This is a genomic window from Streptomyces sp. NBC_00289 (assembly GCF_041435115.1).
Taxonomy (GTDB): domain Bacteria; phylum Actinomycetota; class Actinomycetes; order Streptomycetales; family Streptomycetaceae; genus Streptomyces.
In genome coordinates this window covers 6,887,087-6,944,462 of the sequence record NZ_CP108046.1, presented here as the reverse complement: position 1 = coordinate 6,944,462, position 57,376 = coordinate 6,887,087, and the positions used below count along the sequence as shown (strand labels likewise).

Here is a 57,376-nt window from a genome sequence, read left to right as displayed (position 1 = left end):
AAGTGGGCCATCACGACCGAGGGCATCGGTGAGGCCACCGCCGCGGCGGCGCGCTGGGTGAGCACCGTGACGTCGGTGACCCCCATGGCACCCAGGCCGGTGACCGCCCCGCGCGCGGTGGCACCGAAGCTGATGACCACCGCGCGCAGGCGGCGGCCGTAGTGGCCGGTCAGCCCGCCGAGCTGGAGGGCGTGCAGCACCGAGCAGTATCCGGCGAGCTCGTTGTTCTTGTGGAACACGTGGACGCTGAAGGCGCCCGTTGAGGTCCAGTGGTTCATGGCTTCCCAGGCGATCAGGGTCAGCCGTCGATCGATGCCGATCTGGGTCATCTTCTCGTCCTGCACACAGTGCGGCCACCCCCACAGCACCTGGCCCTCGCGGAGCTCGGCGATGTCGTCGTGCATCGGTTTGGGCAGCAGCACGATGTCGCACTCGGCGAGGATCCGCTCGCGCGGGCGCAGGCCGGCCACGAGTGGTCGCAGCGCGTCGTCGGCGACGCCGAAGCGTTCGCCGTACCCCTGTTCGAGGAAGATCTTCTCGCGTATGTCCGGGGCGATCCGGCCGAGGTGAGCGGGGTGCAACGGCAGGCGGAACTCGTTCTCCTTGCGGGAGGAGGCAAGTACTCCGAGACTCATCAGGCTCATGGCTTCCCCAATATTTCGTGCGCTTCGTGTGCTTCGTTCCCGGCGTGCTCGTCGCGGCTGCCCGACATCAGGGTCAGGAGCCCTCGGCCCGGTGCCTGCGGACGCGCTCGGCCAGCGGGTGCGGCGTCTCGTCGAGGCCGTCGGCCGACCCGCTCGCCATGCGTGCGCACGTCCCCCGGCAGGCGAGGAGCTGCTTGTCGTCGCGGTGGGAGACCACCACCGCCTGCGCGTCGGGTGCGTTCCGGTAGTCGGTGCCGCAGATGAGGCAGGCCAGTCCGGAGAGCACCTCCGCGCTCGGTTCGGGACGGCCACGCCGGCGGCCGGAGATCGAGTCCTGTGAATACATGCGTCTCGCATCCTCTTGAGCGGTTCGGAACCGTGCTGACCGGTTCGGACGGGCTGATCGGTCCGGGGCCGTCGGCGAGATGCCGGGATGCCTCGGGGCACCAGGAAGCCGGTGAATCCGCTACCGCTCTGGGCGGGTCCGGACACGGAAGACGGCGGGAGAGTACGAGCCTGAAGGCATGAGGCGGCTCATTTCCGGCCGGATCCGATGTGGGCCGGCCTGTGCCGTTCCCCGAGGGCGACGCCGAAACCGATGACGGCGTGCGAGGTGCGCTCGGTGCCGCAACCGTACTCCCCTCCGGACCCCGCAGGTGCCGCATGCCGACGGGCGCGCGGGCCGACCGGGTCCCGGCAGCGCGGTCGCCCACATGCCGCCACCTCGTCGACTCCGACCGGACGGCCCCCCGCTCCCCCTCTTGCCTGCTCTATGCCATACCCCATAAGTTACCGACAGGTAGCCCGTACGGCGGGCCGCAATCCCGTCGGAAGGTGGTGGGCAGGTGACCCCGCGCAGGAGCGACAGCCGGAACCGGATGATCCTCAGCGCCGTCGCCCTGCTGCGTGAGAACGGGGCGAGCGCGACCAGCATCGACCGGGTGCTCGCCCACAGCGGAGCCCCGCGGGGCTCGGTCTACCACCACTTCCCCGGCGGGCGGACGCAGCTCATCCACGAGGCCGTGGCGCTTGCGGGGGACTTCATCGCGGATCTGATCGACGCCGCCATGCAGGCGGATGATCCGGTGGCGGCCGTCGACGCGTTCTTCCTGCTGTGGCGCGACCGGCTCGTGGAGAGCGACTTCCGGGCCGGCTGCCCGATCGTGGCGGTGGCCGTCGAGACCAACGACGACGCACCCCAGCTCGCCCCCTCGGCCGCCGCCGTCTTCGCCCGCTGGCAGGAGGCCCTCGCGGCCCTGTTCGTCCGGCACGGCCTGACCGAGGAGCGCAGCCGTCGGCTGGGTTCCTTCGTCGTCGCCGCGGTCGAGGGCGCGGTGATCATGTGCCGGGCCGAGCGGAGCACCGCCCCGATCGAGGCGGCCGCCGCCGAGATCCACGACCTGCTCCGCCACACCCTGCGCGACCGCCCCGGTGCCGGACCCGGGCCCCGGCCGTAGCCACTTCACCCGGTCAACTCAGCTCGAAGGAATCGCCATGCCCTCACTCGACCGCCACGACAACGTCTTCGTCCTCGACCTCGGAGACGGAGAGAACCGATTCCACCCCGACTGGCTCACCGCCGTCGGTGCCGCGCTCGACGAGGTGGAGAAGGCGGAAGGCCCCCGCGCCCTGGTCACCGCCGCCACCGGCAAGTTCTACTCCAACGGCCTCGATCTGGACTGGCTGTCCGCACACGCCGACCGCTACCACGACTACGTCGTCTCCGTCCACGAACTGTTCGCGCGGATGCTGTCGCTGCCGGTCATCACGGTGGCCGCGCTGCAGGGGCACACCTTCGCGGCCGGCGCGATGTTCTCCCTCGCCCACGACTTCCGCGTGATGCGCGCCGACCGCGGCTACTGGTGCCTGCCCGAAGCGGACATCAACATCCCCTTCACCCCCGGCATGGCCGCCCTCATCCAGTCCCGGCTGGCGCCGCAGACCGCCCACGAGGCCATGGTCACCGCCCGCCGCTACGGCGGCGACGATGCCGCAGCCGTCGGCATCGTCGACCAGTCGGTCACCGAGGACGCCGTGCGCTCCACCGCCGTCGAGATCGCCCAGGCACAGGTGGCCAAGGCCGGCGACACGCTCGGCACCATCAAGTCCCGCATGTACCGCCCCGCCCTGGCCACCCTGCGCGACACCACCAACCCGCTCGGCTGACGAGCACGCCACCGACCGCACACCCCGCGCCCCGCGCAGGAACAACCGACCGCCAAAGGGAACACCGCAGCGCGGGCCCCGTCGATCTCCTGGTGGCCGCCGCCGCGGAAGAAGCAGGCCTCACCCTGCTCCACTTCGACCGCGACTTCGATCAGGCTCGTACGTCTCGCTGCTGAAGTTCCTTGAGTGCTCCGGCGACCGTCGCGAAGTCGTTGTCCACATGGAGGACGGTGTGCCCGTGGTGGACCGCGGTCGCACACACCAACAGGTCGATCGCTCCTGCCGCACGATGCTGACCCTGTTGTGTCAGCTTGTACTGGGCGGTATCGACCCAACGCCACGCGTTCTTCGGAACGGGAGAGAGCAGGCAAAGTGCGTCCAACTCCTCCGTGAGCTCGTCCCGGTGGGTCGGACTGGTTGCCGAGTAGAGAAATTCGGCGCGTGTCGGCTCGCAGAGGTGGAACACCCCGGCGGCGATGTGCCCCTCCCAGGGCGCCAGAGCTCCGGGGGTGCGGAACAGGTGCCACAGGGCGGAGGTGTCGAGCAGGTAGGTGATCACTCGAAGGCCTCGCGCCGGGCCCGCTTGCCCGCGTCATGCGCCGCCGCGGCCTGCTCGAACTCGCCACGTGCACCTCGTGCGGCCAGTTTCTCCGCAGCATCGAGCCGCTTGATCCGGGCCACGTAGTCCCGCAGGGCCGCGTTGACCGTCTCCTTCTTCGTCGTGACGCCCATCAGCCGCATGGCCTCGGCGAGCGCCTCGTCATCGAGGTCAATCTGCGTGACGGACATCGAGCACCTCCAGCATCCACGATGTATGTCACTAAGATACATCACCAACATTGGGCTGCCACCGCCCAAGAGCGGCCGCCGGAGGCGGTGCGCTTCCTCTCGTGCCGTGGAGACTGCGCCGGCAGGGGAAGCGCGAGGCGGCGAACTCCCCTCCCCCATGCGATGGCGCTCCATCCCGAGTACCGCGATGGAGCACCACCCCTGACTGCCGGGAACTCCGCAACCAGGTCGGGCCGCGCGGGGCGGACCGACGCGACCATGTCCGCTCTTGCTCAGCCCGAGCGACAGCAAATACTTGGCTAGCCACATGTTTGCTGTTACGTTGGTTATGTGTCTAGCCACCTAAATGGGCGGTGACACGAGAGGAGTCGTCATGAAAGCCATCCTGTTCGACCGTTTCGGAGGCACGGACGTGCTGCACGAGGCGGACATCGAGGTCCCGCAGCCCGGCCCCGGGCAGGTCCGCGTCCACGTGAAGGCGGCCGGACTGAACGCGTTGGACGGCAAGATCCGCTCCGGGGCCCTGGAGGCCATGTTCCCCACGCCGCTCCCCGCCGTCCCCGGTGCCGAGCTCGCCGGCGTGGTGGACGCCCTGGGTGAGGGCGTGCAGAACGTGAAGGTGGGTGACGAGGTGCTGGGCTGGTCGGACACCGGCTCGTACGCCCAGTACGCGCTGGCCACCACCGTGGCTCCCAAGCCCGCCGGCCTCGACTGGCAGCACGCGGTCGCGCTGCCGGTGGCGGGCGAGACGGCCGAGCGGGTCCTGAACCTGCTGGGCGTCGCCGCCGGGGAGACCGTACTGATGCACGGCGCGGCCGGAGCGGTCGGCACCCTGGCGGTCCAACTCGCCACGGCCCGCGGAGCGCGTGTCATCGGCACCGCCGGACCCGGCAACCAGGAATACCTCGCCTCGCTCGGCGCCACCGCGACCGTTTACGGCGAGGGCCTGGTCGAGCGGGTCCAGGCGCTCGCCCCCGAGGGCGTGGACGCGGTGTTCGACCTGGCCGGGAAGGGAGCCCTGGAGGACTCCATCACCCTGCGCGGCGGCACCGAGCGCATCGTCACCATCGCCGACTTCCGCGCGCAGCAGCTCGGCATCACCTTCGCCAGCGGTGGCCAGGAACGCTCGGCCGCCCGCCTGGCCGCCCTGGCCCAGGACGCCGCGACCGGCCAGGTCGTCACCACCGTCACCGCCTACCCGCTCGCCCAGGCCGCCACGGCCCAGCAGGTCAGCGACGCCGGGCATGTCCGGGGCAAGCTCGTCCTCACCCTCGACTGATCACGCCCGCCTCTCCCTCTTGTTCCGATCACCACCTGACCCTCACCGCATCGAAGGACCACTCATGCTGAACGCCCTCTGGACACCGACCACCGTCGGCGACATCTCCCTCCCGCACCGCCTGGTCATGGCCCCCATGACCCGTGACCGCTCCACGCCTGAAGGCGTTCCGACCGAGCTGAACGCCGAGTACTACGCCCAGCGGGCCTCGCACGCGCTCATCATCACCGAGGGAACCCAGCCCTCCACCGACGGCCAGGGCTACCTCCTCACCCCCGGCATCCACAATGACGAACAGATCGCCGGGTGGCGCAAGGTCACCGACGCCGTGCACGCGGCCGACGGCCGGATAGTCATCCAGCTGATGCACACCGGACGTATCGCCCACCCCGACAACACCCCCCACGGGCGGCGGCCGGTCGCTCCTTCGGCGATCCGGCCGCAGGGCGTGATGTTCACGGCGTCCGGGCCCCAGGAGATGCCGACACCCCGCGCTCTGTCGACGCAGGAGGTCGCGGCGACCGTCGAGGACTTCCGCCGTGCCGCGGCGGCCGCCGTCGCGGCAGGCGCCGACGGCGTGGAGATCCACGGTGCCAACGGCTACCTGGTGCACCAGTTCCTGTCGGACAGCACCAACCAGCGCAGCGACCGCTACGGCGGGTCCGTCGACAACCGCATCCGCTTCGCCGTCGAGGTGGCCGCTGCCGTGGCCGACGAGATCGGCGCCGACCGCACCGGCCTGCGCATCTCCCCCGGCAACCCCTACAACGACATCGCCGAGTCCGACACCGCCGAGCTGTATCCGGCGCTCCTGCGCGCCCTCAGTCCGCTCGGCCTCGCCTACCTCCACGTGTTGCACGCGGGCGACGAGGAGCTGCTGGGCACACTGCGCGCGCTGTGGCCGACCACGCTGATCCTCAACCGGGCCGGCACCGACCTGCCCACCCGCGCCAAGGACGTCGACCACGGCACGGCCGACCTCGTCTCCGTCGGCGCCCTCGCGCTCGCCAACCCGGACCTGGTCGAGCGGCTACGCTCTGACGCGCCGCTGAACACCCCCGACCCGGCGACCTTCTACGGCGGCGGAGTGGCCGGCTACACGGACTACCCCACCCACACCGTCTGAGGAACCGCATCATGCCCGCCCCCATACCCCGCACCCCCAGCACGGCCAGCGAGGGGCCGATGAGCTACGCGATCTTCCAGCTCGCCCGCGCTCACCGCGCCCGCGCCGCCGCCATGCTCCGCGAGATGGACCTGCATCCCGGACAGGAACTGCTGCTGATGCAACTCCTCGACCGGGACGGCCAAACCCAGTCCGAACTGCTCGAAAGCGTCGGCCTGGACCACTCCACCGTCTCCAAGTCCCTGCGCCGCATGCAGGACGCCGGCCTGCTCAACCGCGAGCCGGCCGAACACGACCGGCGCGTCATGGTCGTCCACCTCACCGACAAGGGCCGTGCCATGCGCGAGCCCCTGGCAGCCATGTGGCGGGCCCTGGAGGAGACCTCCGCGCGGGACCTGTCGGCGCAGCAGGCAGAGTCCTTCGTCCGTATCGCCTACGCCATCACCGACGCGATCAACAGCCGTGACGTCGCGGCGGAAGAGTCCGAGTAACTCCCCTCGGCCCGCACCCGGTTCCGGCCTGGAGCGCGAATCGTTTCCGGCGTTCCCGCGAAGTGGACAGTGCCGCACCGCACTCGGCCCATGAAGGCCCGTGCTGTACGGAGCCAGGCTCCCCGACTGCCGGAAGAAGCCCCGGCGAGCCGAGCCGGCGGATGCGGCGGAACCCGCCCGTTCACTCCCGTACGCCGGGGAGAACCGGGGTGAACGGGCCTCGGTGTGAGGGGCAAGCGCGAGCTGTCCCGGTGGAGGCAGGACGGAACTCATTCGGGGCCAGGGCGACACCCGAAGGGCCTGCGAGCTCTTCCCCGTCGCCGGCCGGCCCGCATGGAGGTCGGCCGCATCACCCGCGTCCGGGCCGCCCTCGACCCCCGCGAGCTCGTGCGGGCCGCCGGTGACCCGCGCCGCGGATCCGCCCACCACAGGCCAGCCCCCTGAGCGCCCCGGGCCGACCACCATTACCCCGCCCGCCCCCCAATTCCCCCCACCACCACTGACCTGATGGAAAGTGAGACCCCCATGACCACCGCCACCCTCCCCGTCCTCGTCGTCGGCGCGACCGGCTCCCTCGGCGGCAAGGTCGTCGACGAACTGCTCAAGCGCGGCAAGAACGTCCGCGCCCTGGTCCGGCCGACCACCGACGCGAGCAGGCTCGAAAACCGGGGTGTCGAGATCGCCCGCGGCGACATGCTCGACCTCGACTCGCTCGTCGCCGCCATGAACGGCGCCGATGCCGTCATCACCACCGCTGCCGGCTACACCCGCGGCGGCAAGAACGCGCACGACATCGACACCGTCGGCAACGCCAACCTCGCCGAGGCCGCCCATCGCACCGGCATCCGGCGGTTCGTCCTGACCAGCATCCTCACCAGCGATCAGACGCCCCAGGTCCCGCACTTCTGGCACAAGAAACTCGCCGAGGACAAGCTCGAACAGCTCGGCGTCCCGTTCGTCGCACTGCGGCCGGGGGCCTTCCTCCACCAGATCGCGACCATGGCGGGCAACCCGATCGACAAGGGCCGCCTGACGTGGATCGGCAAGACCACCGTCCCGCTGACCTTCGTCCACACCTCCGACCTCGCGGCGTACCTGGCGGCCGCCGTCGACGCCGAGGCAGACAACGGTGAGCGCATCGACATCGGCTGGGACCGTCCGGTCAGCATGCGCGAGATGGCCGACCTGATGGGCAACCGGGCCGGAAAGAAGATCAAGGTACGGGCCGTCCCCTCCGTCGTCGCCCGCGCCGCAGGAGCCGTCGCCGGCCGCTTCATGCCCCTGGTCAAGGACATGGCCGCGATGTTCAGCTGGTTCGACAGCGGCCGTTACTTCGCCGACCCCCGCCGCCAGGAACAGCTGTTCGGCCCCGCCCCCACCGCCGAGGACGCCCTCGGCCGGTACACCGACGAGCTGGGCACGGCGCAGCACCGGTGACCGGCCCGCATGCCGGTCCGGCCGCCCGGGCGGGGCCCGACCGATGAGTGGGAGGAACCGCTCTGACAGATCGCCGTACATTCCTGCCGCAGATCGCCGTACATTCCTGCCGCATCCGGAATGGGACCCGCCGGGCCGACTCCAGCCGGGCTTCACCTGAACTGGCAAGACCACGGCGCCTGCTGCGGTGGCAGCGGTTCCTGACGGCCAGGAGTTTGCGTCCCCCATGCGTCCCCAACTCCGTCGCACAGGAGAAGGCGCGGCTCAGCCGCGTGGTCCTGCGCCGTGCAGGAGTGTGTCGATGACGAGTGCGGCCAGCGTGTCCGGGTCCTGCGCGGCCGGATCCTGGTCGGCGCCCGGCCTGTCGAGGGCTTCGCTCAGGAGGGCGTAGTACACCTGCCGCGTCCAGTCCAGATCCGCGTCCGGGGCGAGGAGTCCCTCGTTCTGCGCTCGTGTCAGGAGTTCGACGGTGTAAGTGTCGATCTCTTCCCAGATGGCGGCTGCGGCGCTGGTATGGGGCGTGGCGTGACTGAGGGTGAAGCGCCAGGTGTTCTTGACCCGCAGGACATTCGCAGTCACCCGGTACAGGGCCACGAGCGCGGGAGCGGACTCGGGCCGGGCTTCCCCGATGGCGTCGAGGAGCTGCTGCTTCGCGGAGACGGCGAGCGCCTCGAGCAGCGCCTGCCGGTTCGCGAACCGGCGGTGCACCGTGATCCTGGTCAGCCCCGCGGCCTCGGCGATCTGCTCCATGGAGGCGCCGGCGTCGTCGGCGAGGACCCGCTCGGCCGCCTCCAAAATCGCACGCACACTGCGCTCGGCATCTGCCCGCAGCGGTCGGCCCATAGCGGTCTCCCTGTCTCGTTCGTTTTTCGTCCCCCATAGAGGATACGTGAACGCTACGGGTATCCCGATAAATGATTCCCCTCTGCCGCGAATGCACCTCGATCTGATACATCGATGATACGTATTGGAGGTTGCGCCGCGCCGCCCGACTCGCCCTGGCGGATGACACGGTCGGGCGCCCGGGATGACTCCCGACGACATTGTCGATCCCTAGCTTCAGCACATGTCGATCATGCGGGAGTTTCTTCGCCACCCCGGCTCACCGGCGTCGCCGCTCCCAGCTCCCCCACCCTCGCGCAGTCCGTGACCTCCGGTCGCATCCAAGCGGGAGGTCGCCGGACCCATTGGGGCCTTCACCTGCGTACGGGGGCGGGCCCGGTTCGACGAAGTCGCCTGGTCAGGAACAGCCCCACTCCCGTGCGCCCGCAGAGCATCCGCGGAGCGCACGGCAGGTTCAACGCGCCGGGGGACACCTCCGGCCCGACTCAAGGAATTGGCATGCCCTCAATCAATCGAGGCACCCGTATCTCCCGGCGGACCGCCATGGCGCTGGCCGGCATGTCGGTCGTCGCGGCTGTCGCCGCCACGACACCGAGCATGGCCAATGCCGTGAGCGGCGGCTCCGGGGGCACTCGACACTCGGCCACCCAGACGCAGAACGCGGAGAGCGCCAGCACCGCCCCCAACCTGCGCGTCAAGGCCGCCAACGGCGTCACCTACCAGTACCGCCGCTTCGGCCATCCCAGCGCCGGCAGCGTGCCGCTGGTCTTCTTCCAGCACTTCCGCGGCACTCTCGACAGCTGGGACCCCAAGCTCATCGACACCATCGCCGCCAAGCGCGAGGTCGTCCTCGTGGACAACGTCGGCGTCGGCGGTTCCACCGGCACCACCGCCAGTACCGTCCAGCAGATGGCCCTGGACGCCATCGAGTTCATCGACGCCCTCAAGCTGCCCCGCTACGACGTGCTCGGCTTCTCCCTCGGCGGCGAGGTCGCCCAGGAGGTCGCCCTGCGCCGCCCGTGGCAGGTCCGCCGCGTCGTCCTGGCCGCCACCGGCCCGCAGGGCGGAGTGGACCAGCGCGCATCCGACCCCGACATCTTGCAAAGGACCCTGAAGGACCACCCCGGCCCCGAGGACTACCTCTTCCTCTTCTTCAAGAACACCGCCTCCAGCCAGGCCGCGGGAGGCGCGTTCCTCCAGCGCCTCGGGCGCCGCACCACCGACCCCGACGCCCCCTCCAGCCTCGCCACCCGCGACCGCCAGCTCACCGCGTGGTCCGAGTGGGGCATCCCCGACAAGTCCAAGCTGGTGCGCCTGAACGCCCTCTTCCAGCCCACCCTGGTCGCCGACGGCGAGAGCGACATCCTCATGCCCGCCAAGAACTCCCACTTGTTGGCCAGGTACCTCCCCAACGCACAACTGCACATCTACCCGGACGCCGGCCACGGCTTCCTCTACCAGTACGCCGTCACGTTCGGCACCGAGGTGAACACCTTCCTCGACCGCTGACAGCACCTCACCCCGAGACGGTCGCCCGCGCCGACAGGAGCGGTGACTGGGGACCGGTCTCATGCCCGATGCCCCGCCGGAACCGAGCCTGGCGGGGTATCGCCGCGCAACGGGCCACTGACCTGGCGTGACTCTCCGTAAGAGATACGTGGGCGATACGGATACTTTTTTAACTGATGCTCTGGCGTTACTTTTGACTTAGAAGTTGATACATTAGTGAAACCGATTGGGGATGGCGGCGGCGGACCTCGGTATGACCGGCGTCCACGTCCGGCACCGCGACCCCCACACCCCCGTAAGACGAAGCAGTCCATGAGTCAGGAGCCCACAATGGCGACAACACGTCCGGTAGCCCTCGTGACGGGTGCGTCCTCCGGCATCGGGAAGGCGGCGGCCCTCGCGCTGGTGGCGGCGGGCTACGAGATGGCCGGCACCAGCCGCGACACCGCGCACGTCACCCCGTTGAAGGGCGTGACCTTCCTCGACCTCGACGTGACCAGCGACGCTTCGGTGACCGCCGCGGTCGGCGAGGTGATCGACCGGTTCGGGCGGATCGACGTCCTGGTCAACAACGCCGGCATCGGCTCGGCCGGCGCCGCCGAGGAGTCCTCCGCCGCCCAGGCCCAGCACCTGTTCGACATCAACGTCTTCGGCGTCATCCGCATGACGAACGCCGTCCTGCCGCACATGCGTGCCCGGCGCAGCGGACGGATCGTCAACATCTCGTCCATCGTCGGGTTCATGCCGCAGCCCTACATGGCGGTCTACGCCGCCTCCAAGCACGCCGTCGAGGGCTACTCGGAGTCGGTCGACCACGAGCTCCGCGAGTACGGCGTGCGGTCCCTGCTCGTCGAACCCGCCTGGACCAACACCGCGTTCGACGCGGCCAGCGTGCGGTCCGACCGGCCTCTGGACGTGTACGCCAAGCAGCGGCAGGTCTTCGAGGAGTACATGGCCGGTGCGGTCAAGGACGGCGACGACCCCGCCGTCGTCGCCAAGGAGATCGTGGCCGCGGCGACCGACGCCAAGCCGAAGCTGCGCTACACCGCCGGTGCCATGACCGGGCGAGTCCGCACCATGCGCCGCATCGTCCCCACCCGCATGTTCGACCAGCAGCTGCGCAAGCTCAACCGCCTGCCGGCCTGACCGCCCCCACCAGCCCTCCGAGACGGCGACAAGAGAGCGGAGAAGCCCGCCATGAGCACCTATCTGGCAGACGCGGCAGAGGACCTCACTGTGGAAGGCCCCTCCGCGACGTTCACCTACCGGCGTGTCGGCGCGCGGGGCGGCGTCCCCCTGGTCCTGCTGAACCGGGTCCGGGGAACCCTCGACTGGTGGGACCCGGAGTTCCTGGACCACCTCGCCGTCGCCCACGACGTGATCGTGTTCGACAACGTCGGCACCGGATACACCACCGGCGCCCCGCGCGACTCCGTCGAGGGACTCGCCGACGGCACCGTCGAGTTCGTCGAGGCCCTCGGCCTCACGCAGGTCGACCTGCTCGGCTGGACGCTGGGCGGCACCGTCGCCCAGCACATCGCCCGCACCCGGCCCGGCCTGGTCCGCAAGCTGGTCGTGGCGGCCGCCAACCCCGGCGGGACGGTGCCCGGCGCTCCCGACCCGGACCCCAAGGTGCGGGCCACCATGACCAAGCCCGAGGTCACCGGGGACGACCTGGTGTTCCTGTTCTTCCCCGAGACGGACACCGGACGCGCCGCCGGGTACGCACACCTCGCCAGGGTGGCCACCCGGCTGGCCACCGGGCGCCCCGACGTGTCCGAGGCGGCGGCCACGGGCCAGATCGCCGCGATCGCGAAGGACGCGCGGATTCCCTTCGAGCAGGTGCGGGCGGATCTGGCGGCCATCAAGCAGCCCGTCCTGTACGCCACCGGCATGCAGGACGCGATGATCCCCGCGCTGGCCTCCTACACCGCCGTCCGGCACCTCACCGACGCCACCCTCGTCGCCTACAGCGACGCCGGGCACGCCTTCCTCTTCCAGCACGCCAAGGACTTCGCCGCCCAGGTGACGGCCTTCCTCTCCGACTGACCTTGCCGACCGACCGCTCACCCGAACGCCGCAGCCACGGCAGTCCGCGCGCCTGCCCGACCGAGGAGATACATCGTGCAGTCGACCGGCGTCCCGGCGGGCCGGGAGGTGACGCCGCTGGAGCTGTTCTTCGACCTGGTCTACGTCTTCGCGATCGGCCGGCTCTCGCATCAGCTGCTGGTGCATCCGACGTGGACGGGCGCGGCCCAGACGCTCGTGCTCTACCTCGCGGTCTACGCGGCGTGGGCGTACACCACATGGGCGGTCACCCTCGTCCCGGCCGAGGATCCGCGGACCCGGCGGATGCTGCTGACGGTGATGCTCCTGGGTCTGCTCATGAACGCCGCGATTCCCCGCGCCTTCGGCGACGCCGGGTGGGTCTTCGTCGTCACCTTCCTGCTGATTCACCTCGGCCGGACGGTGTGGCTGCTCGGGGTGGGCCTCGACCGGCGTGAACAGGAGCACTGGCGCCGCGTCCTGGTCTGGTTCGCCGGTGCCGCCCCCTTCTGGCTGACCGGGGCGGCGGCCGACGGCGGCGCGCGGCTGGCGTGGTGGGCCGCGGCGACCCTGATCGAGTTGGCGGGCACCTGGACGGCGCATCCCCTGCCCGGCCGCAGGCTGGACTCCCGCCAGATCGGCTTCGCGGGCGGACACCTGCTGGAGCGCGGCCGCCTGTTCATGATCATCGCGTTCGGCGAGGCCGTCATGACCACCGGCACGGCGCTCACCACAGCGCCGTACGAGCCCATGACGCTGCTGACCAGCGGCGTGGCGCTCATCGGCACCATCGCGTTGTTCTGGCTGTTCTTCAGCCGCTCCGAGCACATCGTGCGCCACTACAAGCAGACCGAGGACCCCATACGGGCGGGGCGCAGCGGCGTCTACAGCCTCATGGCCTCCGTCGCCGGAATGATCGCCACCGCCGCGGGCGACGAACGCGTCATCGCCCACCCGGCCCACCACGCCGGCATCACCACGAACCTGCTGCTGTTCGGCGGGCCGGTCCTCTACATCGGCGCGCAGACGTGGCACGGCAGGACCCTGTTCGACGACCTGCCCACGGCGCGGCTGATCGCGCTGTCCGCTCTGATCGTCGGATGCGCGGTCACGCCGGCGGCCCCGGCGTACCTGGCGGCGGTCGTCGCGGCGGCGTTCGTCGTCGCACTGGCCGCGTTCGAAGACCGCCGCCCCTCCGCAGATGCCCCCGCGGAGCCGATCTCCTCAGACCACCCACGTCCCTGACCTGCCTACGGCACTACCGCGGCCCGGCCCGCGATCTCTGCCCGGAACAACGGCAGGCCGTACAACGGCAGACCCTGCGACGACACCCCGTACAACGGTGGGCCGTTCGGGTGAGACCCGCATACGCCTTCCCGATCCGCCGCATACGCCATGTCCGTCCATCACCCAGGAGCTCTCCATGGCCTTCTCCACCAGCGACATCCACGCCACCGGTGCCGACCGACGCCCGGGGCCAGGACCTCACTGCCCGGTACCTCGGCTGCGGCGCGGCGTCCGCGCCGGTGCCGGCACCCCGACCGGCTCTGCGAAGGAGGGACGCCGTGGCGGAGGCCGGTGTGTTGATCTGTGAGGACCAGGAGTTGATGCGGGTCGGCCTGCGCATGGTGGTGGACAGCCAGGCGGACCTCACGGTCGTCGGCGAAGCCGGGGACGGCGAGGCGGCCGTGGCGCAGGCACTCGCGCTGTGTCCGGACCTCGTCCTCCTGGCCGTGCGACTGCCGGGCCTCGACGGCATCGCGGCCACCGCACAAGTGCGCGCCGCACTGCCCCGGACACGGGTGCTGGTCCTCACCGCCTGCGACCGCGACGAGTACGCCTACGCGGCCCTGCGCGCCGGGGCGAGTGGCTTCCTGGTCAAGGACACGCCGGCCGCCGAGATGCTCGTAGCCATCCGCGGCGTCCTACGCGGCGACACGATGATCGCCCCCTCGGTGACCCGGCGGCTGATCGACCGCTATGTCACGGGCGCCGTCGCTCCCCTCACCGACAAACGCCTCGACGTACTGACCGACCGCGAGCGTGAGGTACTGGCCCTGGTCGCCCGCGGGCTGAACAACACGGAGATCGCCGAGAAGTTGTTCCTCGGCGAGACCACGGTCAAGACCCATGTGGCCCGCGTCCTCACCAAACTCCACGTCCGCGACCGGATAGAGGCCGTCGTCATGGCCTACGAAAGCGGACTGGTCCGCCCTGGCGGATGACACGGTCGGTCGCCCGGGACGACTCCCGACGACGTCATCGATCTCTAGCTTCTGGACATGTCGATCATGCGCGAATTCCTCCGCAGCCCCCGACTCACCGGTGCCATTGCGCTCGGTCCCCCACCTTCGGCCAAGCCATGACCGCCCATCCGGTCCGGGGCCGACATCCTCACCGGTTGACGAACGCCGACCGGAACCAGCCCCGCACACATCCCTCTCAGCACTGGAGCACAGCATGGCCCAGCACAGTCAGTTCAGGATCGAGACCGTGGCGCCGAAAATCCGCAAGGTCACCTTCTCGAATCCGCCCGTGAACGTCGTCGGCGCGGACTCCGTCACCCAACTGCTCGGGATCGTCGAAGAGTTGAGCCGGGACGAGCAGGTTCAGGTCGTCGTCTTCGACAGCGGCACCCCCGGATACTTCTACAACCACGCCGATCTCGCCCAGGCGCCCGAACTCCTTGCGCTGAGCGCCCCGGACGGGACCCCGACGTGGGTCGAGCTCGTCACCCGCCTGACCAGCGCACCCTTCATCAGCATCGCCTCCGTCCGCGGGCGCACGCGGGGCGGAGGGGACGAGATCGCCCTGGCCTTCGACCTGCGATACGCCAGCCGTGAGGAGGCGGTCTTCTGCCAGCCCGAGGTCGCGATCGGCATCGTCCCCGGCGGTGGCGGCAGCGACCGTCTGGCCCGGCTGCTGGGGCGGGACCGCGCACTCGAAGCGATCCTCACCAGCCAGGACTACGACGCCGAGCGCGCCGAACAGTACGGATGGGTGACCCGGGCCGTCCCCGACGCCGAACTCGACGCCTTCGTCGACGGTGTCGCGGCGCGCATCGCGTCCTTCGACAAGGCGTCCGTCCTGGGCGCCAAGGCACAGATCAACCGGTCGACCCTGCCGCCGGTGGCCGACCTGCGCGCGTCCTGGGCGGAGTTCGCGGAGTCCGTCACCTGGCCGGGATTCCAGGCGCGCGTGCCGCGGCTCGGCAAGCTCATCGCCGAGATCGGCGTCGAGGAGATCGAGCGGAACCTGGGCGCCTACCTCGGCATCGCCAACCAGCAGGCATAGCCACAGCCCGCTCACGAAGACGCCGCGCATTGTGCAGCGGCGGGCCGGTGCCACGCAGATGACAACGCGTCACCCGTCCTCGCCCGCGGCGCACCTCCGACGAGTGCGTCCCGGACCCGCATTCCCCCCACATCCTCGCGAAACGAGGAAGGACCTCGGATCAGCGATCCCTTCCCCCACTCAAAGCAACAGGGACTTCTCATGGACCTCTCCACCAGCACCGTTCTCGTCACCGGAGCCAACCGCGGTCTCGGCCGCGCCCTCGCCGCAGAGCTGCTCGGCCGCGGCGCCACCGTCTACGCCGGTGCCCGCAACCCCGACCAGGTGGACCTGCCGGGCGTCAGGCCGATCGCGCTCGACATCACCGACCCCGCCTCCGTGGCGGCCGCCGCCAATGCCACCGGTGACGTCACCGTCCTGATCAACAACGCCGGCACAGCCACCGGCACCGACCTGCTCACCGGCGACCTGGACGACATCCGCCGGGACATGGACACCAACTTCTTCGGCACCCTCTCGGTGGTCCGGGCCTTCACACCGCAGATCGCGGCGGGCGGCGGTGGTGCCGTCCTGAACATCCTGTCCGCCCTGTCCTGGTTCAGCTTCCCGGAGGCCGGCGCCTACTGCGCCGCCAAGTCCGCGCAGTGGTCGCTCACCAACGCCCTGCGCCTCCAGCTCGCCGACCGGGGAATCCGGGTGGCCGGCCTGCACGTCGCCTACATGGACACCGACATGACGAGCACGGTCACCGCGCCCAAGACCGCCCCCGCCGACGTCGCCCGCCTCGCCGCCGACGGCATCGCCGAGGGCGCCTACGAGATCGTCGTGGACGACATCAGCCGCCAGGTGCAGGCCGGGCTGGCCGGAGGCGTCACCGCCCTGTACCCGCAGCTGCCCTGACCACAGGCGAGGGGCATGCCGAGCAGCTCATCGAACAGACCGGGCCGTTTCTGTTCGGGCAGTCTCCGCCCAACCCGCACCAGGCCCTCACGCCCCGGTGCCGACCCGATCGAGTTCCTCGAAGATGCGGCCGACCTCGGTCAGCAGTCCCGCACGGACGCCGCGGGCGGCGGTGCCGGCGCCGGCGCTCAGGGGTGTGCGGCGGGCGCCGGCCGGGTGGACGCCGATGGTCAGGCTGGTTGTGGCGGGGCTTTGGTGGTGTGCTTGGCGAGCAGGCCGGCAAGCAGCATGACGAGCAGAGCGATCCCCACGCCGCACACCGTCCACAGCACCCGGTAGCCCTCGGCGGCATAGTCGGACGGCTGCGGAAGGTCCACCAGGATGAGCGTTCCCATGGCGATGGCCGCGGAGTACAGGGCGTAGTTCCAGAATTGAATCGCCACCCCGTGCATGAACAGGACGAACGCGACCACTTCGAGTCCGCGCTCGACCGCGAAAAGCCTGAGTCCGTGTTCACTGGTGGGCACCAGCAGCAGCAGCGCAGCCGCGGCGGCGCCGATCAGTGCGCCGACAAGGCGTTGCACGGATACGAGCGTGGCCTGCTCCAGACTCGGCTTCATGGCGATCATGGCCGCGATCGTCAGCCAGGTGCCGTGCGACAGGTTGAGTCCGAACGCGAGCGCGACGGTGCCGGCCATGACCAGAGCGCGGATCACCGCGAACATGATCAGCGGCTGGGTCAGCTTCCGCCGCGAGGTGTCACCGGGGAACTCCGCGACCGGCTGAGGTCGGTCCTGGCGCCCGTGGATCAGCCACCCGACGCACGTCATCACGATCCACAGCGCCGCCCCTCCGGTCCAGGCGAGCACCTGAGCCCAGGTGTAACTGGGGATGCGGGCGTGATGATGAAGGCTGAACGCGAGCCCAAGGGCGACGATGAACCAAAGGTTCAGAAGCACCGCGGCAATGAACCTGTGCACCCCGAACGCGACCGTCAGGCCGGCCACCAGCGTGACCGCGAAGGTCGCAAGCACCAGCCAGCCCCAGGCTTCTCCCCCGATGCCGAACCCCAGCGCGGTCAATCCTGCGCCGATCAGCGCAAAGACGGCGATGTGCGACGCGCGGTGCCCGTAGCCGCCTCCCGGGTCGGCCAGCCAAGCGAACAGCAGGCCGAACAATGCGCTGACAAGATACTGCTCATGCCCGATCGCCCTGAACACGATCAGCGGCACCAGCGCGATGTCCAGGAACAGCACCCCTCGCGGCCAGTTGAGCCCCACGGGGTTGAGCTCGAACACCTTCGACAGCCAGCTCATGACCCTCCCTCTGTGAACGGGCTGTCCTTCTCGTCCGCTCGCACCAGCCATGGCCCGTCCTCGCTCGCCCTGGTCGCCAGGTTCACCGCTCCAATCCCGCATTCTCGGATTCCACCGAGATCACCGTGAAGCGACCCGCAGGTCCCGGTCAAAGAGGCCGCGTCCGCCAGTCGTACGGCGGAGCGGAACCATCACTCTGCGAGCATCTTCCGCGCCAGGCCCAAGGGCCAGGACCAAAGAGCCGTCTACCTGGGCCCGGCTGCCCGCTCAACTCAAGGCCTGTGGTCGGCACGCAGGCCGCCCACCCTCCTGGCCGACATCGAGGACCGGCCGGCGCGGAAACCACAGCCCGTCCACACGGCGGGCCGGCTACCGGGCAGGTAGCGGAGGCGGTGCAGAGCCGGCGCGTCTGGTGCGTCGGCGCACTGATGACAGACCCATGCCCCTACAGCGCGCGAACGGGAAACCGATCAACCCCCAGGGCCCGTCGGCACAGGCACCTCAACGCCGCCCCGGTCCCTGCTTGGTCCCTCGACCTTTCTTCCCGGCGTCAGGCAGCACGCCCCCGGAAGCCGGTGACAACCGTGACCGACCAATCCACCGCAGGTCAGAAGGGGTCGGGGGCCTTGCGAGCGACGCGGCGTGCGAACGGTTCCAACGACGCGCGCAGCGGATTTTCTCCGTTGAGCGAAAGTTGACGCCCCGACACCCAAAACGATCTCCACCCCTTGATCCCGGGGCGGAGCATCGTTTCCGATGTCAAGAGGCGAGCATGCTCCCGGGACTGCGCGTGAACCTGGGTCACAGCTTGCCGATCGGTCGGGTCAGCCGAGGACGTAGGTCTCATCGCCGAAGTCAGCGACGATCTTCAGCTTGCCGCCGAGCGCCTTGACGTAGGCAGCGAGGGTGTCGACCTCGCTGCGCTCCAGTTGCCCCTTCTCGATGCGTGAGACGCGAGCCTGGGTGACACCCATGGCTTCGGCAACCTGGACCTGTGTGGTGTGCTGCCGCTTCCGCAACTCGGCGAGGCGGTGCACACGGGAGGCCAGGACCATCGCCTGAGCCCCCTCCTGAATCTGGTCCTTTTCGGCATCGGTGAAGGCGAAGTCCTCGGCCAGGTCTCCCCAGGAGACGGCCTGCGGGTCCTTGAGGTGATCAGTCATCGTGCCCCGTCCTCTCCATCGATTCGCTTCAGATGCTCCGCGTATGCCTGCTCCGCCTGGGGCACCGCGACGCGGTACCAGCCGGACCAGTTGCCCGCCTTGTCACCGCCGACCAGGATCACGGCCTGGCGGTCCGGGTCGAACACGAACAGCAACCGCACTTCCGTGGCTCCTGCCGAGCCGGGGCTGGTGACGCCCACCCCCAGGCCAACGCCGCGCCGACTGAGCGCACCCATGTACTGCGAGACCAGGTCCCGCACCTGGGCGTAGGTCAGTCGCCGGTCGCCCGCGACGAACGCCTCCGACGAGCTGTGCCGCGTCAGCGACTGGACGATGAGGTCGCTCAGCGTCGCACCGGCCGAGGCCGCCGATGCCGGCGAGGAGCTCTGGGTGATGGCGGAGGGAGTCACCCTTCCAGCGTGGGCTCCCACACCATTGGGCTGCCACCGATGTTCCGCCAGGCACTACGGCTACCCCGCCAACCTCTCACCCATGGGAGCTGCGGGAGGACCGAGCCGACGAGCGATAGCCCCCCGGTGTCTGACCGACCAGCTCGGTGAAGGCGTCGATGAAGCTGCTGGGGTTCGACCAGCCCAGCCGGATCGCCGTGTCGGTGACCGAGGCGCCGTCGCTGAGCTCGATCAGCGCCCGTTGAATGCGCAGCAGGGTGCGCCACTGACGGAAGCTCATCGACAGCTCGCTGCCGAACAGTCGGCTCAGGGTGCGTTCGCTGGCGCCCGTGCGGTGGCCCAGCTCGGCCAGGGTCGCCGGGCTTGCCGGGTCCATGTGAAGCAGGTCGGTGACCGCCTTGAGACGCCGGTCGATCGGCTCCGGGAGGCGCAGCGGCTCCTGTGCGGCGCGGGCGAGCTCGGCGAGTACGACGTCGATCAGCAGCCGCGCACGGGGGCTCTCCAGCGGCTCGCCCTCGCTCATCAGCGCCAGATAGGCCTCGCGCAGCAACGCGCTCGCCACGAAGACCGACGGCTCGGCCGGCAGCTGTCCGGTCAGCGTCACGGGCAGCGACAGCACCCGGATGTCCGTCTCGCCGTACGCCTTGCTGCTGTGCACCGCGAAGGGCGGCACCCACATGATCCGACTGGCCGGCGCCACCCAGGTGCCCACCTGGGTCGCTGTGACCAGGGCCCCACGCGCGGCGTAGCGGAGCTGGCCGTAGTCGTGGAAGTGCGCGGCCACGTCGGCGCCATGGGCCAGCGGCGCCGACAACGGCGCATCGTCGGTGCAGAAGCTCGGCTCGCCGCTGGGGTCGGACACGCGATCGAGGCTACCCGGCACTGGCGGGTTATCGGGAGAACCTGGCGCGATACCGGTGGTGAGCCTGGCCCCGCAGACCGCACCGTAGAGACATGTCACAAAAGATCAAGGTCGAGGACGCCGCGCCCGCGTCGTCCTCCCCCCACCGCCGAGGTCAACACCGGACTCGTGCTCACCTCGCTCACGCCCTGAGTGAAGGGTGGCAGCGATGAGCACACAGACGACCGGCACGATCGCAGTCTTCGGCGCGACGGGGCAACAGGGCGGGGCGGTGGTCGACGCGCTGCTGGACCACAAGGCCACGGTGCGGGCCCTGGTCCGCAACCCGCAATCCGACCGGGCTCAGGCGCTGGCCGCCCGCGGCGTCGAGCTGGCGGCCATCCGGACCGACGACCCGGCGTCGCTGGCCGCCGCGCTGACGGCGGTCGAGGCGTTCTACTTCATGACCCCGGAAGCGAACAACCTCGAAGAGGTCGAGACGGAGATCCGCATCGGCACCGCGCTCGTCGACGCGGCGGTCGCGGCACGCGTCCCGCACGTCGTGTTCAACTCGGTCTTCGGTGCGGACCGGGAGCGGGGTGTGCCGCACCATGACTCGAAGCACTCGATCGAGGAGCACCTGAGGAAGTCCGGCCTCAGGGCCGCGATGGTTCGCCCGACCCCCTTCATGGAGGAGATGGCACCGAGCCTGGAGCACGGAGAGATCGTGCTGAGGCTGCCGCTGCCGGAGGACGTCGCCCTGAAGATGATCTCGGTCAGGGACGTCGGCCGGGTCGCCGCCGCGCTCCTGCTCGACACCGCGGAGGCACCCGGCGGAGCCGTCGAGCTCGTCGGCGACGAGCTGACGGGCCCTCAGATCGCCACGGCGTTCGGCGCGCGCGCCGGGCTCCCGGCACGTTACGAGGCCCTCCCGTTGAGCGTGCTTCCCAGCGACCTCGACAGGGCGATGTTCCGCCAGTTCGCGAAGGCGGCGGAACACCCGTCGGATCTTGCGGTGGTGCGGGCGATCGAGCCGGCCACCCTCGACCTGGCCGAGTGGATCCGATCCACCGGCTGGACCGCGCCCACAAACGTGGCTGGTTCCTGAGCCTCCGAGCCGGAACTAGTCGAAGTGCCGGTGCGGCCGCCACCGGTCCCGGCCAAGTTGATCTTTCACCTAGAGCGACGAGCCCTGGAGCAGGACATGAAGGCGATCACCTACACCGAGTTCGGCGGCCCGGAAGTCCTCCGCCTCGAAGAGGTCGACGAGCCGCACGCCGGACCCGGGCAGGTGCGGCTGAAGGTCGTGGCGGCAGGGGTCAACCCGCTCGACTCCAAGATCCGCAACGGGTGGAGGCTGCAAATCGCCCCGCCGTTCCCGGTGATCCCCGGCGTGGAGGCGGCCGGCGTCGTCGACGAGGTCGGCGAAGGCGTGACCGGCGTCGCGGTGGGTGACGAGGTCCTGGGCTGGACCGTCACCGGCGCATACGCCGAGCACGCGCTGGCCGTCGACTTCGGCCCGAAGCCCGCGGACCTCGACTGGGACCTCGCCGCGGCACTGCCCGTCGCCGTCGAGACATCGGTCCGCGTGCTCGACGCCCTCGGCGTCGGGGAAGGCGACACGCTCCTGCTGCACGGAGCCGCGGGTGTGGCCGGCGCCGTCGGTGTTCAGCTCGCGGTCACCCGCGGCGCCACGGTCATTGGCACCGCCTCCCCCGGCAACCACGACTACCTGCGCTCGCTGGGCGCAATCCCGGTCGCCTACGGCGCCGGCCTGGCCGACCGGGTCCGCGAGGCCGCATCGCAGGGCATCGACGCCGTGTACGACGCCGCGGGGGCAGGCGACCTGGAGGTGTCGATCGACCTGCGCGGCGGCACCGACCGGATCATCACCATCGCCGATCTGAAGGCCGCCGAGCTGGGCGTCACCTTCTCCGGCCCCGGCGCCCCGTTCGGTTCCCGCCTCGGCGAGTACGCCCGCCTCGCAGCCGACGGCAAGCTCACGGTGCGCATCGCGCAGAGCCTTCTGCTGGAGGACGCCGCGAAGGCGCAGGAGCTGAGCGCGAGCGGTCACGCCGCCGGGAAGCTCGTCCTGCGGCCGTAGCTCAGCGCCCGGCCGGCTGGGGAGGCACGACGGCAGCGCACCGGCCAGTCGCCACGGTCCTGGCGAACCCGGCCAGCTCGTCCGCCTCCACCGGTCCTGCCTGCCGCACGGCCTCGAACAGGACACGCCGCCCGCTGTAGTGCTCCTCCGCATGCGCGACCAACGCCGGTAGCAGCGGCTGGCGTTGCCTGACCCGGTCGGCGGTGCGTTCGTTGATCCGGCGCCGCCGCGCCCCGAACCCCCGCAGGTCCGCCGGCGGGATCGGACACGGCGCGGCCCAGCGCGGCCACCGCTGGGGTTCCTCCAATGCCCAGCTCTGGATGTCCATGTAGAACGCGCGGACCGGCAGCAGCATGCCGGTACCGCCGTCGACCCGTGGTTTGCCGTCCTTGCGCAGCCGGATGGCCTCGCGCCACTGGTCGTAGACTTCCTGCGGCAGGTTCAGGTCCTGCTGGCCGCGGATTACGAGTGGGCGGTTCGTGATTCTTTGAGGGGTTCTGGCGTCGCCTGATGGTGTGAGCTACCAGGGCAATGAGGGGCCGACGAGGACGGCGCCGGGGCCGCGTTCGAGGTCGTGATGATCGGCCTGCGCCACCAGCGCAGGTGGGGCGGGTGGGACTCGGACCCACGGCCGACGGATTATGAGTCCTTTGAGGATCTTGGCGTCCCCTGGTGTTTCTAAGCCGATCGGTAGCGTTTTTGCAGCTCAGAGGGGGTGGCCGGTGTCGGCACTCCCCTGCCTTTGTCAGTCTCTTCCCATCCTTGCGTCCCCAATGCGTCCCCAATGCGTCCCCAACTCCGTCGCACGGCAAAAACGGCACGGGGCTAACCGTTCGATCGCGCCAACTCGGAGGGGGATCTCGAATCTGCCCGCAGCGGATTCCCCTTCCCACCGGACTGGGCCAGATCGTCTCCACGGCTCGGGAGACGTCGACTGGTGCGTCCAGGACGGCCCCAATGAGTCGACGAACCATCCCGGATTCACTTATGAGCACTGGTCGGAGCCGTTCCTGTATGTGGCAAATCAGGCAGACGCCGTCACACCCATCTGGTGGCGGCTGGCGGTATCGCATCACCCGCCATGGCGTCGTGCAGTCACCCGGTGATGCGTCTGTCGGCTCAGCCGCGTGCCCTGTGCCGTGCAGGAGTGTGTCGATGACGAATGCGGCCGGCACGTCCGGGTCCCGGGCCTATGCCCGCCGTGTTGTGCCAGTGCGGCTGAGGGTGAGTCGGGTGCGTAGCCGGGCCGCGTCCTGGCCCGGCGGGAGGCCGTAGGTGCTGCGGTACTCGCGGTTGAACTGGGTGGCGCTCACGTATCCGACCGCGTGAGCGATCTGGGCCGCGGTGGCGTCGCCGGCGACCAGGCGCCGCCGCGCCTCCTGCAACCGTAGGTGTTTCTGGTACCTGAGCGGGCTCATGCCGGTGGCCGCTTTGAAGTGCCGGTGCAAGCTGGCGGGGCTCATGTGTGCCGCGGCGGCGATCGCGTCGATGCTGAGCGGCTCGGTGTAGTGCGCGCAGATCCATCGGGCCACCTCGCGTACCCGGGTCGTGGCCGAGTCTGTCGGCGACCACTGGCGCAGGACGGGGCCGAGGGAGCTGCGCAGCAGTCGGTAGAGGATCTCGCTCTCGATCCGGGTGGCGAGGGGGCGGATGTCTTCGGGGGTGTCGAGGAGCTGGACCCAGCGGGTGACCGCGTCGACGAGTTCCGGTGTCATCGGCGCGCTCACCTGCCCCCCGGCCGACAACGGGGCGCCCTGACCTGTTTCGTCCAGCTCGACGAGCATCTCGGTGAGCGCCTGGTCGTCGAACCGCATGACGGCGGACTGGTAGGGCACCTGCTCCAGCTCGATGGTGACGGGCAGGTCGATCGTGGTGAGGAGCATCTCGCCGGGTCGCGCCACCTGGCTCACTTCTCCGGCGGTGGCGCGTTTCGTGCCACTGGCGACGAAGCAGATCATCGGTTCGTACAGCAGGTCGGTGGGCTCGATGGGCTCTTCGACCGCGACCAGCAAAAGCCGGGGAACAGCGGTGTCCGAGCCCGGTCCCACGCAGTGACGGTCGATTGCCGCGGCGAGGCGGTCCAACACGACGCGCTCCTTCGCTGAGAGGATCAGGCAATCCTGTGCGAGCGACGCCCCATGCCCCCCGGGTGCCGTGTCCCTAGCGTTGAGGGCATGTCACAGCACACCACGAACCTTCCCCAGCGTACCCTCGGCGGCCAGGGCCTCAGGGCCGGGGCGATCGGGCTGGGCACGATGGGCATGACGATGGCCTACGGGGCTTCGGACGACCGGAGCAGTATCGCCACCATCAGCCGGGCCTACGAACTCGGGGTCACCCTCTTCGACACGGCAGAGCTGTACGGCCTGGGCAGCGGCAGCAACGAGCAGCTCCTCGGGCGCGCCGTGAAAACCTTCCGCGACGACATCCTGATCGCGACCAAGTTCGGTTTCGACCTCTCGGATCCGACCAGGTTCGGAGCCGCCCTGGACAGCCGCCCCGAGCGCATCCGCGAGGTCACCGAGAACAGCTTGCGCCACCTGGACACCGACCACATCGACGTGCTGTACCAGCACCGCGTCGACCCGGACGTCCCCATCGAGGACGTGGCGGGGACGGTCGGGGAGCTGATCGCCGAAGGCAAGGTCCGCTACTTCGGCCTGAGCGAGGCCGGCCCCGACACGATCCGCCGCGCCCACACCGTCCACCCGGTCTCGGTGCTCCAGACCGAGTACTCGGTGTTCGAGCGAGCCGTGGAGGCCGACGTCCTGCCGGTCGTACGGGAGCTGGGCATCGGCTTCGTTCCCTACTCTCCGCTGGGCCGCGGCTTCCTCACAGCCGCCGTCAAACCGTCCGACGAATACTCCGCCTACGACATGCGCAGCAAGGACGACCGCTGGCAGCCCGGCAACTACGAGAAGAACCTCGCCGCGGTCCGCGAGCTGACCGCACTGGCGCGGAGCAAGGGCATCGCGGTCACCCAGCTGGCGCTGGCCTGGCTGCTCGCACAGGGCGACGACATCGTTCCCATCCCGGGCACCCGCAGCTCGCAGCGTCTGGAAGAGAACGTGGCCGCCGCGCAGGTCACGCTCACATCCGAGGACCTCGCCCGCGTCCAGGAGATCCTGCCGCACGGATCGGCCGGCTCCCGCTACCCGGCGGCCATGATGCCGACCTGGCAGTAACAACAGCTCGGGTCAGGTGGCCAGGCCTGCGTCGCGGGCCACGAGGGCGGCTTGGACGCGGTTGGTGACCTCCAGCGCGGTCAGGATGCGGCTCACGTGGGCCTTGACGGTGCTCTCGCGCATGGCGAGACGGGCGGCGATGTCGGCGTTGGTGTCGCCCTGGGCGAGCAGGGCGAGTACGTCGCGTTCGCGGGGGGTGAGCCGCTCCAGCCGGGCCTGGGCCGCGGTGACCTGGGGTTGGTTGGTGGCGTGGTAGCGGTCGATGAGGCGGCGGGCCGCGGCGGGGTGGAGCATGGCCGAGCCGGCGGCCACCAGGTGGACGGCGCGCAGTATTTCGGCGGGGTCGGTGTCCTTGAGCAGGAACCCGTCGGCTCCTGCGGCGAGGGCGTCGTAGACGTATTCGTCGAGGTCGAAGGTGGTCAGGGTGATCACCTTCGGCGGGTGGGGCAGGGCTCGTAGGCGGGCGGTGGCGGCGATGCCGTCCATGCGGGGCATGCGCACGTCGACGAGGGCGACGTCGATGCGGTGGGCGGTGGCCTGCTCGATGGCCTTCAGGCCGTCGGCGGCCTGGGCCACCACCTCGATGTCCTGGTCGCCGTCGAGGAGGTCGGCGAGGCCGAGGCGGACCAGGGCATCGTCGTCGACGATCATGGCGCGGATCATGTGGAGGTGCCGTTCTGCTCGATGCCGAGGGGGTGGGGGATGCGGGCAGCCACGCGCCACGCGCCCGCGCCGGCCGGTCCGGCGTTCAGGTGGCCGCCGAGGGTGGTGACGCGTTCGCGCAGGCCGACGAGTCCGTAGCCGCTGCCGACGGTGTCCGTGCGGGGAGTGCCAGGAGGGTTGGTGACCTCGACGAGGGTGGCGGGCGGCCGGTAGTCGATGCGTACGGTCACCGGAGCGCCGTCGGCGTGCTTGCGGGCGTTGGTCAGTGCTTCCTGGACGACGCGGTGCACGGCCAGGCGGTGGGTGGTGGGAGCCTGTTCGGGAAGGCCGTCGGTGGTCAGCTCGACGCGTTGGCCGGCGGCGCGGGCCTCGTCCGCCAGTTCCCCTACGTCCCTCATCACCGGCGTGAGCGCGGCGCCGGCCGGCGGGGCGTCGGGGTCGCGCAGCACACCGAGAACGTCGCGGAGATCGGTGAGGGCTTCGACGGACGCCGTGCGCAGCAGACCGAGTCGTTCCGCGACCGGTGCGGGCAGCATGTCGCCCTTGGTGGCCAGCACGCCGGTGTGGAGCGCGATCAGGCTCAGGCGATGGGCCAGGACGTCGTGCATCTCGGCGGCGATACGGGACCGTTCCGCGATGCGGGCCGCTTCCTCGCGCAGCTGCGACTCGACGCGCAGGTGCTCGACGTCGGCTGCCAGTGCCCGGACCAGGCGGCGCCGGCCACCCAGCCACAGCCCGACGAGGACGGCCAGCACAGGGAGGAGCAGCGTGGACGCGTAGGACTGCGCCGTCCATAGGGAGGTGGCCCGGTAGCTGAGCAGGTTGGCGCCCAGGGCGGCGACGGCACATCCCACCGCCACCCGCGCCCGGCGATCCACGGCCAGGTCGAACAGGGCGACTGCCAGCAGCGGCAGCAATGGCCATCCCCACCATGCCGTGGCCACGGTGACCAGCAGCGGCGCGACCGGCCAGCGCAGTCGGGGCACGAGCAGGGCCACTGCGCACACCAGCGCCGCGGTGATGACGGGGGCCAGGTGGCGCCCGTCGAACGAGATGTCGTTCGACGCGGCGGCCAGTACGCACAACGCCACGAGTGCGCCTCGCCCGTAGACCGCCCATCTGCGGCCTTCTCTGCTGCTCACCTGGCCCATGCTAGGCAGACCGGTGCGCTGTTCGGTCCGGCGATCGGCGATGTTCATCCCCTACTTTCGTAGGGGGACGCCGTCGCAGAACGGCGGATCCGATGCCGGTCGCTGCTTTCTAGCGTCGATTCCATGAACGACTGGACCACCTCCCACGACCGTGTCCTGGCGCAGCGCAATGCCGAAGGCTGGATGTTCCTGATCGAGGCAGCCCGTGATCTGCGCACCACGGGTGCCGTGGCCCCCAGCGGAAAGGCCCTGGCCCGTGCTCTGACCGATCCCGTACGGGCTCAGGCCCCCCGCCCGCTGGCCGTCCTGGAGGCCGGTGCCGGCACCGGCGCGGTCACCCGCACCCTGATACCCGAACTGCCCCGAGCCAGCCGACTGGACATCGTCGAGGCGAACCCACGTTTCGCCGCGCGACTGCGCCATCTAGTCACCACGCATCCAGACCTGGCGGCCAGGCCCGCACAGGTGAACGTGCATCAGACCTACGTCGAGCAGCTCGACAGCGACCAGCGGTACGACGTGATCGTCTCGGGGCTGCCGCTGACCAACTTCACGCCCTTGCAGGTCGAGCGCATCATGGCCCGCTACATGGAACTGCTCCACCCCGGCGGAACGCTGACCTACTTCGCCTACCTCGGCACCCGCAAGGCGCGTGCCCTGACGGCATCGCGAGCCGAAGCCCGCCGCCACGCCGCCGTCGACGAGATCATGGCCGCCTACCAGCGCACCTACGCCACGGGCCGCTGGACGGTATGGGCCAACGTTCCCCCCGCCTACGTCTGGCATCTGCAACGCCCCCTCGTCTCCACGGAAAAAACGGACCAGCCCGAACCGCAGACCGACTGGGCGAGGCGGTGAACGCGCTCTCCGACATCCTCGGTCATATCTCGCCGGCCTCGGCGTACGCGGTGGTGGCCGCCGCTGTCCTGGCCGAGTCGATCCTTCTCGTCGGCGCGTTCATCCCCACGTTGACCCTGCTCCTGACCGCCGGCGCCCTGGCCCGCACCGGCCCCCTCAGCCTTCCCCTCGTCATCGCCGCCGCGGCCGGAGCCGTGGTGGCGGGGGACTTCCTCGCCCACCGCACCGGCAGGTTCCTCGGTGACCGGCTGCGCCAAGGCCCCATGGGCCGTCGGATACCGGGTGCCGCCTGGCACCAGGCCGAGACGCTGATGACGCGCCACGGCGGCCGAGCGGTCTTCCTGGCCCGTTTCCTGCCGGTGGTGCGCACCCTCGCCCCGCACTCCGCGGGCGTCACCCGCCTGCCCTACCGCCACATCGCTCCCTACAGCGTCGTCGCCGCCTGTGTGTGGGCCACAGCGGAAGCAGGTGTCGGATACGCCGCCGCGACCTCTCTCCAGCGCGTCCTCACCCTGGGCGGCCCTGCCCTCGCCCTGGTCGCGCTGATGGTGATCGGGGGCGTGCTGCTATGGCGAAGGAAGCGCCGTCCGCTGTCTGATGAAGCCCAGGAACCGGCGCCCGAGCCTGGGACAACGCCAACCGCCACGGTCAGGCGGGTCTGACAAGGCCGGTGTCGTAGGCGAAGATCACGGCCTGGACCCGGTCCCGGACTCCGATCTTGGTGAGGATGCTGCTCACGTGCGACTTGACGGTGGATTCGGCGAGGGAGAAGCGTTCGGCGATCTCGGTGTTGCTCCAGCCGGTCGCGACGGCGGTGAGCACCTCGCGTTCGCGGTTGGTGAGGCGGCCCAGCTGCCGTTGCTGTTCGGGCGTGTGGCCCGGCAGACGGCTGCCGAAGGCGTCGATGAGCTTGCGGGTCAGACCGGGTGAGATGACGGCGTCTCCGGCGGCCACCGCGCGGATGCCGGCGACGAGTTCGTCGGGCAGGGCGTCCTTGAGCAGGAACCCGGACGCTCCTGCGCGCAGGGCGTCGTAGGCGTATTCGTCGAGGTCGAAGGTGGTCAGGACCAGGATGCGGGAGCGTCCGCCGGACTCGACGATGCGTCTGGTGGCCTCGATGCCGTCCATGCCGGGCATACGGACGTCCATGAGGACGACGTCGGGCTTGAGCTCGGCGGCCTTGCGGACGGCTTCGGCACCATGGATGGCCTCACCGATGAGGGTCAGGTCGGGGTGCTGTTCCAGGAGCATGCTGAAGCCGAGGCGTTGCAGGGCCTGGTCGTCGACGATGAGCACGGTGGTCATGTGCGGGGGTTCTCCGTTGGGATCGTTTTGACGGGCGGGGCGGTCAGGAGGCGAGCGTGGACACTCCAGCCGCCTTCGCGGTTGGGCCCGGCGGTGACCCGGCCCTGGTAGATGGCCGCACGCTCGCGCATACCGACCAGACCGCGGCCGCTTCCGGTGCCCCGTCTGCGGGACCGGGGTGCGCGCGGGGGGCCGGTGTCCTCGACATCGACGTGGACCGTGTCGGAACCGACGGACACCCGGACGCGGACGGAGGTGTCGGCGGCGGCGTACTTGAGAGTGTTGGTGAGGGCTTCCTGGACGATGCGGTAGACGGCGAGCTGGAGACCGGGGGCCGGTGCGGTGAGGTCACCGTCGGTGCCGAGGGTGACGGCCGTACCTGCCGCGCGGACACGTTCGATCAGCGGATCGAGGTCGGCCAGGCCGGGCTGCGGGGCGAGCGGGGCATCGTGCGGCCGGTCGCTCTCGTAGCCGATGACGGCGAGGAGGCGGCGCAGTTCGGCGAGGGCACTGCGGCCGCTGCCGGCGATGATCCGCAGGGTCTCGGCACCGCGGTGCGGCTTCGCCTCGGTCAGGCCCGCGGCGCCGTCGGCCAGACCGACGATCACGGCGAGGGTGTGGCCGAGGATGTCGTGCATCTCCTTGGAGACGCGGGCGCGTTCCTGGGCGACGGCGAGTCGGGCCTGCTGGTCCTTCTCCTTCTGCAGGGCGGCGATGACGACGTTGACCAGGCGGGTGGCGAGACCGAGACCGGCGATGGCCGTCACGGTCACCACCCCCAGCAGGATGAGGATTTCCGGCCGTGCGGCGTACTGCAGCTGCCCGTCGCGCCAGAGCGTGGCGGCCCAGGCGACGAGCTGCGTCAGGGAGACGGCGACGGCGATGAGCAGCCGGCCGGGGGTGGCGAAGCGGCCGACGTTGAACAGGGCCACGATGCGGGCGACGTCGGCACTGGCGTTGGCGCCGTGGAGGGTCCCGGTGGACTCCGTCAGCACGGCGGTGGCGGTGATGAGCGCGAAGACCAGCATGGGCCTGCGCCCCCGCCACAGCAGCGGAACGGCCACGGCGACGGTGAGGACCAGCTCTTCGGCGACCCCTGATCCGCCGACGGGATGGAGTACGGACGGCAGTCCCAGGGCGGCGCAGAACAGCGGTACACCCCACCTCCGGACCCGGGGGTGGGCCCGGTCCGCCCACCGCCAGGACGACAGCCACGCGATGATCGACACGATGACACGCTGCTCGGCGTCGTTCGTCAGTGCCTCGGGCAGCTCAGGCCGGGAATCGTGTGGCGGGGTGGGGGTCAAGGTCTGTGCCCTTCGCGGTGCGGGCGGGCGGCGCCTGGGGCAGAGCGCCGACCGGGACCGATCGCTCTTCCGTGATCGTAAGAGGTCTTGCGCGGACGGGCCTGCCGGGCCTGGACCTCACCCTAGAAGCGGTATCGACGGGCGCTACGGCACCGTGGACGGGAAAACGGCGACGCCGGCCGGTACCGGAGTACTACGTTCCTCCTCCTCGCGTCTGCTATGAAGCGATCATGCGGAGCACGGCATCGGCCATGCCCTGCTCGCCGTGCGCGTTCGGGTGGAGGGCGGCGGCCGGACTGCTGGGCTGGAGGGGCTCTATCCAGCGGGTTTTCTGCGCGGAGCAGGCATCGTGCCCGACGGACGGTGAGTAGGTGTCGACGTACGTCGCTCCCGCTGCCTCGGCCTGCTCGTGCAGCATGGTGTTGAGCTGCTCCCCCTTGTCGTGCAGGTAGCTCGCGTCGCCGGGTGCGAGGGGCAGCTCCCTGCCGCAGCCCTTCCCTCCGGCGGGCAGGATCGACGGATAGCCGACGACGTAGACCCGGGCCTTCGGCGCGCGCCGTTCGATCTCGGCCAGCGCCGCGGAAAGCCTCCGGCCGGTTGCCTGGATCTTCTGTCGCACTTCGTCGGTGCCGCCGTCGACGTACTGCTTCTCGCAGGGCGCGTCGTCGGAGAAGAGGCGGCCGCTGCCAGTCGCGCGGTACATCGCACCCGTCGTGACGCATTTCGTGACCGTCGAGCCGAAGCCGATGTCGTTGCCACCGATGCCGAGGGTGACCAGTCGCGTCCGTGTCGAGAGGGCCGAGAGCTGGGCGGGATTGGTGCCGTTGGACGTCTTCTGTGGCGCGGTGAGGGCGCTGATGGTGGCGCCGCTGCAGCTGACGTCCCTGAAGTCGGCCGCCGTCACGCCGAGTTGGCGTGCCACCAGGGCGGGGTAGTTGTGGTCGGAGCGGTCGCAGCCGGCCGGTGTCCCTGACTGTCGGGGGATCTTCGGGCCGGAGGTGTAGGAGTCGCCCAGCGCCACGTAGGGCCCCGGCCGCGGTCGTTCGTCCTGGAAGCTGTCCCGGTTGCCGTCCGGCCGTCCGATGAGGACGGCCGTGAGCAGAACACCGCAGCTCACGATTCCGGCCAGAGCTGCGCGTGCGTAGGCTCCCATGGGTTTTCTCCTGTCGTCGTGGCGGTGCTGGATGGGGCGAGCACGTGGAGGACGGCGTGGACGGTCCAGCCGCCGTGCGGGTTGGGGCTGGCGGTGACCTCGCCCCGGTAGAGGGCGGCCCGCTCACGCATACCGACCAGGCCCCGGCCACCGCCGGTCGGGCCACGGCGGGCACGTGGCGTGCGGGGCGGGCCGGTGTCCTCGACGGTGAGGCGCACGGTGTCGGGGTCGGGGTCGGCGGCGATGGAGACGTGGACCGAGGTGTCGTGGACGGCGTACTTGACGGTGTTGGTCAGGGCTTCCTGGACGATGCGGTAGACGGACAGTTGGAGGCCGGGGGCCAGGCCGGTGAGGTCGCCGTGCGCGTGCAGGACGACGGTGGGGCCGGCGGCGCGGACCCGGTCGAGCAGCGCGTCAAGGTCGGCGAGGCCGGGCTGCGGGGCCAGTGGGACGCCGTGCGCCCCGTCCCGGCCGTCGTGGTCGTCGCCTATGACGGCGAGCAGGCGGCGCAGTTCGGCCAGGGCGTCGCGGCCGCTGACGCCGATGAGACGGAGGGTCTGAGCGCCGCGTTCGGGCTTGGCCTCGGCGAGAGCGGCGGCGCCGTCGGCGAGGCCGACGATGACGGCGAGGGTGTGGCCGAGGATGTCGTGCATCTCCCGAGAGACGCGTGCGCGTTCCTGCGCGGTGGCGAGCCGGGCCTGCTGGTCGCGTTGCTTCTTCAGGGCGTCGATGTAGGCGTAGGCCAGCCGCAGGAGTAGACCGAGTGCCGCGAACGCCGCCATGGCGACCATCACCATCAACGTCACGGGCTCCGGACGCGTGACGTACTCCAGTTGCCGGCCGCGCCAGAAGAAGTAGGCCCATGCGACGAGTTGCACGAGGGTGATGCCGGTGGCGACCGCCAGTTGGCGTGGGGTGCAGTGACGGCCGACATTGAAGAGGGCGACCACCCGGGCGGACTCGGCGCCCGTCAGCACACCGAGAGGGAGGGACACGATCGAGACGGTCGTGGTGAGGGCGAAGACCAGCAGGGGGCGTCGTTCCCGCCACAGCAGCGGAACGCAGAAGGCGAGGACGATCGGCAGCTGGGGGTCGCTGATGTTGTGGGGGTTGGCGTAGGCGTCGCTGCCGACCGCGAGGCAGAACACCGGGACCCCCCACCTCCGGACCCAGGGGCGGGCCCGGTCGGCCCGCCGCCACGAGGCGAGCCGGGTGACCACCGACGCGATCACCCGCTGCTCGGGATCGCTCGTCAGAGCCTGGAGGAACTGGCGTTCGTCCGGGTGTGGGGCGGGCGCGGGGGCACTCGGTGCGGGCACGGTGGTGGGCCCTTCGCAAGGTCGGGCCGCCCGCCGACCCGGGGGGATCGGGCCGGCGGGCGGGGCGGGGAGGACGGCCGGTGGGAGTCGGCCACCGCGTCAGGAGCCGGTGCGCAAGCCGGTACTGCGGCTCGCTGTCGTCAACTCCTGCGCAAGGGGTTCTTCAGCAGCTTCCTGCGGGCCGGTGCCTGCGACTGCGTCGAGTCGGCCTTCTGGGCAGGTGCCTGCGTCTCCGTGTCGTCAGAACCGCGGACGCCGGTGGAGGCGCGGGGGGCGCCGTGGTCGTCCGAGCCCGCGTGGACCCCGGCGAGTACGGGTGCGGGCGCGGTGTCCGGCTGCTCGGCTTCGAGCGCGTGGCGCAGTTTCTCGCCCTCGACGTCCACGTTCGGCAGGATGCGGTCCAGCCACTTCGGTAGGTTCCAGGAGCGGTGACCGAGCAGGGCCATCACCGCGGGGACGATGGTCATCCGGACGACGAAGGCGTCGAAGAACACGGCGGCGGCGAGCCCCAGGCCGATCGACTTGATCAGTGCCTCGTCGTCGAGGAGGAATCCGGAGAAGACGGAGACCATGATGACCGCGGCGGCGGTGACCACCCGGCCGCTGTGCCGGAAGCCCCCGACGATGGCCTGCGTGGGTTCGGCGCCGTGGACGTACTCCTCGCGCATCCGGGAGACGAGGAAGACCTCGTAGTCCATGGCGAGTCCGAACACCACGCCGATGAGCACGATCGGCAGCAGGCTGACGATGGGTCCGGTCTGGTCGACGCCGAAGACGTCCTTCAGCCAGCCCCACTGGAAGACCGCGACCAGGACACCGAGGGTCGAGACCACGCTGAGCAGGAAGCCGAGGGCGGCCTTGAGCGGGATCACGATCGACCGGAAGACCAGCAGGAGCAGGATCAGGGCCAGGCCGACGACGATGGCCAGGTAGGGGATGAGGGCGTCGGAGAGCTTGGTGCTGACGTCGATGTTGACGGCGGTCAGGCCGGTGACCATCAGGTCGGCACCGGATTCCTGGTGCAGGGCGGTGCCGTGGTCGCGGATCTCGCCCACGAGGTCCTTGGTGGCCTCGCTGGTGGGGGCGCTCTTGGGGACGGCGCCGAGCAGGGCCACGTCGCCGGCCTGGTTGAAGGAGGGGGGACGGACGGCCGCGACATCGTCCAGCTTGCTCAGCATGGTGTACGCGTCCTGGGCGGCCGCCTTGGGATCGTCGCTGCCCCGGGCGTCGACGACCACGGTGAGCGGTCCGTTGAAGCCCGGCCCGAAGCCCTTGCTGAGGGTGTCGTAGGCGATGCGCTGGGTGGTGCCGGGGGGCTTTCCGGAGTCGTCGTTCAGGGCCATCTTCAGGGACATCGTGGGGATGGCCAGCAGGGCCAGGCCGACCACCGAGACCGCGAGCACCTTGACCGGGTTGCGGGTGACGAACTTCGCCCAGCGCACGCCCATCGACTCGCCCTCGCCGCGCTCCAGCGCCTTCATACGGCGGGTGTGCAGCCTGCCCCTCATGATCCGCGAGCCGGCGAAGCCGAGGACGGCGGGCAGCAGAGTCAGCGCGATGATCACGGCGACAGCCACGGCGAAGGCTGAGGCCAGCCCCATGGAGGTGAGCATGCCGATGCCGATGACGCTCAGACCGCTCAGCGCGACGATCACCGTCAGGCCGGCGAAGACGACCGCCGACCCCGCGGTGCCCAGGGCACGTCCGCACGCTTCCTCGGGTTCGTGACCGTCGCGGATCTCGTTGCGGTAGCGGGAGACGATGAACAGGGCGTAGTCGATGGCGACGGCCAGGCCCAGCATCAGTGCCAGGGTCGTGGAGGAAGAGGCCAGGTCGAAGAAGTGCGTGGCGAGCGTGACCGACAGGACGGCCGCGGCCACCCCGAGGATCGCGGTGAGCAGGGGCAGTCCGGCCGCGATCATCGAGCCGAAGGTGATCACCAGGACGACGGCGGCGACCCCGACGCCGATCAGCTCGGCCGCCTTGCTGGTGGCCTTGTTCTCGACGGCGTTGCCGCCCAGGCTCACCTTCAGGCCCGCCTTCTCGCCCTGGGCGACGACCTCGGTCTGGACGGTGTGGGCCGCGGCGCCCACGTCGGCCTGGGCGACCTTGTAGGACACCTGGGCGTAGGCGATGGTGCCGGACCTGCTGACCAGGCCGCCGGTGAAGGGATCGGTGACGCCCGACACCTGCGGCGACTTCTCCAGCTTCGCCACCAGGGACTCGACCTCGGTCTTGTTGGCGGCGGAGGTGAGCTTCTGCCCGCTGGGCGCCTCGAACACCACACGCGCGGTGGCACCGTCGGCGGAGGCCTGCGGGAACTCCTTCCGCAGCAGGTCGATCGCCCGCTGCGACTGCGTGCCCGGAACACTCAGGGCCCCGGAGGATGTGCCGGGCGCACTCATGGCGCCGATGCCGATGGCGGCCAGGACGGCGACCCACAGCATCACGACGACGCGTCGTCGCCGGAACGCCAGCCGGCCGAGCCGATAGAGGAAGGTGGCCACGGAGTACTCCCACCAGGAGAAGAGATCATTGGGTGAGCCGGTCCTGACTGACCCGCGATCTCAACGTAGGAGCGGTACCGGGCGACCATCCCGTACCGCGGAACCGAATTTGGCGGGACCCGTTAGTACCGCAGTACTACGCCCTGTCCTCTTCGAAGCACGCCGGTCGGCGACGCCTGGGCCGGCGGGAGACTTCCCGGACCCCGAGCCGAACCGGCCGACATCATCGGACCAGACCTCGGCGCCCATACCCCCGAGGAACAGCGATCTCCATGAAGCCATGGGCTGCGCGGGGCGACGGCGGCGCCCCACTCGAGCAGCTCATCGAACAGACCGGGGCGTTTTCTGTTCGGGCAGTTTCCGCCCAGCGCGCACCAAGCCCTCGCGCCCCGGTGCGAGTTCCTCGAAGTTGCGGCCGAACCCGGTCGGGAGTCCCGCACGGGAGCTTCCCTGGCGGCCGGTCGATGGCCTGCGGACGGTGATCAGCAGACGCCACCGAAATCCCGCGTCCCCAACATGTCCCCAACATCACGAAATGAAGCCGAGGAGATGCTGCCAGCCCGTCGACACAAGCCCTGATCATCAGCATTTCCGCAGGTCAGGTGGACGCCTGCGCGGCGAGAGAGTAAGAGTCTCGCCCCGCTTCGAAGTCGCGAGCAGCGGATCCAGTCCGTTCAGGCAAAGTTGACGATCCGACACCCAAAAATGAACGTTTCCGCAGGTCAGAAGCCTGCACAAGTGGGGCGGGTGGGACTCGAACCCACGGCCGACGGATTATGAGTCCGCTGCTCTAACCGGCTGAGCTACCGCCCCATAGCGGCGTGTCGCGTACATGTGTGCGCGCCGTCTGCCGCAGCATAGCCGCTCATACGATCTCCTGCTTCGGATGGTCGACTTCGCACGCCCATGGAGACTGCCCAGTACAGCGGGCGGTTCCGGCGGATATGAAAAAGGACCCCGACGGGGTCCCCTTCACCATGCTCCCCCGACTGGACTCGAACCAGTAACCTGCCGGTTAACAGCCGGCTGCTCTGCCAATTGAGCTACGGAGGACCGAGCTCCCCCGACTGGACTCGAACCAGTAACCTGCCGGTTAACAGCCGGCTGCTCTGCCAATTGAGCTACGGAGGAATGCTTGGTTGCATCGAACGCACCTACCTGGGTATTCGCCAGGGGGCGGACGCTCGCTGCGACACATACATTAGCGCAAGCAGGGGGGTGCTCCGCCAATCGGTTCCCCCGGCACCAGCCGCACCGGAGACCTACGCAAAGGGAAGGGTGGCCGCCATGCGCTACCGGCTCACGTTCGTGGCCGGACTCGCTCTGGGTTACGTGCTCGGCACGAAGGCCGGACGCGAGCGCTACGAGCAGCTGAAGAAGTCCGCACGTCAGGTCGCGCAGAACCCCGCCGTCCGCAACAGCGCGGAGACGGCGGCGCAGCAGGGCCGCGAGTACGCCGGCAAGGCGTACCACGCGGTCAGCGAGAAGGTCGGAGACCGTGTGCCCGACTCGGTCACCGACCGCGTACGGTCCCTGCGCCGACACAGCCCCAACGGCAGCCGCGAGGACGACTGGGGCACCAGCAACACCTAGGGCGGCGCCTGCCCCTCGCTACGCCCGGCACTCCCCCACTGCCTGTGAAGGCGTGGGGGAGTCCGCGTTCACCGCCCCGGACGTCGCGCCGGACGCCTCTCCCGGACGGGCGAACGGGCGGGCGAACGGGCGGGCGAATGTCGCCTGCCGGGGCGCCGGTGCGCCCGTGAGGTCCCGTCCCGGCGCGCTCACCTCCGTTCGTGCGGCAGAATTTTGGCCATGGGGATAGTCGCCGGGTTGGACAGCTCACCCGAATTCACTCGTATCGTCGTCTGCGACGCGGACACCGGAGCCGTGCTCCGGCAGGGATATGCGCCGCATCCGCTCGATGGCGCCGAGGCCAGTGGGCGGCCTGCCGACGTCGATCCGCAGGCCTGGCTGCTGTCCCTCGGTGAGGCCGCCGGGGGCGGGCTCCTCGAAGGCGTGCAGGCCATCGGTGTGTCCGCGCAGCAGAACGCGGTCGTACCGCTGGACTCGCAGGGCAACACCGTGCGGCCGGCGATGGTCGGCGGGGACCGGCGGGCGCAGGTCGCGGCCGCCGATCTGGTCGACGCGCTCGGTGGACGCGAGGCGTGGGCGCAGGCGGTGGGCTGTGTGCCGCAGGCCGCGCAGCCGGTGACCAAGCTGCGCTGGCTGGCCAAGAACGAACCCGACGCCGCCGCGCGCACCTCCGTACTGCTCCAGGCGCACGACTGGCTGGTGTGGCAGCTCCTGGGGCGGCCGGTGCGCAGAACCACCGACCGGGGCGGCGCCTCCGGTACCGGCTACTGGTCGGCGGCGATCGGCGGCTACCGGCCGGAACTGGTCGAGCTGGCGCTCGGTCACCAGGCCATGCTGCCCGAGGTGATCGGCCCGTCCGACGCGGCCGGTACGACCCCGGAGGGCCTGCTGATCTCCGCCGGGACCGGCGAGACGATGGCCGCGGCCTTCGGGCTCGGGCTCGGTTTCGGTGACGCGGTCGTGTCGCTGGGGGCCTCCGGGTCCGTGATGGCCGTCCATCCCGAGGCGCTCGTCGACCAGAGCGGGATGATCACGGCGCTGGCCGACGCGACCGGCATGCACCTTCCGGTCGTCACCACGCTCAACGCCGTACGTACGCTGCGCGGGACCGCCGAGCTGCTCGGCCTTTCCGATCTGGAGAGCCTGTCCGATCTGGCGATGAAGTCGACACCGGGCTCGCACGGGCTCGTTTTCCTGCCCTACCTGGAGGGTGAACGGACGCCGAATCTGCCGCACACCGCCGGAACCCTGGCGGGTCTGCGCCGGGAGTCGATGAAGGCGGAGCATCTGGCGCGGGCGGCGTTCGAGGGCATGCTGTGCGGGCTCGCGGACGCGCTCGACGTGCTGCGCGGCCGGGGCGTCGAGGTGCGGCGGATCTTCCTCCTCGGCGCGGCCGCCGAGCTGCCCGCCGTACAGGCCGCCGCGCCCGCACTGTTCGGGGTGCAGGTCGTGGTCCCGCAGCCGGCGGACTACGCGGCGATCGGTGCGGCCCGGCAGGCGGCCTGGGCGCTCGGTGTGTCGCAGGGCACACTCGACCCGCGTAACCCGCCGGCCTGGCAGGGTGCGGCCGCGCAGGTGCTGGACCCCGGCGAGGACCTCGCCGTAGGGCAGGCGGTGCGCCAGCAGTACGTGTCGGTGCGGGAACAGACCCATCCGGGAGCGTTCCGCGTATAGACCACGCAAGCCACACGGGCCGCACGGCCGCGGAGTCCACACAGGCCACACAGGCCACACAGGCCACACAGGACGACGTCCGCGATCGGCCGCACCCATCGGCCCCTTCCGTCACCCCCCGGCCGGCCGCGCCCCTCGGCCTTCTCCCCCGTGATCGCGGGCTCGCGGATCGAAAAAGCACTGCTGTGGGCTTAATCGGTTGAGGTAACACGGGTGGGGTGGTCGACGATAGGGGCCAGGGGCAACCACTCGCCCCCTTCGCCGACTCCGAGAGACGTAGCGTGCTCATACGACTTCTGCGGACCTATCTCAGGCCCTACAGGAAACCCATCGTCCTGCTGGTGCTGCTGCAGTTCCTGCAGACCTGCGCCACCCTCTATCTGCCCACGCTCAACGCGCACATCATCGACAGTGGTGTCGTCAAGGGAGACACCGGCTACATCCTCTCGTTCGGCGCCCTGATGATCGGCATCTCGATGGCGCAGGTCGTCTGCAACATCGGTGCCGTGTACTACGGCGCACGGACCGCCTCGGCGGTGGGCCGGGACCTGCGGGCCGCCGTCTTCGACCGCGTGCAGTCCTTCTCGGCGCGCGAAGTCGGCCAGTTCGGTGCGCCCTCGCTGATCACCCGGACCACGAACGACGTCCAGCAGGTCCAGATGCTGGCCCTGATGACGTTCACCCTTCTGGTGTCCGCGCCGATCATGTGTGTGGGCGGCATCATCCTGGCCCTCGGCCTGGACGTGCCGCTGTCCGGGGTGCTGGTCGCGGTCGTGCCGGTGCTCGGCATCTCCGTGACACTGATCGTGCGCCGGCTGCGCCCGCTGTTCCGGTCCATGCAGGTGCGTCTGGACACCGTGAACCGGGTGCTGCGCGAGCAGATCACCGGCAACCGGGTGATCCGCGCGTTCGTCCGGGACGACTACGAGAAGGACCGTTTCCGGAAGTCCAACGCGGAACTGACCGATGTGGCGCTGGGCACCGGCAGGCTGCTGGCGCTGATGTTCCCGATCGTCATGACGGTGGTGAACCTGTCGTCGATCGCCGTGGTCTGGTTCGGCGCGCACCGCATCGACAGCGGCCAGATGCAGATCGGCGACCTGACCGCGTTCCTCGCCTATCTGATGCAGATCGTGATGTCCGTGATGATGGCCACCTTCATGTTCATGATGGTGCCGCGCGCGGAGGTGTGCGCCGAACGGGTCCAGGAGGTGCTCGACACCTCGTCCAGCGTGGTTCCGCCGGCCGCCCCCGTACGGGAGCTGCGCCGGCACGGCCATCTGGAGCTGCGCGGGGCCGGTTTCCGCTACCCGGGTGCCGAGGAGCCGGTGCTGAAGGGCGTCGACCTGGTGGCCCTGCCGGGCGAGACCACGGCCGTCATCGGCTCGACCGGCAGCGGCAAGTCCACCCTGCTGGGCCTGGTGCCCAGGCTGTTCGACGCCACCGACGGCGAGGTGCTGGTCGACGGGGAGAGCGTGGCGGGCATCGACCCGAAGCTGCTGGCGAAGACGGTCGGCCTGGTGCCGCAGAAGCCGTACCTGTTCGCGGGTACGGTCGCCACCAACCTGCGGTACGGCAATCCGGACGCCACCGACGAGGAGCTGTGGCACGCGCTGGAGGTGGCGCAGGCCAAGGGCTTCGTCGAGGGGCTGGAGAACGGGCTCGACGCCCCGATCGCGCAGGGCGGGAGCAATGTCTCCGGCGGTCAGCGCCAGCGGCTGGCCATCGCCCGTACGCTCGTGCAGCGCCCGGAGATCTACCTCTTCGACGACTCCTTCTCCGCGCTCGACTACGCCACCGACGCGGCCCTGCGGGCGGCGCTGTCCCGGGAGACCGCCGAGGCGACCGTCGTCATCGTCGCGCAGCGCGTGGCGACCATCCGGGACGCCGACCGGATCGTCGTCCTGGACGAGGGCCGGGTCGTCGGCACCGGCCGGCACCACGAGCTCATGGCGGACAACGAGACCTACCGGGAGATCGTGCTCTCCCAGCTGACGGAAGCGGAGGCCGCCTGATGGCCGGGCCGATGGGGCGGATGATGGCCGGGGGCGGCCCCGACCAGCGTTCGATGGACTTCAAGGTGTCGGGCAAACGCCTGATCGCCCGGTTCAAACCGGAACGCGTCACGATCTACGGGCTGTTGATCTGTGTGGTCGTCAGCGTGGGTCTCAGCGTGATCGGGCCGAAGATCCTCGGCAAGGCGACCGACCTGGTGTTCGCGGGCATCGTCGGACGGCAGATGCCGGCCGGGATCACGAAGGAGCAGGCGCTTCAGTCGATGCGGGAGCGGGGCGAGGGCTCGGTCGCCGACATGCTCCGCAGTACGAACTTCACGCCGGGCGAGGGCATCGACTTCGGCGCGGTCGGGGACGTACTCCTGCTCGCGCTCGTCACGTTCCTGGTCGCCGGGCTGCTGATGGCGGTGGCGACGCGGCTGGTGAACCGGGCCGTGAACCGCACCATGTTCCGGATGCGCGAGGACGTGCAGACGAAGCTGTCGCGGCTGCCGCTGTCGTACTTCGACAAGCGGCAGCGCGGTGAGGTGCTCAGCCGGGCGACGAACGACATCGACAACATCGGCCAGACGCTCCAGCAGTCGATGGGGCAGCTGATCAACTCGGTGCTCACCATCATCGGCGTGCTCGCGGTGATGTTCTGGGTGTCGTGGCTGCTGGCGCTGGTCGCGCTGGTCACCGTGCCGCTGTCGGCCTTCGTCGCCACCCGGATCGGCAAGCGGTCGCAGCCGCACTTCGTGCAGCAGTGGCGGACCACCGGCAAACTCAACGCCCACATCGAGGAGATGTACACCGGGCACGCGCTGGTGAAGGTGTTCGGGCGGCAGGAGGAGTCGGCGGCGCAGTTCGCCGAGGAGAACGACAGGCTGTACGAGGCCGGGTTCAAGGCGCAGTTCAACAGCGGGATCATGCAGCCGCTGATGCTGTTCGTGTCGAACATCAACTACGTGCTGGTGGCGGTCGTCGGCGGGCTGCGGGTGGCGTCCGGCGCGCTGTCCATCGGTGACGTGCAGGCGTTCGTCCAGTACTCGCGGCAGTTCTCGATGCCGTTGACGCAGGTCGCGTCGATGGCGAACCTGGTGCAGTCGGGCGTCGCGTCGGCGGAGCGGATCTTCGAACTCCTGGACGCGGAGGAGCAGCAGGCCGACCCGGTGCCGGGAGTGCGGCCCGAGGAACTGCGCGGGCTGGTGGCGCTGGAGCGCGTCTCGTTCCGCTACGAGCCCGAGAAGCCGCTGATCGAGGACCTCTCGCTGACGGTGGAGCCGGGGCACACGGTCGCGATCGTCGGCCCGACCGGGGCCGGCAAGACGACCCTCGTGAACCTGCTCATGCGGTTCTACGACGTCTCCGGCGGACGCATCACCCTCGACGGCGTCGACATCGCGAAGATGTCCCGGGACGAACTCCGCGGCGGCATCGGGATGGTGCTGCAGGACACCTGGCTGTTCGGCGGCACGATCGCGGAGAACATCGCCTACGGCGCCTCGCGCGAGGTGACGCGCGGGGAGATCGAGGAGGCGGCGCGGGCTGCCCACGCGGACCGGTTCGTGCGGACGCTGCCCGACGGCTACGACACGGTGCTCGACGACGAGGGCTCGGGTGTCAGCGCCGGTGAGAAGCAACTGATCACCATCGCGCGGGCGTTCCTGTCCGACCCGGTGATCCTGGTGCTCGACGAGGCGACCAGCTCCGTGGACACCCGGACCGAGGTGCTGATCCAGAAGGCGATGGCCAAGCTCGCGCACGGGCGGACGTCCTTCGTGATCGCGCACCGGCTGTCGACGATCCGGGACGCGGACACGATCCTCGTCATGGAGAACGGCTCGATCGTGGAGCAGGGGTCGCACACCGACCTGCTCACGGCCGACGGCGCGTACGCGCGGCTGTACAAGGCGCAGTTCGCGCAGGCGGTCGCCGAGGTCGACTGAGCCCGGTGATACCGGGGCGGGGGCCGCCGACGTACGAGCGGCCCCCGTGCTCAGTCCAGATAGCCCCTCAGCTGGTCCGCGAAGGCGTGGTCGCGGAGCTTGTTCAGGGTCTTCGACTCGATCTGCCGTATCCGCTCCCGGGTGACCCCGAAGATGCGGCCGATCTCCTCCAGGGTGCGGGGGCGGCCGTCGACGAGTCCGTAGCGGAGTTGCACGACCTTGCGCTCACGCTCGCCGAGGGTGGAGAGGACCGCCTCCAGGTGCTCCCTGAGCAGCAGGAACGCCGCCGACTCCACCGGTGAGGCCGCGTCGCCGTCCTCGATCAGGTCGCCGAGGGCGACGTCGTCCTCCTCGCCGACCGGCGCGTGCAGGGAGACCGGCTCCTGGGCGAGGCGGAGCACCTCGCTGACCCGCTCGGGCAGCAGATCGAGGTGGGCGGCGACCTCTTCCGGGGTCGGCTCGTAGCCGCGTTCCTGGAGCATGCGGCGCTGGACGCGGACGACGCGGTTGATGAGTTCGACGACGTGGACCGGGACGCGGATGGTGCGGGCCTGGTCGGCGAGGGCGCGGGACATGGCCTGGCGGATCCACCAGGTGGCGTACGTGGAGAACTTGTAGCCGCGGGCGTAGTCGAACTTCTCCACGGCGCGGATGAGGCCCAGGTTGCCCTCCTGGACCAGGTCGAGCATGGTCAGGCCGCGGCCGACGTACCGCTTGGCGACGGAGACGACCAGCCGCAGGTTCGCCTCGATGAGGCGGCGCTTGGCCATCCGGCCCAGGACGATCAGCCGGTCCAGGTCGAGGGCGAGACCGCTGTCCAGGTCGGGCGTGCTGGTGAGCTTCTCCTCGGCGAACAGGCCGGCCTCGACCCGGCGGGCCAGGTCGACCTCCTCGGCCGCGGTGAGCAGCGGGATGCGGCCGATCTCCCGCAGGTACTGGCGGAACAGGTCCGAGGAGGGGGCACCGGTGTCGGGCCGGACCCGGGCCGACTCGGGGGGTTCGACGGGCTCGGGGGTCTCGGGCTCCGCGTTCTCCAGCGCGTCGGCGGGAGGGTCGTCCGGCTCCGTCTCTGCCGTCTCGGCCGTCTCTGCCGTCTCTGCCGTCTCTGCCGTCTCTGCCGTCTCGGGATGGTGCGCGACACGGTTCTGCGGGGGCACCGCGTCGAGAACGTCGGTTTCCGCGTCCGGTTCCGTGCCGTCCGTGGTGCTGTCGGTCTGGGTGAGGGTCTGGGTCTGCACGGGGGCGACCTCCAGGATGATCGCTGCTGAGGTGTGCGGCAGCGCTGCTTCGGGGGCGGAGTCGGCGGCCTCGCCGCTGTCCGTCCCGTACGCGATGAGCGGAACCGCGGGGATGTGGGACCCGTGGGGGACGGATCGGCCGCGCTCCGAGGACTCAGGCACCGGAACCCAGTGTGGAGTACGACACATCGCTGCCACGAGGGGCGTGCGGTGACTTTTTGAGTCCGGTCCGTGACCGGGTGGTTACCGGTGATGTGGACCGGGTGCCCCGCACCGGCCTGAGCTGCGGCGACCCGCGCGGGCACGCCTCAGAGCGCGGCCGCGCCCTGGACCCGGAGGGCCTGGTCGTACTGCTGGAGGACCCACAGTTCGTTCTGTACGGCGGCCAGTTGGGCCGGGTCGCTGTGGGTGTCCAGGCGGGCGAGGGTGCTCTGGATGTCGCGGACGCGGCGCTCGACGGCACGGCGGCGGACGGTGACGAGCTGGTCGCCCGCGTAGTTGTCGTCGACCGTCTTGCGCATGATCGCCTCGACCGCCAGCTCCGTGACCATCGCGCGGACGGTGTTGTCGGGGGCTGCCTCGCGGACCCGGACCAGGTACTCCTGCGGGTCCTGGGTGCCGTACTCGGCGCCGCCCGCCTCCTGGACGGCCTGGCGTACGGCCGCGTAGACGGGGGCGGTGAACTCGTCGGCGCCGTACGCGTCGAAGGCCGGGGAGACGAGGTCCGGGCGCTGGAGGGCGAGTTTGAGGAGTTCCCGCTCGGTGGCGTAGACGGGGTTGCGGAGGTTGAGCGCCGGACCGGACGCGGTGGCCCGGGGTCCGCCGTCGTACTGCCGGGGGTCGCTGTGCGCGGGCGCCGGTCCCTTGCCGCCGCGGTCGCGGGCCCAGCGGGCCAACTGCGCGACCCGCTTGACGACGAACTGTGTGTCGAGGATGCCGAGCATGCCGGCGAGCTGCACCGCGACCTCGTGCTGGGCGCCGCTGTTCTTGATCCGGGCGACGATCGGGGCAGCCTCGTCGAGGGCGGCGGCACGGCCCGCGGGAGTGTCGAGGTCGTAGCGGACGACGATCTGGCGGAGCGCGAACTCGAAGAGCGGGGTACGGGGTTGGACCAGGTCGGCGACCGCCTCGTCGCCCTTGGCGAGGCGCAGGTCGCAGGGGTCCATGTTGTCCGGCGCGATCGCGATGTACGTCTCGGCGGCGAACTTCTGGTCGTCCTCGAAGGCGCGCAGGGCCGCCTTCTGGCCGGCCGCGTCGCCGTCGAAGGTGAAGATCACGCGGGCGCTGCCGTTGTCCATCAGCAGGCGGCGCAGGATCTTGATGTGGTCGGTGCCGAACGCGGTACCGCAGGTCGCGATGGCGGTGGTGACACCGGCGAGGTGGCAGGCCATGACGTCGGTGTAGCCCTCGACCACGACCGCGCGGCTGGACTTGGCGATGTCCTTCTTCGCCAGGTCGATGCCGTAGAGGACCTGGGACTTGCGGTAGATCGCGGTGTCGGGGGTGTTGAGGTACTTGGGGCCGTTGTCCGACTCGTACAGCTTGCGCGCGCCGAAGCCGACGACCTCGCCGCCGATGTCCCGGATCGGCCACATCAGCCGGCCACGGAAGCGGTCGATGGGGCCGCGGCGGCCCTCCTGGGCGAGGCCGGACAGGAGGAGTTCCTTGTCGGTGAAGCCCTTGCCGCGGAGGTGACGGGTGAGGTGGTCCCAGCCCTGCGGGCTGTAACCGACGCCGAAGTGGTCGGCGGCGGCCTGGTCGAACCCGCGCTCGGCGAGGAACTTGCGCCCGGTGTCGGCCTCCGGGCTGGTCGCCAGCTGCTCCACGTACCAGTCGGCGGCCACCTTGTGGGCCTCGACCAGGCGGATCCGCTCGCCGCGCTGGTGGGCGGGGTTGTAGCCGCCCTCCTCGTAGCGCAGGGTGATGCCGGCCTGGGCGGCCAGGCGCTCGACCGACTCGGAGAAGGTGAGGTGGTCGACCTTCATCACGAACGTGATGGTGTCGCCGCCCTCCTGGCAGCCGAAGCAGTGGAAGAGACCCTTGCTCGGGCTGACCTGGAAGGACGGCGACTTCTCGTCGTGGAAGGGGCACAGGCCCTTGAGGTTTCCGCCGCCCGCGTTGCGCAGCTGGAGGTACTCGGAGACGACGGCGTCGATCGGGACCGCGTCCCGTACCGCCTTCACGTCCTCGTCGTTGATCCGTCCTGCCACGTGGTGATTCTACGGGGCGGGACTGACAGCAGTGACGGTCAGGACGTCAGGTCGCCCAGCGGAACGTGCGGGTCCGCCAGTGCGTCCGTGTCCAGTGGGGCCCCGGACCGGATCAGCTGCTGGATGGGCTCTGTGACGTCCCACACGTTCACGTTCATCCCGGCCAGCACCCGGCCGTGCTTCACCCAGAACGCGATGAACTCCCGTTTCCCCGCGTCTCCCCGGATCACCACTTCGTCGTACGACCCCGGGGGCGCCCAGCCGGAGTACTCCATCCCCACGTCGTACTGGTCGGAGAAGAAGTAGGGCACGCGGTCGTAGGTGAGGTCGCGGCCGAGCATCGAGCGGGCCGCCGCCGGGCCGCCGTTGAGGGCGTTGGCCCAGTGCTCGACACGCAGCCGGGTGCCGAAGAGGGCGTGGTGGAAGGAGGCCACGTCACCGGCCGCGTAGATGTCGGGGTCGGAGGTGCGCAGCCGCTCGTCGACCGCGATGCCGCCGCCGTGCGTCCGCTCGGCCAGCGTCAGGCCGGCCGCCTCCGCGAGGGCCGTGCGCGGGGCCGCGCCGACCGCCGCGAGGACGTCGTGCGCGGGGTGCTCCTCGCCGTCGTCGGTGCGGGCGGCCAGGACCATGCCGTCCTGTCCGACGATCTCCGTCAGCCTCGCGCCGAAGTGGAAGCGGACGCCGTGCTCGCGGTGCAGCTCGGCGAAGAGGTTGCCGAGCTCGGGGCCGAGGACGCCGTGCAGCGGGGTCGGCTCGGGCTCGACGACGGTGACCTCGGCGCCGTACTCGCGGGCGGCCGCCGCCACCTCCAGGCCGATCCAGCCGGCGCCCGCGATCACGATGTGGCCGTTGTCGCGGCCGAGGGTGGCCAGGACGCCCTTGAGCCGCTCGGCGTGGGCGAGGCGGCGCAGATGGTGGACGCCCGCCAGGTCCGTGCCCGGGATGTCCAGGCGGCGGGGCTCCGCGCCGGTCGCGATCAGCAGTTTGTCGTAGTGGACGACCGTGCCGTCCTCGCCGAAGCGGACCGTCTTCGCGGCGCGGTCGACGGCGTCGACGGTCTGGCCGAGGTGCAGCTCGATGTCGTTGCGCGCGTACCAGGCGGGCTCGTGCACGAAGACGCTGTCGCGTTCCTCCTTGCCCAGCAGATAGCCCTTGGACAAGGGCGGCCGCTCGTACGGGTGGTCGCGTTCGTCGCAGATCAGTATCACGCGTCCGGTGAAGCCCTCCGCTCGGAGCGTCTCGGCCGCTTTCGCGCCGGCCAGGCCGCCTCCGATGATGACGAATGTCTGATCCGCGTCGACCACTTGATGCCTCCTCGTAAGGGTGCCGCCACAAGCGAGCGTCCCGCACGCAGCGTGATGCGGGAAGAGGGAGTGGCCCGATCAGGCCACGGAGTGTCACATTCGGACCCGATTGGGGCCACCTGAGTGCCCGGAGTGGCCTGAGTGACACGGGTGCCCCGTACGGGGGGATGTCATGGGCGCCCGGTCAGGTGGGCGTGGAGCGAGCGGGCCGAGGCGTCGGTGAGCGAGGCGATCTGGTCGACGATCACGCGCTTGCGGGCCCGGTCGTCGAAGGCCGCGTCGAACAGGGCGCGGAACTGGGGGTCCAGGCCGTCCGGCGCGCGGGCGGTCAGCGCCTCGGCGAGCTCGGCGACCACGATCCGCTGGTCGGCGCGGAGCCGCTCCTGCTCGGCGCGTTGCATGACGTACCGGTCGGCGACGGCCTTGAGGACCGCGCACTCCAGTCGGGCCGCCCGCGGTACGACGAGTTCGGCGGCGTAGCGCGTGAGCCGGCCGCTGCCGTACGCGGCGCGGGTGGCGCCCTCGGCGGCCAGGCAGAACCGGCCGATGAGCTGGCTGGTGGCGTCCTTGAGGCGGGCCTGGGCGACAGCCGTCCCGTCGTATCCGTGCGGCCACCACTCCTGGTCCTGAAGGCGGTCGAGGGCCTCGGCGAGCTCGGCGGGGTCCGTGTCCACGGGCACGTACCGGCCGACGGCGACGGCGAAGACCTGTTGGCGTTCCGGCTCCGCGTGCAGGCAGTTGGGGTCGATGTGACCGGCGTGCAGGCCGTCCTCGACGTCGTGCACCGAGTAGGCCACGTCGTCGGACCAGTCCATGACCTGCGCCTCGAAGGTGGTGCGGCCGCCGGGGGCCTCCTTGCGAAGCCAGTCGAAGACCGGCCGGTCGTCCTCGTACACGCCGAACTTCGGGGACCTGGGCTCGGTGGGGTGGGCGCCGCGGGGCCAGGGGTACTTGGTGGCGGCGTCCAGGGTGGCCCGGGTGAGGTTGAGGCCGACACTGACGAGGTCGCCCGTCTCCTCGGACCGCACGAAACGCTTCGGCTCGATCCTGGTCAGCAGGCGCAGGGACTGGGCGTTGCCCTCGAAGCCGCCGCAGTCCTCCGCGAACTCGTTCAGCGCCTGCTCGCCGTTGTGGCCGAAGGGCGGGTGGCCGAGGTCGTGGGAGAGACAGGCCGCCTCGACGAGGTCGGGGTCGCAGCCGAGGGCGGCACCCAGCTCACGGCCGACCTGGGCGCACTCCAGGGAGTGGGTGAGCCGGGTGCGGGGGCTGGCGTCCCAGACCTGGCTCCGGGTGCCGGGGGTCACGACCTGGGTCTTGCCGGCGAGTCTTCTGAGCGCGGACGAGTGCAGGATCCGGGCGCGGTCGCGCTGGAAGGCGGTGCGGCCGGGGCGTTTGTCGGGCTCCGCGGCCCAGCGGTCGACTGACGTCGGGTCGTAGCCGGGGGGTGGGAGGTGGTGCTCGTGCGCCGGGGGTGCGGGGGGTGCGGTGCCTGCCATGTCTCGACAGTAGGCGTCGGCGGTGACAAATGGGGGTGGCGGCGGGTGGGTGGGGGCGCGTCTGTCGGGGTGCGGGTGGGTGGGGGTTTGCGCAGTTCCCCGCGCCCCTGGAGGGGGTGGTGCCGTCGGCGGCGGGCGCAGCGGAGGGCGGGGCGCTGCGCGGTCTGGGGGGTTCGGTGGGGTGACGGGTGCGGGTGCGTGGGGGGTTTTGCGCAGTTCCCCGCGCCCCTGGAGGGGGTGGTGCCGTCGGCGGAGGGCGGGGCGCTGCGCGGTCTGCGGGGTTCGGTGGGGTGACGGGTGCGGGTGCGTGGGGGGTTTTGCGCAGTTCCCCGCGCCCCTGGAGGGGGTGGTGCCGTCGGCGGAGGGCGGGGCGCTGCGCGGTCTGCGGGGTTCGGTGGGGTGGCGGGTGCGGGTGCGTGGGGGGTTTGCGCAGTTCCCCGCGCCCCTGGGGGTTGGGATGGTGGGCGGCGTCTGGTGAGTGGGGGCGCTGTGGGGCCGGGTGCCGATTGGCGGGTGCGGGTGTGTTGGGGTTTTGCGCAGTTCCCCACGCCCCTGGAGGGGTGGGCGGTGGGCCGTCGCGTTTGGCGCTGGGGGTTAGGCCGTGGCCAGGGCTGGGTGGGGAGTGGTGGCTGGGGTGGTCAGGGTTTGGTCGTAGCGGTGGAGGAGCAGGTGGGCCATGGCCGGGTGGGTGCCCAGGGGGGCTGCGGCGATCCAGGGGGCGACCTGGGCGCATTCCGTGGCGAAGCGGCCGGGGGCCGTGAAGCAGGACGCGACGGCGACACGGTGGCGGCCGTCGGCGGCGAGGGCGCGCAGGGCGGCGGGGACGGTCGGGCCGGCGGTGGTGGCGTAGGCCGGGACCACGGGGACGCCGAGGCGTTCGGCGAGGAGTCGCGCCGTACGGCCGGTGTCGACGGCGGAGTCGGGGTCGCGGGAGCCCGCGGCGGCGAGCACGACCGCGCTCTCGCGACGGGTGGCGTCGTCGGTCCGGGTCCGCCAGCCGGCCTCGACGAGGCGGGCGTACAGGGCTTCGGCGAGCAGCGGGTGCGGGCCGAGCGGCGCGGCCACGCGGGTGCGCAGCGGGGCGGCGGCGGCCATCTCGGGGATGTCCCGTTTGACGTGGTAGCCGCGGCTGAGGAGGAGGGGGACCAGGATGGCCTCCTCGGTGCCCGTGTGCCCGAGGGCGGTGAGGGTGTCGGGCAGCAGCGGCTCGTTGAGCTCGATGTGTCCGAGGTGCACGGGCAGCCCGGGACGCAGTTCGCGGACGCGGTCGAGGAGCGTACGGACCGTGCTCAGCGCGCGCGGGTCACGGCTGCCGTGCGCCACGACGACCAGCGCGGGCGGTTCGGGGCGCCGTCGGCCGTTGAGTGAGACAAGGCTGAGCTGGCTGGCGAGCTGGCTGCTGATCCGGTTCAAGAGGTGCGCCGTACTGTCGAGGTGAGCCCCCTGGGGCTGAACGCCGGGGCCGGTCGTGGACTCGTCGCGAGCAGGGTTCGACGCCGTCATGCACCGATGGTGGCGGGTGGAGGTTGCCGCCCCGTTGCACGGGAATGACGGGTGTTTTCCGGGGGTTCACGGACGGGTGCGGGGGGTGTGTGAGGTCAGCCGGAGCTCTGTTGACCTGCGGTTTCACTCGTTCTAGTGAAACTGGTCACGTGGCGGGCACCGAACCGGAGGGGCTGACAGTACGTCCCTCACTGTCGAGAGCCGACCGGGGAGGGACCGTCCGATGCGTCACCTGAGACTCCGCAGACCCCGCCTGCCGCGCACCCGGACCGGACGTCGGCGGCTCGTGCAGGCCGTGATGGCCGGCTGTGTGCTGGCACTGCTCCCGAGCACCTGGATGTGGGTCGTGACGGCCGACCGGCTGCGGACGACGGCGGACGCGCCCCACGCCGAGGTCGCCGTCGTCTTCGGCGCGGGCCTGTGGGACGGCGAGCCCTCGCCGTACCTCGCGCACCGGCTCGACGCGGCGGCCACGCTGTACCGCGAGGGCCGGGTGAGGGTGGTCCTCGTCACCGGCGACAACAGCCGTGAGGACTACGACGAACCGGACGCGATGCGCGCCTACCTGACCCGGCACGGGGTGCCCGACCGGCGGATCGTCAGCGACTACGCGGGCTTCGACACCTGGGACTCCTGCGTCCGGGCCAAGAAGATCTTCGGCGTCGACCGGGCCGTCCTGATCAGCCAGGGCTTCCACATCCGGCGGGCGGTCGCGCTGTGCCGCGCGGCGGGCGTCGAGTCGTACGGCGTCGGTGTCGCCGCCAAACACGACGTGACCTGGTACTACGGGGGCGCCCGGGAGCTCCTCGCGGCAGGCAAGGCGGCGCTGGACGTGGTGTTCGAGCCCGACCCCCGGTTCCTCGGCCCGAAGGAGCCGGGAGTGGCGCGGGCGCTGGCCGCCGGCCGGTGAGCCGTCGGCCTCACGCCGGCCGGCCGGCGGCGGGGAGGTCCGCGTCCACGCCGCGTAACAGGGCGCCGTCCCGGGCGTAACACGGCCGACGCACGCTGAAGGGCATGCAGAACTCCGTGACGCCCACGCACTGCCCGTACTGCGCCCTGCAGTGCGGGATGAACCTGACGCCCGCACCGGACGGAACCGTCGAGGTGAGCGAGCGCGCGGATTTCCCGGTGAACCGTGGCGCCCTGTGCGGCAAGGGCCGTACGGCGCCGGCGGTGCTCTCCTCCCGGGTGCGGCTGACCTCCCCGTTGGTGCGCTCCGAGGGCACGCTCGTGCCCGCCTCCTGGGAGGACGCGCTGGACCGGATCGCCGGGGCGTTGTCCCGCACGCGCTCGGAGCATGGCCCGGACGCGTGCGGGGTCTTCGGCGGGGGCGGTCTCACCAACGAGAAGGCGTACACGCTCGGCAAGTTCGCGCGGGTCGTTCTCGGCACCTCGCAGATCGACTACAACGGACGCTTCTGCATGTCCTCGGCGGCTGCGGCGGGCACGAAGGCCTTCGGCCTGGACCGCGGGCTGCCCTTCCCGCTGGAGGACATCCCGAAGACGGGCTGCGTGATCCTCGTCGGCTCCAACCTCGCCGAGACCATGCCGCCCGCGCTGCGCTATCTGCGCGAACTGCGGGAGAACGGCGGCACGTTGATCGTCATCGACCCGCGCCGCACGAAGACCGCCGAGCAGGCCGACCTGCACCTCGCACCCCGGCCGGGCACCGACCTGGCCCTCGCCCTGGGCCTGCTGCACCTGATCGTGGCCGAGGGACGGGTGGACGAGTCCTACGTCCGGGAGCGGACCGTGGGCTGGGAGGACGCCCGGGCGGCGGCGATGGCCCACTGGCCGGAGTACGTGGAACGGATCACGGGGGTGTCCGTTCCACAACTGCGCGAGACCGTACGGCTGTTCTGTGAGCCGGAGGCCGCGATGGTGCTCACCGCCCGTGGGCCCGAGCAGCAGTCCAAGGGCACCGACACGGTGGGCGCGTGGATCAACCTGTGCCTGGCGACCGGCCGGGCGGGGCGCCCACGGTCCGGGTACGGCTGTCTGACCGGGCAGGGCAACGGGCAGGGCGGGCGCGAACACGGCCAGAAGGCCGACCAGTTGCCCGGGTACCGCAAGCTGACCGATCCGGCGGCGCGCCGGCACGTGGCCGAGGTGTGGGGTGTGGACCCGGACTCGCTGCCGGGACCGGGACGCAGCGCGTACGAGCTGCTCGACGCGATGGGCACGGACATCCACTCGCTGCTGCTGATGGGCTCGAACCCGGTCGTGTCGGCGCCTCGTGCCGCGCACATCGAGGAACGACTGCGGTCGCTGGACTTCCTGGCCGTCGCGGACGTGGTGCTGTCGGAGACGGCGGCGCTGGCGGACGTGGTGCTTCCGGTCACCCAGTGGGCCGAGGAGACGGGCACGACGACGAACCTGGAGGGTCGGGTGCTGCTGCGGCAACGTGCGATAACGCCCCCGGACGGCGTCCGCAGCGATCTGGAGGTCCTGCACGAACTGGCCGACCGCCTCGGCGTGGAGAAGGGCTTCCCGACCGACCCCGAAGAGGTCTTCGAGGAACTGCGCCGGGCGAGCGCGGGTGGCCCCGCGGACTACTCCGGGATCACCTACCGGAGGCTCGTGGAGGAGAACGGGGTGTTCTGGCCGTGCCCGGCGCCGACGACCGAGGACGGCACCGCCACCGCCTCGGCGGCGATCGCCGCGGCGGAGGATGACGGGGGGCCGGAGAGCCTCCCGGCACGAGGAGACCTTCGCGTACGAGGGGACCGCCCGGCACAACGGGACCTTGCGGTACGGGGGGACCTCCCGGCGAGTGGCGACGGCGCCGGGGACCACCCGGCCCCGGTGCGAGGCGACGGCGCCGAAGAACCTCGGGTACGCGAAGGCGGCGCGGGAGAGTCTCCGGTGGCCGGTGACGGCACCCGACGCATCCACCCCGACGTCCACCCCGGCACCCCCCGCCTCTTCCTCGACCGGTTCGCCACCGAGGACGGGCGGGCCCGGTTCGTGGCCGTGTCGCATCGGGCGGCCGCCGAGGAGCCGGACGCCGAGTACCCGGTGCTGCTGACGACCGGGCGGGTCGTGGCGCAGTACCAGTCCGGCGCGCAGACCCGGCGCGTCGACGAGCTGAACGCCGCCGCGCCCGGCCCGTTCGTGGAGCTGCATCCACGGCTGGCGGAGCGGCTGGGGGCGGCCGAGGGCGACCCGGTCGCGGTCGTGTCCCGGCGGGGCCGTGCCGTGGCGCCGGCACGGATCACCAGCACCATCCGCCCCGACACCGTCTTCATGCCCTTCCACTGGGCGGGCGAGGGCCGGGCCAACACCCTGACCAACCCGGCGCTCGACCCGACCTCGCGCATGCCGGAGTTCAAGGTGTGCGCGGTACGGCTGGAGACGGTGGCGTCGTAGCCGGAGCGGCGGCGAGCGGCACGACGCCTGCCGTAGCGACGCCTGCCGGAGCGGCGGCGAACGGCACGACGCCTGCCGTAGCGACGCCTGCCCGAGCGGCGGCGAACGGGGTGGCGGCTGCCGGAGCGACGCCTGCCCGAGCGGCGCCGAACGGGGTGGCGGCTGCCGGAGCGACGCCTGCCCGAGCGGCGCCGAACGGGACGGCACGTACCGGAGTGGCACCGAGCGGCACGGCGGCTGCCGGAGCGGCGCCGGACGGAACGGCGTCAAGCGGCACGGCGACTACCGGCACGGCACCGAGCGGCACCGCGCCGAGCGCGGTCGCTCACCGGGCCGGCCAGTCCCCGCTTTCGATCCGCTTGCCGCGGGCCCGCAGTCGTACGGCGACGGAGGGCGCGGCGACGTAGACCCAGGCGCGCACCGACCGCCCGTCCGCCTCGCACGTCACGCCCCGCTCGACGCGCTCGTAGAGGTTGCGCGGATCGCCTGGCGCGTACTCCTCGAGCCGGTCCAGGTCGAGGAGCAGCCGCGCGTACGCCTCCGGTACGGCGGTGACGAGTTCTCCGTACACGACTCCCCCCGGCTCCTCGACGGCGTACGGGTATCCGGGGCCCTCGTACAGCACCGCGCCGGTGAGGTGCGCCGGGGCCTCGGCCCGGGTGCGGCCGCGCAGGAAGGCGTCGTGGTTGTGCCGGCCCGGGCGGAGGGTGCCGTAGACGAAGAACGGGAGTCTCACAGAAACGATTCTCTCTCCTCACACACCGGCACAGACGCGCTATGGACATGACATGTCATGGACCTTTAAATCACAGTCAACATCAGCGCCCCCCCACGCGCCCATGGCGCCTTCCCGAGGAGATCGATGAGTCGGACACGGCACATTCGAGGTTCCCGTCTCGCCACGGCCGGTGTCGCCGCCACCGCCGCCACCCTGCTGGCCGCCGCACTCTCCCCCGCCGCCGACGCGGCCGACAGACCCACCAGGACCTCCGCGATCGAGCACGCGGCCGCCGCGCTCGTCGCGCACGCCGCGAGCCTGGGCCTCACCACCGCGCAGGATTCGACCGTCCGGGACGTCGTCGTCGACAAGAACGGCACCCAGCACGTCCGCTACGACCGAACGTACCGCCAACTCCCCGTGCTCGGCGGCGACTTCGTGGTTCACCTGGCCTCCGACGGCGCGTACCGCAGCACCTCGCGCGCGACCCGCACCTCCATATCCCTGGCGAGGGTGACCCCCCGACTCGCCGCGCCGAAGGCCGCCGACCTCGCGGTGAACGCCCTGCGCGCCGCCAACCTCGGCGAAACGCTGAAGAAGGTGCGGGCCAAACCGCAGTTGGTCGTCGACGCCCTGCACGGCAGCCCGAAGCTGGCCTGGCGGACCGACGCCGTGGCGCAGGACTCCCTCGGCAACCCGGTCGCCCGCACGGTACTGACCGACGCCCGCAGCGGCGCCCAGATCGACGCCTGGGACAGCATCGAGACGGCGACCGGCGACGGCAAGTCGCTCTACGGCGGCACGGTCGCGCTGGAGACGACCCTGTCGGGGTCGACGTACCAGCTGAAGGACGCCACCCGCGGGAACACGTACACCGGCGACGCGGCGAACAAGACCGACCTGTGCATCTTCGGCATCTGCATCAGCCGCGCCCCGTCCACGCTGTTCACCGACGCCGACAACCACTGGGGCACGGGCGCGACGGCCGACCGCTCCTCGGCCGCGGTGGACGCCCAGTACGGCACGAACGAGACCTGGGACTACTACAAGAACGTCCACGGGCGCAACGGCATCGCCGGCGACGGCAAGGGCTCGTACAACCGCGTGCACTACGGAAGCAACTACAACAACGCCTTCTGGGACGACAGTTGCTTCTGCATGACCTACGGCGACGGCGACGGGACGACCTTCGGGCCACTGGTGGCCCTGGACGTGGCTGGCCACGAGATGTCCCACGGCGTCACCTCGAAGACGGCGGCCCTGACGTACTCGGGCGAGTCCGGCGGGCTCAACGAGGCGACGTCGGACATCTTCGGCACGCTGGTGGAGTGGCACGCGAACAACGCCTCCGACGCCGGTGACTACCTGATCGGCGAGAAGATCGTCCGCTCCGGCTTCGGCCGCGACGCCCTGCGCTACATGGACAAGCCCTCCAAGGACGGCAACTCGGCGGACTGCTGGAGCTCGTCGGTCGGCAACCTCGACGTCCACTACTCCTCGGGCGTGGCGAACCACTTCGCGTACCTGCTCGCCGAAGGCAGCGGCGCGAAGACCGTCAACGGCGTCAGCTACAACTCCCCGACCTGCAACGGCTCGACCGTCGCGGGCATCGGGCGGGACAAGCTCGGCGCGATCTGGTACCGGGCCCTGACGGTCTACATGACGTCGTCGACGAAGTACGCGGGCGCCCGGACGGCCTCACTGAACGCGGCGAAGGACCTCTACGGGACCGGCAGCGCGGAGTACAACGCGGTGGCCGCCGCCTGGAGCGCGGTCAACGTGAGCTGACGCCGCCGGTGCCGCCGATGCCCGCGGGGCGGGAGTGGCGCCCGCGGGTGCCGTGAGCGAGCAGGCCGCTCCGGGCCGGCTCGCTCCGGCCTGCTCCGGGTCGCCTCGCTCCGAGCCCGCTCCGAGCCCGCTCCGGGCCGGTTCCGGGGCGGTTCCGGGGCGGTTCCGGGGCGGTTCCGGGGCGGTTCCGGGGCGGTTCCGGGGCGGTTCCGGGGCGGTTCCGGGGCGGTTCCGGGGCGGTTCCGGGCCGTTCCGGAGCGGCCGGCACCGGGGGGCTCCCGTGCGGGCCCGGTCACCCGTTCACACGCGCGCCCCGCGCTCTTCGGTTCTTTTCCCTGACAGGACGTCAGCATGGCTGTGACCTGCTGAAACGAGCGCACGGAGGGGTCCGGTCCCGCGCGGCTGACACCCGTTCACCACGTTTGTGACGCTTCCTCAGGAAGCGGACTCGCCTCGGTGCCACTTACCTCTGAAGGGCAGGGGCGCGACCGACTCGGCGGCACATGGGGGTGTCGCGGGTGCGCCCCGACCGATGAGCTCGGAGGAGCACCGATGCGACGTACCTCCCGTCTGCTGACCGGTACAGCGCTCGCCGTCGCCGCCGCGGGGCTCGCCACCCTGCCCGCCTACGGCAGCAGCGCCACCGGCAGCCTGGAGGTCTCCCCCTCCTCCGTCGTACCGGGCGGCCGGGTGACCGTGAGCACCATGGCGTGCGGCGAGGACGGCACGGCCGC

At 70.8% G+C, this 57,376-nt stretch carries 50 protein-coding genes, 3 tRNA genes and 1 pseudogene (2 of these 54 cut by a window edge); 27 read left to right on the top strand and 27 right to left on the bottom strand.

Going from position 1 to position 57,376, the window contains the following annotated elements:
- Together OG985_RS31470 and OG985_RS31465 are read right to left on the bottom strand one after the other, a co-directional pair.
- On the bottom strand, positions 1-644 hold the 5' portion of the coding sequence (locus OG985_RS31470; RefSeq protein WP_371671723.1) for a N(5)-(carboxyethyl)ornithine synthase. Its footprint begins 550 nt before the window's first position; the window shows 644 of its 1,194 coding nt (coding positions 1-644); the start codon lies at positions 642-644; its stop codon lies off the left edge, out of view.
- 73 nt (positions 645-717) lie between these two features.
- A complete protein-coding gene (locus OG985_RS31465) occupies positions 718-990 on the bottom strand; it encodes a hypothetical protein (RefSeq protein ID WP_371671722.1) in 273 nt (90 codons plus the stop codon).
- 499 nt (positions 991-1,489) lie between these two features.
- Between OG985_RS31465 and OG985_RS31460 the strand changes: the two genes are divergently transcribed.
- The 3 genes and pseudogenes from OG985_RS31460 to OG985_RS31450 form a co-directional block, all read left to right on the top strand.
- Positions 1,490-2,101 carry a TetR/AcrR family transcriptional regulator gene (locus OG985_RS31460; protein WP_371671721.1) on the top strand — a complete coding sequence of 204 codons (612 nt, stop codon included), beginning with the start codon at positions 1,490-1,492 and terminating at the stop codon, positions 2,099-2,101.
- 37 nt (positions 2,102-2,138) lie between these two features.
- A complete protein-coding gene (locus OG985_RS31455; protein ID WP_371671720.1) occupies positions 2,139-2,810 on the top strand; it encodes an enoyl-CoA hydratase-related protein in 672 nt (223 codons plus the stop codon).
- A gap of 27 nt (positions 2,811-2,837) precedes the next feature.
- Positions 2,838-2,986, top strand: a pseudogene (locus tag OG985_RS31450) (PIN domain-containing protein); the annotation flags it as partial.
- Here OG985_RS31450 and OG985_RS31445 read toward each other — a convergent pair.
- Together OG985_RS31445 and OG985_RS31440 are read right to left on the bottom strand one after the other, a co-directional pair.
- On the bottom strand, positions 2,962-3,369 hold the full coding sequence (locus tag OG985_RS31445; protein WP_371671719.1) for a PIN domain nuclease: 408 nt from the start codon (positions 3,367-3,369) through the stop codon (positions 2,962-2,964). The pseudogene OG985_RS31450 and the gene OG985_RS31445 overlap by 25 nt on opposite strands.
- The gene (locus OG985_RS31440; protein ID WP_030606313.1) at positions 3,366-3,599 is read right to left on the bottom strand and encodes a type II toxin-antitoxin system VapB family antitoxin; all 234 of its coding nucleotides are present in this window, start codon (positions 3,597-3,599) and stop codon (positions 3,366-3,368) included. The genes OG985_RS31445 and OG985_RS31440 overlap by 4 nt, the downstream gene beginning before the upstream one ends.
- A 373-nt stretch (positions 3,600-3,972) precedes the next feature.
- On the opposite strand from OG985_RS31440, the gene OG985_RS31435 reads away from it, so the two are divergent.
- The 4 genes from OG985_RS31435 to OG985_RS31420 all read left to right on the top strand — a co-directional run bounded on the left by OG985_RS31435 (position 3,973) and on the right by OG985_RS31420 (position 7,932).
- Positions 3,973-4,878, top strand: a complete 906-nt coding sequence (locus OG985_RS31435) for an NADP-dependent oxidoreductase (RefSeq protein ID WP_371671718.1) — start codon at positions 3,973-3,975, stop codon at positions 4,876-4,878.
- A gap of 64 nt (positions 4,879-4,942) precedes the next feature.
- Positions 4,943-6,004, top strand: coding sequence for an alkene reductase (locus OG985_RS31430; RefSeq protein WP_371671717.1), 1,062 nt, complete (start codon positions 4,943-4,945; stop codon positions 6,002-6,004).
- Positions 6,005-6,015: 11 nt separating this feature from the next.
- Positions 6,016-6,495 (top strand): MarR family winged helix-turn-helix transcriptional regulator, encoded by a 480-nt coding sequence (locus OG985_RS31425; protein ID WP_371671716.1) that lies wholly within the window; start codon positions 6,016-6,018, stop codon positions 6,493-6,495.
- Positions 6,496-7,020: 525 nt separating this feature from the next.
- On the top strand, positions 7,021-7,932 hold the full coding sequence (locus tag OG985_RS31420) for an SDR family oxidoreductase (RefSeq protein WP_371671715.1): 912 nt from the start codon (positions 7,021-7,023) through the stop codon (positions 7,930-7,932).
- Positions 7,933-8,196: 264 nt separating this feature from the next.
- Here OG985_RS31420 and OG985_RS31415 read toward each other — a convergent pair whose 3' ends face one another.
- Positions 8,197-8,775 carry a TetR/AcrR family transcriptional regulator gene (locus OG985_RS31415; RefSeq protein ID WP_371671714.1) on the bottom strand — a complete coding sequence of 193 codons (579 nt, stop codon included), beginning with the start codon at positions 8,773-8,775 and terminating at the stop codon, positions 8,197-8,199.
- Between the two features lie 498 nt (positions 8,776-9,273).
- Between OG985_RS31415 and OG985_RS31410 the strand changes: the two genes are divergently transcribed.
- From OG985_RS31410 to OG985_RS31380, 7 genes are all read left to right on the top strand, one after another.
- Positions 9,274-10,284, top strand: a complete 1,011-nt coding sequence (locus OG985_RS31410; RefSeq protein WP_371671713.1) for an alpha/beta fold hydrolase — start codon at positions 9,274-9,276, stop codon at positions 10,282-10,284.
- 330 nt (positions 10,285-10,614) lie between these two features.
- Complete coding sequence (locus OG985_RS31405) at positions 10,615-11,430, top strand: oxidoreductase (protein ID WP_371671712.1); 816 nt, start codon at positions 10,615-10,617, stop codon at positions 11,428-11,430.
- A 51-nt stretch (positions 11,431-11,481) separates the two neighbouring features.
- Positions 11,482-12,333 (top strand): alpha/beta fold hydrolase, encoded by an 852-nt coding sequence (locus OG985_RS31400; RefSeq protein WP_371671711.1) that lies wholly within the window; start codon positions 11,482-11,484, stop codon positions 12,331-12,333.
- 75 nt (positions 12,334-12,408) lie between these two features.
- Positions 12,409-13,575, top strand: a complete 1,167-nt coding sequence (locus OG985_RS31395; protein ID WP_371671710.1) for a low temperature requirement protein A — start codon at positions 12,409-12,411, stop codon at positions 13,573-13,575.
- Positions 13,576-13,895: 320 nt separating this feature from the next.
- Positions 13,896-14,555, top strand: coding sequence for a response regulator (locus OG985_RS31390; RefSeq protein WP_371671709.1), 660 nt, complete (start codon positions 13,896-13,898; stop codon positions 14,553-14,555).
- 235 nt (positions 14,556-14,790) lie between these two features.
- Positions 14,791-15,624, top strand: coding sequence for an enoyl-CoA hydratase/isomerase family protein (locus OG985_RS31385; protein ID WP_371671708.1), 834 nt, complete (start codon positions 14,791-14,793; stop codon positions 15,622-15,624).
- A 201-nt stretch (positions 15,625-15,825) separates the two neighbouring features.
- Positions 15,826-16,524 (top strand): SDR family oxidoreductase, encoded by a 699-nt coding sequence (locus OG985_RS31380; protein ID WP_371671707.1) that lies wholly within the window; start codon positions 15,826-15,828, stop codon positions 16,522-16,524.
- A 230-nt stretch (positions 16,525-16,754) separates the two neighbouring features.
- On the opposite strand, the gene OG985_RS31375 is transcribed toward OG985_RS31380, so the two are convergent.
- The 4 genes from OG985_RS31375 to OG985_RS31360 form a co-directional block, all read right to left on the bottom strand.
- Entirely contained in the window at positions 16,755-17,840 is a 1,086-nt protein-coding gene (locus OG985_RS31375; protein ID WP_371671706.1) for an FUSC family protein, read from the bottom strand.
- An 824-nt stretch (positions 17,841-18,664) separates the two neighbouring features.
- The gene (locus OG985_RS31370; protein ID WP_371671705.1) at positions 18,665-19,003 is read right to left on the bottom strand and encodes an XRE family transcriptional regulator; all 339 of its coding nucleotides are present in this window, start codon (positions 19,001-19,003) and stop codon (positions 18,665-18,667) included.
- Positions 19,000-19,413, bottom strand: coding sequence for a type II toxin-antitoxin system RelE/ParE family toxin (locus OG985_RS31365; RefSeq protein WP_371671704.1), 414 nt, complete (start codon positions 19,411-19,413; stop codon positions 19,000-19,002). The genes OG985_RS31370 and OG985_RS31365 overlap by 4 nt, the downstream gene beginning before the upstream one ends.
- A 76-nt stretch (positions 19,414-19,489) precedes the next feature.
- Positions 19,490-20,275: an AraC family transcriptional regulator gene (locus tag OG985_RS31360; RefSeq protein WP_280910014.1), complete on the bottom strand. Its 786-nt coding sequence runs from the start codon at positions 20,273-20,275 to the stop codon at positions 19,490-19,492.
- 208 nt (positions 20,276-20,483) lie between these two features.
- Between OG985_RS31360 and OG985_RS31355 the strand changes: the two genes are divergently transcribed.
- On the top strand, positions 20,484-21,362 hold the full coding sequence (locus OG985_RS31355; RefSeq protein ID WP_371671703.1) for an NmrA/HSCARG family protein: 879 nt from the start codon (positions 20,484-20,486) through the stop codon (positions 21,360-21,362).
- A gap of 96 nt (positions 21,363-21,458) precedes the next feature.
- Positions 21,459-22,358, top strand: coding sequence for an NADP-dependent oxidoreductase (locus OG985_RS31350; RefSeq protein ID WP_371671702.1), 900 nt, complete (start codon positions 21,459-21,461; stop codon positions 22,356-22,358).
- A gap of 1 nt (position 22,359) precedes the next feature.
- Here the strand turns inward: OG985_RS31350 and OG985_RS31345 are convergent, their stop codons facing one another.
- Complete coding sequence (locus OG985_RS31345; protein WP_371671701.1) at positions 22,360-22,713, bottom strand: hypothetical protein; 354 nt, start codon at positions 22,711-22,713, stop codon at positions 22,360-22,362.
- Positions 22,714-23,548: 835 nt separating this feature from the next.
- Entirely contained in the window at positions 23,549-24,445 is an 897-nt protein-coding gene (locus tag OG985_RS31340; protein ID WP_371671700.1) for an AraC family transcriptional regulator N-terminal domain-containing protein, read from the bottom strand.
- An 87-nt stretch (positions 24,446-24,532) separates the two neighbouring features.
- Here OG985_RS31340 and OG985_RS31335 point away from each other — a divergent pair, with 87 nt between their 5' ends.
- Complete coding sequence (locus tag OG985_RS31335) at positions 24,533-25,543, top strand: aldo/keto reductase (protein WP_371671699.1); 1,011 nt, start codon at positions 24,533-24,535, stop codon at positions 25,541-25,543.
- A 12-nt stretch (positions 25,544-25,555) separates the two neighbouring features.
- Here OG985_RS31335 and OG985_RS31330 read toward each other — a convergent pair whose 3' ends face one another.
- Both OG985_RS31330 and OG985_RS31325 read right to left on the bottom strand, forming a co-directional pair.
- Positions 25,556-26,206 carry a response regulator gene (locus OG985_RS31330; protein ID WP_371671698.1) on the bottom strand — a complete coding sequence of 217 codons (651 nt, stop codon included), beginning with the start codon at positions 26,204-26,206 and terminating at the stop codon, positions 25,556-25,558.
- Entirely contained in the window at positions 26,203-27,357 is a 1,155-nt protein-coding gene (locus OG985_RS31325) for a sensor histidine kinase (protein ID WP_371674550.1), read from the bottom strand. Before OG985_RS31325 ends, OG985_RS31330 begins: the two co-directional genes overlap by 4 nt.
- Positions 27,358-27,480: 123 nt before the next feature.
- Here OG985_RS31325 and OG985_RS31320 point away from each other — a divergent pair, with 123 nt between their 5' ends.
- Positions 27,481-28,215, top strand: coding sequence for a class I SAM-dependent methyltransferase (locus tag OG985_RS31320; protein ID WP_371671697.1), 735 nt, complete (start codon positions 27,481-27,483; stop codon positions 28,213-28,215).
- The gene (locus tag OG985_RS31315; RefSeq protein ID WP_371671696.1) at positions 28,212-28,877 is read left to right on the top strand and encodes a DedA family protein; all 666 of its coding nucleotides are present in this window, start codon (positions 28,212-28,214) and stop codon (positions 28,875-28,877) included. The genes OG985_RS31320 and OG985_RS31315 overlap by 4 nt, the downstream gene beginning before the upstream one ends.
- Here the strand turns inward: OG985_RS31315 and OG985_RS31310 are convergent.
- From OG985_RS31310 to OG985_RS31275, 8 genes are all read right to left on the bottom strand, one after another.
- Positions 28,864-29,520: a response regulator gene (locus OG985_RS31310; protein ID WP_371671695.1), complete on the bottom strand. Its 657-nt coding sequence runs from the start codon at positions 29,518-29,520 to the stop codon at positions 28,864-28,866. The genes OG985_RS31315 and OG985_RS31310 overlap by 14 nt on opposite strands.
- On the bottom strand, positions 29,517-30,827 hold the full coding sequence (locus OG985_RS31305; protein ID WP_371671694.1) for a sensor histidine kinase: 1,311 nt from the start codon (positions 30,825-30,827) through the stop codon (positions 29,517-29,519). The genes OG985_RS31310 and OG985_RS31305 overlap by 4 nt, the downstream gene beginning before the upstream one ends.
- 217 nt (positions 30,828-31,044) lie before the next feature.
- Positions 31,045-31,980: an SGNH/GDSL hydrolase family protein gene (locus OG985_RS31300; protein WP_371671693.1), complete on the bottom strand. Its 936-nt coding sequence runs from the start codon at positions 31,978-31,980 to the stop codon at positions 31,045-31,047.
- Positions 31,941-33,299 carry a sensor histidine kinase gene (locus OG985_RS31295; RefSeq protein ID WP_371671692.1) on the bottom strand — a complete coding sequence of 453 codons (1,359 nt, stop codon included), beginning with the start codon at positions 33,297-33,299 and terminating at the stop codon, positions 31,941-31,943. Before OG985_RS31295 ends, OG985_RS31300 begins: the two co-directional genes overlap by 40 nt.
- Before the next feature lie 140 nt (positions 33,300-33,439).
- The gene (locus OG985_RS31290; protein ID WP_371671691.1) at positions 33,440-35,806 is read right to left on the bottom strand and encodes an MMPL family transporter; all 2,367 of its coding nucleotides are present in this window, start codon (positions 35,804-35,806) and stop codon (positions 33,440-33,442) included.
- Positions 35,807-36,545: 739 nt separating this feature from the next.
- Positions 36,546-36,619, bottom strand: a tRNA-Ile gene (locus OG985_RS31285).
- Between the two features lie 167 nt (positions 36,620-36,786).
- Positions 36,787-36,859: transfer RNA gene (locus OG985_RS31280), tRNA-Asn, on the bottom strand.
- A 5-nt stretch (positions 36,860-36,864) separates the two neighbouring features.
- Positions 36,865-36,937, bottom strand: a tRNA-Asn gene (locus OG985_RS31275).
- 156 nt (positions 36,938-37,093) lie between these two features.
- Here OG985_RS31275 and OG985_RS31270 point away from each other — a divergent pair.
- From OG985_RS31270 to OG985_RS31255, 4 genes are all read left to right on the top strand, one after another.
- Positions 37,094-37,399 (top strand): YtxH domain-containing protein, encoded by a 306-nt coding sequence (locus tag OG985_RS31270; protein WP_371671690.1) that lies wholly within the window; start codon positions 37,094-37,096, stop codon positions 37,397-37,399.
- Between the two features lie 219 nt (positions 37,400-37,618).
- Positions 37,619-39,073: an FGGY-family carbohydrate kinase gene (locus OG985_RS31265; protein WP_371671689.1), complete on the top strand. Its 1,455-nt coding sequence runs from the start codon at positions 37,619-37,621 to the stop codon at positions 39,071-39,073.
- 281 nt (positions 39,074-39,354) lie between these two features.
- Positions 39,355-41,088 carry an ABC transporter ATP-binding protein gene (locus OG985_RS31260; RefSeq protein WP_371671688.1) on the top strand — a complete coding sequence of 578 codons (1,734 nt, stop codon included), beginning with the start codon at positions 39,355-39,357 and terminating at the stop codon, positions 41,086-41,088.
- A complete protein-coding gene (locus OG985_RS31255) occupies positions 41,088-43,016 on the top strand; it encodes an ABC transporter ATP-binding protein (protein WP_371671687.1) in 1,929 nt (642 codons plus the stop codon). The genes OG985_RS31260 and OG985_RS31255 overlap by 1 nt, the downstream gene beginning before the upstream one ends.
- Positions 43,017-43,066: 50 nt before the next feature.
- On the opposite strand, the gene OG985_RS31250 is transcribed toward OG985_RS31255, so the two are convergent.
- From OG985_RS31250 to OG985_RS31230, 5 genes are all read right to left on the bottom strand, one after another.
- On the bottom strand, positions 43,067-44,416 hold the full coding sequence (locus OG985_RS31250) for an RNA polymerase sigma factor (protein WP_371671686.1): 1,350 nt from the start codon (positions 44,414-44,416) through the stop codon (positions 43,067-43,069).
- Positions 44,417-44,562: 146 nt separating this feature from the next.
- On the bottom strand, positions 44,563-46,464 hold the full coding sequence (dnaG, locus tag OG985_RS31245; RefSeq protein ID WP_371671685.1) for a DNA primase: 1,902 nt from the start codon (positions 46,462-46,464) through the stop codon (positions 44,563-44,565).
- 38 nt (positions 46,465-46,502) lie between these two features.
- Complete coding sequence (locus OG985_RS31240; RefSeq protein WP_371671684.1) at positions 46,503-47,768, bottom strand: NAD(P)/FAD-dependent oxidoreductase; 1,266 nt, start codon at positions 47,766-47,768, stop codon at positions 46,503-46,505.
- Positions 47,769-47,938: 170 nt separating this feature from the next.
- Complete coding sequence (locus tag OG985_RS31235) at positions 47,939-49,264, bottom strand: deoxyguanosinetriphosphate triphosphohydrolase (protein ID WP_371671683.1); 1,326 nt, start codon at positions 49,262-49,264, stop codon at positions 47,939-47,941.
- A gap of 594 nt (positions 49,265-49,858) precedes the next feature.
- Positions 49,859-50,767, bottom strand: a complete 909-nt coding sequence (locus tag OG985_RS31230) for a sirohydrochlorin chelatase (protein WP_371671682.1) — start codon at positions 50,765-50,767, stop codon at positions 49,859-49,861.
- A 223-nt stretch (positions 50,768-50,990) separates the two neighbouring features.
- Between OG985_RS31230 and OG985_RS31225 the strand changes: the two genes are divergently transcribed.
- The gene (locus OG985_RS31225) at positions 50,991-51,677 is read left to right on the top strand and encodes a vancomycin high temperature exclusion protein (RefSeq protein WP_371671681.1); all 687 of its coding nucleotides are present in this window, start codon (positions 50,991-50,993) and stop codon (positions 51,675-51,677) included.
- A 104-nt stretch (positions 51,678-51,781) separates the two neighbouring features.
- Positions 51,782-54,136: a molybdopterin oxidoreductase family protein gene (locus tag OG985_RS31220; RefSeq protein WP_371671680.1), complete on the top strand. Its 2,355-nt coding sequence runs from the start codon at positions 51,782-51,784 to the stop codon at positions 54,134-54,136.
- A gap of 325 nt (positions 54,137-54,461) precedes the next feature.
- On the opposite strand, the gene OG985_RS31215 is transcribed toward OG985_RS31220, so the two are convergent.
- Positions 54,462-54,872: a gamma-glutamylcyclotransferase family protein gene (locus OG985_RS31215; protein ID WP_371671679.1), complete on the bottom strand. Its 411-nt coding sequence runs from the start codon at positions 54,870-54,872 to the stop codon at positions 54,462-54,464.
- Between the two features lie 126 nt (positions 54,873-54,998).
- Between OG985_RS31215 and OG985_RS31210 the strand changes: the two genes are divergently transcribed.
- Complete coding sequence (locus tag OG985_RS31210; RefSeq protein WP_371671678.1) at positions 54,999-56,642, top strand: M4 family metallopeptidase; 1,644 nt, start codon at positions 54,999-55,001, stop codon at positions 56,640-56,642.
- Between the two features lie 552 nt (positions 56,643-57,194).
- On the top strand, positions 57,195-57,376 hold the start of the coding sequence (locus tag OG985_RS31205; protein WP_371671677.1) for a hypothetical protein. It continues 343 nt past the right edge of the window; only the first 182 of its 525 coding nucleotides appear in the window; the start codon lies at positions 57,195-57,197; its stop codon lies off the right edge, out of view.

Excerpts from the sequence above, each read along its gene's own strand:
- OG985_RS31415 (WP_371671714.1), bottom strand. The coding sequence starts at position 8,775 with ATGGGCCGACCGCTGCGGGCAGATGCCGAGCGCAGTGTGCGTGCGATT.
- OG985_RS31255 (WP_371671687.1), top strand. The coding sequence starts at position 41,088 with ATGGCCGGGCCGATGGGGCGGATGATGGCCGGGGGCGGCCCCGACCAG.
- OG985_RS31330 (WP_371671698.1), bottom strand. The coding sequence starts at position 26,206 with ATGATCCGCGCCATGATCGTCGACGACGATGCCCTGGTCCGCCTCGGC.
- OG985_RS31435 (WP_371671718.1), top strand. The coding sequence starts at position 3,973 with ATGAAAGCCATCCTGTTCGACCGTTTCGGAGGCACGGACGTGCTGCAC.
- OG985_RS31270 (WP_371671690.1), top strand. The coding sequence starts at position 37,094 with ATGCGCTACCGGCTCACGTTCGTGGCCGGACTCGCTCTGGGTTACGTG.
- OG985_RS31385 (WP_371671708.1), top strand. The coding sequence starts at position 14,791 with ATGGCCCAGCACAGTCAGTTCAGGATCGAGACCGTGGCGCCGAAAATC.
- OG985_RS31375 (WP_371671706.1), bottom strand. The coding sequence starts at position 17,840 with ATGAGCTGGCTGTCGAAGGTGTTCGAGCTCAACCCCGTGGGGCTCAAC.
- OG985_RS31230 (WP_371671682.1), bottom strand. The coding sequence starts at position 50,767 with ATGACGGCGTCGAACCCTGCTCGCGACGAGTCCACGACCGGCCCCGGC.
- OG985_RS31300 (WP_371671693.1), bottom strand. The coding sequence starts at position 31,980 with ATGGGAGCCTACGCACGCGCAGCTCTGGCCGGAATCGTGAGCTGCGGT.
- OG985_RS31220 (WP_371671680.1), top strand. The coding sequence starts at position 51,782 with ATGCAGAACTCCGTGACGCCCACGCACTGCCCGTACTGCGCCCTGCAG.
- OG985_RS31430 (WP_371671717.1), top strand. The coding sequence starts at position 4,943 with ATGCTGAACGCCCTCTGGACACCGACCACCGTCGGCGACATCTCCCTC.
- OG985_RS31405 (WP_371671712.1), top strand. The coding sequence starts at position 10,615 with ATGGCGACAACACGTCCGGTAGCCCTCGTGACGGGTGCGTCCTCCGGC.
- OG985_RS31325 (WP_371674550.1), bottom strand. The coding sequence starts at position 27,357 with ATGGGCCAGGTGAGCAGCAGAGAAGGCCGCAGATGGGCGGTCTACGGG.
- OG985_RS31420 (WP_371671715.1), top strand. The coding sequence starts at position 7,021 with ATGACCACCGCCACCCTCCCCGTCCTCGTCGTCGGCGCGACCGGCTCC.
- OG985_RS31210 (WP_371671678.1), top strand. The coding sequence starts at position 54,999 with ATGAGTCGGACACGGCACATTCGAGGTTCCCGTCTCGCCACGGCCGGT.
- OG985_RS31370 (WP_371671705.1), bottom strand. The coding sequence starts at position 19,003 with ATGACTGATCACCTCAAGGACCCGCAGGCCGTCTCCTGGGGAGACCTG.
- OG985_RS31380 (WP_371671707.1), top strand. The coding sequence starts at position 15,826 with ATGGACCTCTCCACCAGCACCGTTCTCGTCACCGGAGCCAACCGCGGT.
- OG985_RS31410 (WP_371671713.1), top strand. The coding sequence starts at position 9,274 with ATGCCCTCAATCAATCGAGGCACCCGTATCTCCCGGCGGACCGCCATG.
- OG985_RS31265 (WP_371671689.1), top strand. The coding sequence starts at position 37,619 with ATGGGGATAGTCGCCGGGTTGGACAGCTCACCCGAATTCACTCGTATC.
- OG985_RS31455 (WP_371671720.1), top strand. The coding sequence starts at position 2,139 with ATGCCCTCACTCGACCGCCACGACAACGTCTTCGTCCTCGACCTCGGA.
- OG985_RS31235 (WP_371671683.1), bottom strand. The coding sequence starts at position 49,264 with ATGGCAGGCACCGCACCCCCCGCACCCCCGGCGCACGAGCACCACCTC.
- OG985_RS31345 (WP_371671701.1), bottom strand. The coding sequence starts at position 22,713 with ATGCTGCTGCCGGTCCGCGCGTTCTACATGGACATCCAGAGCTGGGCA.
- OG985_RS31440 (WP_030606313.1), bottom strand. The coding sequence starts at position 3,599 with ATGTCCGTCACGCAGATTGACCTCGATGACGAGGCGCTCGCCGAGGCC.
- OG985_RS31465 (WP_371671722.1), bottom strand. The coding sequence starts at position 990 with ATGTATTCACAGGACTCGATCTCCGGCCGCCGGCGTGGCCGTCCCGAA.
- OG985_RS31400 (WP_371671711.1), top strand. The coding sequence starts at position 11,482 with ATGAGCACCTATCTGGCAGACGCGGCAGAGGACCTCACTGTGGAAGGC.
- OG985_RS31225 (WP_371671681.1), top strand. The coding sequence starts at position 50,991 with ATGCGTCACCTGAGACTCCGCAGACCCCGCCTGCCGCGCACCCGGACC.
- OG985_RS31320 (WP_371671697.1), top strand. The coding sequence starts at position 27,481 with ATGAACGACTGGACCACCTCCCACGACCGTGTCCTGGCGCAGCGCAAT.
- OG985_RS31355 (WP_371671703.1), top strand. The coding sequence starts at position 20,484 with ATGAGCACACAGACGACCGGCACGATCGCAGTCTTCGGCGCGACGGGG.
- OG985_RS31425 (WP_371671716.1), top strand. The coding sequence starts at position 6,016 with ATGCCCGCCCCCATACCCCGCACCCCCAGCACGGCCAGCGAGGGGCCG.
- OG985_RS31350 (WP_371671702.1), top strand. The coding sequence starts at position 21,459 with ATGAAGGCGATCACCTACACCGAGTTCGGCGGCCCGGAAGTCCTCCGC.
- OG985_RS31310 (WP_371671695.1), bottom strand. The coding sequence starts at position 29,520 with ATGACCACCGTGCTCATCGTCGACGACCAGGCCCTGCAACGCCTCGGC.
- OG985_RS31335 (WP_371671699.1), top strand. The coding sequence starts at position 24,533 with ATGTCACAGCACACCACGAACCTTCCCCAGCGTACCCTCGGCGGCCAG.